Origin of the sequence: Ochrobactrum chromiisoli, assembly GCF_026241335.1 — a bacterium.
Classification (GTDB): Bacteria; Pseudomonadota; Alphaproteobacteria; order Rhizobiales; family Rhizobiaceae; genus Brucella; species Brucella chromiisoli.
In genome coordinates this window covers 1-56805 of sequence record NZ_JAPHAV010000014.1, presented here as the reverse complement: position 1 = coordinate 56805, position 56805 = coordinate 1, and the positions used below count along the sequence as shown (strand labels likewise).

Below are 56805 nucleotides of genomic sequence, written 5' to 3'. Positions count from 1 at the left end.
AGCGATATGTTCATCCGCTGCTCCCGGAGAGCGCACAGAGATTGGAAGCATTGAACGAGGTCGCGTCCGCCACAAGGTCTGAAAGATAAATGCGGCCAGAGGCTAAGTACCAGCCAAGTTTTACATATTCTTTTGCGATAAGCTCCATATCAGCAGAGGTGGTCGGAAAACCGACTTGCCTGCCATCGCCGCCAACAGGGGCCGAGCTGAAATGCATTTGCGGGCAGACGGCGCGAAAACTCGCGATGGCCCGGCGCGAATGATACCAGTTTGTAACGATAAGGGCCTTTTTTGCGTGTATATCACGCATGACGCGTGCTGAATAAAAGGCATTCTGCCAGGTGCTTCCCGAACGGCATTCGATAAAAATCGCCGAAGGGTTCACGCCATCGCGCACCATGATCTGCTTGTTGAAAAGACAGTCACCATCGCCGGTGATCAGAATATAGGGAGAACGGCCTTCTTTCCAAAGTCTTGCTGCCTGTGCGGCGCGTGGCGGGCCATCGCCGCCGGGTACAACAATGACATCTGCCCGGCTGCCGTCATCCTGCAATGTCAGCAAAGGTTCTGCATAGAACATTGCAGCAAGCCCGAACAGAACGGCACAAGGAAAGACAATCAGCAGCATCATACCATACGCCGTTCCGGTTCATTGCTCTCAGCACCATGCCGGGCGGGCGTTTCTGCCCTCACACGCAAGAGGTTGCGCCGCTGCTCCTCCATCTTGATGATGATCATAAACTCATACGCCGCGAGAAGCCTGCAATAGAGATAACCCGGCTTTCCATCAAGAAATCCGCGCCGCACCAGGTACATATAAAGAAAGCGCAGTGAGGGCCGGAAAGGCATGTGATAAGAGAGCGATTTTAGGGCGCGCCGACGCCGTTCCGGCGTGCTTGATAATAAACCGCCCCAATCAATCTTGCGCTCAAGCAGGCGATTGGATGATAGATCAGCCTCTGCCGATGAATAGCGATTATGTTTGTCGTACCAGGCCTCAAGCCCCTTGTTAAAACTGTAGTGGATGAAATGGGCCTGTAACGCGCCTTCCGGGCCGCCGCTTGCGCGTGAATGCACCGAGCGCTCGAAACGCACACGATCCGGGCGCACCAAGCGCGTAATCCATGTTGGATAAAGACTTGCGTGCTTGATCCAGCGTCCCATGAACATGTTTTTGTAACGCGCCTTGAAAAAGACCTCTGGTCGCGTCGGATCGGATGCGATCGCCAGCATCTCGTCGCGTAAATCTATGGGTGTTATTTCGTCTGCATCGGGTGTGTAGACCCAACTATGTTTGAACTGGATTTCGGTAAGACCATACATGCGCTGCCGGTCTTCCGTGTCATAGCATCGTTGAAAAATCCGCGCGCCTGCGGCTTCTGCAATTTCCACTGTGCGGTCGTCACTGAATGAATCAAGCACGACAATATCATCGCACCAGTCAAGTGAGGCGAGACAAGCAGGCAGATTGGCCTCTTCGTTCAATGTCATGATGAGAACGGAAACACTCATGAAGTTGCCTCTGGGAAAGTGATGTTGGCTTTTGCTGGCGGCGCGGCTTCCACCGCAATGGGGCGTAGCGTTCTGTTGGTGCGAAGCACGAATGCACTATGCGCAATGGCTGGCAGAATGAGCGCTACGAGCATTGACCATGCCGGTATTTCAAAACGTATGGCTGCATAGGCTGCGGCACCGGCACAAAAGTTGAGCGCCATGATAGCCATTGCGCTCTGGCTGTCGGAAAAGCCGTTATCAAGAAGAAGGTGGTGCAGATGCTGCCGGTCTGGAGAAAACGGACTTCTGTGTGCCGCAAGCCGCCGCACGATGAGGCTGAGCGTATCGATGACCGGCACAATGACCACCCATATCAGGATCGGAAAGGCAGTGGCTGCGTGCATGTCGGAAAGGATGAGGATTATACCGGCAAGGGCCGCGCCCAGAAACGTGCTGCCGCCATCGCCCAGAAAGAGGCTGGCTTTTGCGCGCCATGGATGACGCATGTTGAAAACAAGGAAGCCGATACAGGCTGCCGAAAGCGCTAAGCTCTGCACCCCGATGCGGTTTTCCGTAATGCTGAAGCTGATCACGGCAAGCCAGAAAAAAGCAGCCGCACTTGCAGATCCTGCCAGGCCATCCACACCGTCGCTCATATTGACCGCATTGACGACACCAACCACAAAAGCAAGTACCAGAACCACGAAGAGTGGTCCTGTGAGAACCTGCGTCGCTACGGCGTCCATGACACCGGAAGAAAAGCCGAGATGGACTTGTGTCAGCCCAGCCATGCCGATCATCATGAAAGCGGCCAGCACCTGTATTGCAAGGCGGGGTGCAACAGGCAGGTTAAACTTGTCATCCAGCACGCCGGTTACAAGGATCAGAAAAAGGCCGGGCAGCAAGAAACTGGCATTGGCTGATCCCGTCATGGCGGGTGTCAGAAAAGCGGCCGCTGAAAATGACAGGAAAATCGCAATTCCGCCGCACAGCGGAACGTGACCGTCATGTGTTTTACGCGTGTTCGGGATATCGATGAGATGCCATTCGCGCGCTAACCCGCGAAATCCCAGACAGAATGCAACCGATAAAGCAAAAGCCAGAAGCGTGATCCAGAAAAGGCTGATCATGTTTCCTCCCAAGCACATGCAAAATTAACACGAAGTCAATTTTTAACGGCTCAGACGGGCACCGGCGACTTGGCTATAAAGTGCTGCCCATACTCCTTTCAGGTAAGGGTTAACACCAAGGGCCACATTTCCCATGGGCTGCAAATGTCTATTCTTGTGCCATGCAGTAAAGCGGCCTTCGCTGCTTTTGCGCCGTCCGGGGGGATAGAGTGTTTTGAAAACAAACCCACAGATCAGCATAAAGCCCTGTAACAGGAGCATGTCATGAGTGGACGCCGCCGGGGCATTCTCATGGCAGCCCTCGAACAATATGCAGGCCTGCTGTTTAACTTTCTGACGGTGATTGCTGTTTCCCGCTTTTTAGGTCCTGCGCAAACGGGTGCTGGTGTTGTGGGCCTGAGTATCGGCGCGATCGTCTTTTCTTTTCGCGAATTTGCCAGCCCCGAATTTCTTATCCGCATCGACAAGGTTCGGGATCACGACATCAGAACCTCGATGACTTTTTTGATGATGGTCACGCTTGTTTTGTCAGCGGGGCTTTATCTGGCGCGGGAATATCTTGCCGCGTTTTATCATGAGCCATCGCTTTTGCTTTTCCTTGACATCACAATCCTTGCCGCGCTGGTCGAAAGTCTGTCATTGCCTTTGGTGGCGCTGTTGCGCCGCGAAATGGCATTTGGAAGACTTGCCCGTATTCGCACTGCCGGATCAGGATTTGGCGCTGCCGTCACCATTGCGATGGCCGCTCTTGGCTTCGGGCATATGTGTTTTGCATTCGGCCTGCTGGCCAGCGCATTGACGACAACTGGTCTTGCCATGGCAATCTATCCGCCAAAACACCTGTTGCGTCCCTCCCTTGCAAGCATCCATACGGCGTGGCGTTTCGGCATTTATCTGGGTGGCAATGCGGGTTTGAACAAAATCTGCGAAACCTTCCCGCAGCTCATGCTTGGACGATTCATGCCGATCGCATCGGTTGGTATTTATAATCGCGCCAATACATTGAGCGGATTGCCGGATCGCATCTTTCTGTCCGCGGTGTTTACCGTGGCGTTTCCGATGCTTTCGGCACATGTGCGCGCAGGCGGCGATGTCAGCCGTGCCTATGTCCGCGCTTTGTCCTATATTTCTGTGGTCTATTGGCCCGCACAGGTTTTGCTCGCACTTCTGGCTTATCCGGCGGTGCAAATTATTCTGGGACCGGGCTGGACGGAAGCAGCGCTGATTGTTTCCATCACAAGTCTTGCAAGCCTGTTCTGGTTTCCGGTTATTCTGACATATCCGCTTCTGATGGCGCTTGGTGCCAATCGTGAAGCGTTTGTATCCAATCTCATCTCCAGATTGGTTGCGACAACAATTTTATGCCTCGCCGCATTCCATGGATTGTTGGCTGTGGCATTAAGCCAGTTCATCAGCCTGCCATTTCAGATGGTTGTTGCTGTTGTTTATGTGCGAAAACATGCGCCCTTTTCCTATCGTGTTCTGGGAAAAGAACTGATGAAAAGCGCACTGGTGACGATATTGGCCTTGTCTGGCCCGCTGCTTCTGGTCGCAATGGATGGGTTTAGTCTTGAAATGCACTGGTCAAGGGCGCTGGCTATGGGCGTCACTGCGCTCGCAAGCTGGTTTCTGGCATTGTTTGTGGCACGCCATCCTTTCAAGGAGGAAGTGGTGCCGGTTTTGCGCTGGCTGCTTGGAAGATTTGCAAGCCGTTTCAGCGCGTCAAGACACCTTTCTGAACCTGCAGAGTGAGCCGTTAATGAGCAATCTTCCAACGATTGATGTCGTCATACCAAGCTATAATTATGCACGTTACCTCACGGCATGCAGCAACAGCGTGTTGTCTCAAACCGGCGTTGATTTGCGACTCTTGATTATTGACAACGCATCCGAGGATGACAGTGCAGATTTGGCCCGCGATCTGGCGGCGCATGATACGCGGGTCGACCTGCTGTTGCGGTCAAAAAATGTCGGGCCGCATGCCTCCTTCAATGCTGGGATTGATTGGGCGCGGTCTGATTATTTCCTGATTTTGTGTGCAGATGATCTGCTTGTTCCCGGCGCGTTGGCGCGTGCAGTCTCTATGCTTGAGCAATATCCTGACATTCATCTCGCGCACGGCGCGATTGAGAAAATCTCGGAAAACGAGAAACCGCCGCACAGACTTCCACATATCGGCAAGGGAAACTGGAATATATGCTCAGGTGCCGATTTCATCACGTTCGCCTGTAAACATGCTTTTAATCCGGTTTATGGTCCAACGGCTGTGGTGCGAACGTCAGCGCAAAAAGAGGCTGGCTATTATCGCCCTAAACTCCCACACACAGATGATCTTGAAATGTGGTTGCGGCTGGCTTTGCTGGGTGGCGTGGCCTCAACTGACAGCGTGCAAGCCTATGTGCGTGTTCACTCCAAAAACCAGTCTGCAAATGTTGCAGGCATTATGCATTGGAACAATGAGTTTGAAGACGCTTTTCGCTCATTTTTTGAAAATGAGGGTATGACCTTCCCCCAGGCGGCGCGGAATTTTATGGCTGCTCGGGATTGCCTGACAAAGCGGGCTTATTGGTCGGCATTGTCCAGTCTGGTCAGGGGAGAGAAGGGGGCCGCATCGCTCATGGCTTGCGCGTTAAAACGTCATCCGTCGATGGCCGTTATGCCGCCTTTTGACTATCTGTTCCAGCGTCGGCAGCGACGTTCACAATTTGCACACCTGAAGCAGATCGACGCGTAACATCTCTTCCTGATCGGCCAGCTGCTCACGGTAAAGCTTCACACCGTCTTTGACCGTTTTTGCAAGCTCTTCCCTGCGGCTGAACATAGTATCGATCTGGGTGAGCAATGTCTGCGGATGAAAATTTTCAATGTGATGGCAGAACTCGCGTAAGCCCGTGTCAATCAAAAGCGCGTCGTTTTTGCGTGCATAGCCGATTGAAATTGCAGGCCTTCCCATAGTGAGCGCGCAAACGATATTGTGGTATCGGCTGGCCACGACGATGTCGGTTTTGGCAATCTGCTGCATCAGATCATGCAGCGAAGCGACCGGCTCAAAAATGACTTTCTGTGCAGTGGCTGGTGGAAGGCGCTGTAAAAGATCATGAACGGCCTGGAGATCGCCTTTGTCGCCGGTGAGTAAGCGCACCTGTCTCCCATCAAGCAAGAGTTCGCTGATCAGTTGGGTCATCTTGTTGAGATAGTGATCGTAAATCGCCTCCCCATCGCGGGCGTGTTTTTTCCAGCCCTTATAGGTCATGACGCCCAGCCCGAGGCGCTGGTCGGCATAGTTGCGCAATTCATCTTCCGGTGTCGGCAGCGAAAAAGCGATGTCGGCGCTGATACGGTCTTTACCGGTGTTCACACCCAGCGATTTCATGAAATCATAGGAAACCTGATCGCGATAGGACCGATAGGTTGCCATTTTGGATGCTCTGCGAAGGAACCATCGGCTCAAAGAATGTGTGACGGGACCAGCGCCGATTGAGACAAAAGCAAAGCGTGTGCCTGCAAGTTTTGCCGCGACAGACCAACGCAAAACCGCAAAAGGCCAGCCAAAGGGATTTTCGTTAAAGTCATCAAGGATACCCGTTCCGGGAACGATGATCAGATCCATGCCGCTCGCAAGTGAAATGGCTGCGAAAAATCCGCTCAGGCGGCGCGGCAGCTGTAACAGAGCTTTATTGAGCACCCGAAAGAACGCGTTGTCTGATGCAGGCTGGCCGACCGGAACAGCCTCAATCTGAAACTTTTCTTCAATAATGTCCGGTCTTGAGCAGATGCATATGAATTGCGCGCCGGGGCAGTTGCGGTTCAACAGCTGCAGCATCGCTTCAAGCGATCCGTCATTGCCGGTGTTGCCGGAGCCGAACTGACCGAAAAGACCTATTTTCATAAAAAGTGTCTCCAGCTTCCTTTTGAAATTAAGCCTGTATGCGATTTTGCGAAAACTGGCAGAAGGGTGAAGCCCATCCTCTTATGTATGAAGCGATGTACCCCTCATAGACACACTGCGTCATCGTGGAATTTCGCTACACTGTGAAGCGGTATATCAAACGCCCCCCGATATGCCGGAGTGAGGCTTCGAGGGATTTGTTCCCTCGAAGTCTTCAACCAGGGGCAAGGGTGACGATCGTGAAATGTGCTTACTTTGTCCGTCCCCATATCGGCGGGACATACTCGGTATTTACGCGACTGAGCGCGTCGCTCAGACAGGCGGGTGTTGAACTGCGCTGGCTGGCAGCAGGAAGTGCCGGAGAGACGATGAGTTTTCCTTCTGCCGATCAGGGCTTGAGTGATGCCTTGCGCAAAGGCGATGCGATAGACCGCATGGGCGTTCTTGATGAGGAAACCCGGGCCAGACGCATGATCGCTTTTTTGTGCGATAACAATTTCAAGGCTGTTTTTGTCAACGTCTTGTCCAGCCGCTTTGAAACCAATCTTGTGCGTTATCTACCAGACGATATTCTGCGCGTGATGATCGTGCATAATATTACGCCTGGTACTTATGCCGCCGCACGCGAAATCCGCGATCATGTTCATGCAACAGTGGGTGTATCCAGACGTTGCCGCGATGATCTGGTCAACCATTATGGTTTTGATCCTGCGCGAACGCTGGTAATTCCGCATGGGCTTAACAGGACGGTTCATAAGCCAAATCGCCTTATCCAAAGCGATCATTCCGAGCCATTGCGTTTGCTTTATCTCGGTCGCATTGAGGATAATTCAAAAGGGGTTTTCTGGTTGCCCCATATTCTGCGCGAACTCAAATGCGACACGTATCTGACAGTGGCAGGTGACGGTCCTGATCTTGCAGAGTTACGCCATCGGCTTAAGAGTTTTGGCGATAGGGTTCGCTTTACAGGCTGGGTTGCGCCATCCGATGTGCCAAGGCTTGCCAGCCAGCATGACGTGATGGTGATGCCATCGCGGTTTGAGGGTTTTGGACTTACGTTGATTGAAGCGATGAGCGAAGGCTGTCCCGCTGTCGTTTCGCACATCGCGGGTGTCACTGATGGTATCGTGACAGACGGAGAAGACGGATTTTTGTTTCCCGTTGGTAATTTTAGAGCTGCGGCGCGCCATATTGATCATCTCGCAGAGAACAGCGCGTTACGCGCCAGAATGGCAGAGGCCGCGCGCTTAAAAGTGGCGGACGCCTTCGACAATGATGTGGTGGGACGCACTTATGCCGGGCTTTTAGAAAATCTGGTGCAGAGGCCCCCAGCCATTGCACCCGCTTTACCGCTGTCACAATGGAAAATGCCCTCCGCATTGCATTCAAGCCTGCGCAGTCGACTGCCCAAGCCCGTCAAGAACTGGCTCAGGCAGATGAGAGAACGCCTGAACACCGCACGCCCAGCAGTTTAAAAAGGGAGAGGGTCATGAACCTTTTCACATCCCGGTTTCGCAATTCGCAATTGCTCAGAAGCAAGGCGCATGCCTTGATACCGGGCGGATGCCATACCTATGCCAAAGGGGATGACCAATATCCTGTGCTGGCACCGGGTTTTATCCAGCGGGGTTCCGGCTCCCATGTGTTCGACGTCGACGGCAATCAATATATCGAATACGGAATGGGAAATCGCGCTGTGGGTTTGGGCCATGCCTATCCGCGGGTGCTTCACGCTGTGCGGGATGCATTACAGGATGGTTGCAATTTCACGCGTCCAAGCGCCATTGAAATTGAATGTGCGGAAAGCTTTCTCGAACTGATTGAGGGAGCTGAGATGGTCAAGTTTTGCAAAGACGGATCGGATGCAACCTCCGCTGCCGTTCGATTGGCGCGTGCCTATACCGGGCGCGATATGATTGCCATTTGCTCTGATCATCCATTTTTCTCAACCGATGACTGGTTTATCGGTACAACCAAAATGAACGCAGGGATTCCGGCGTCTGTCTCTGCATTGACGACGACATTTCGCTATAATGACATAGCAAGTGTGCAGACTTTGTTTGAAAACTATCCGGGCATGATTGCAGCCCTTATTCTGGAGCCTGCACGCGCTGAGGAGCCGCAGAATAATTTTCTGCATGAAGCAAGACGCATCGCGCATGAAAATGGGGCTCTATTTATTCTCGACGAGATGATTACCGGCTTTCGCTGGCATATGCGCGGTGCTCAGAGGCTTTATGAAATTGAGCCGGACCTTTCGTGTTTCGGTAAGGCGCTGGGGAATGGATTTGCGATTTCCGCGCTCGCAGGCAAGGCGGAATATATGCGGCTTGGCGGGTTGACGCAGACGGATTATGCCCGCGTGTTTCTGCTTTCTACAACCCATGGTGCTGAAACCCATGCCATGGCGGCGGCTATTGCCACCATGAAGGTCTATCGCGATGAACCGGTGATCGACAGGCTTTATGAGCAGGGTACAAAGCTTATAGAAGGCGTCAATGCTGCAATTGCAAGCCACGGATTGCAAAATCATGTGCGCTTGCTTGGTCGGCCCTGTTGTCTCGCTTATGCTACGCTTGATCAAAATGGTCAGGCGTCACAAGCATTTCGTACATTGTTTCTTCAGGAAACGATCCGGCGTGGTGTTTTGATGCCGTCGCTGGTTGTCAGCTATACGCATAGCGATACGGATATTGCACGCACAGTGGAGGCGATTGATGGCGCGCTTGGGGTCTATGCGCGCGCGCTTCATGATGGTGTTGAGACCTATCTAACCGGTCGCCCGTCACAGGTGGTCTATCGCCGCTTTAACGAAGCATCATCCCACCCACCGGCCACGCGATGAGGTTTTGGCGGGCGGGTTTAATTTTAACCTTGCTGTTGTTCACAACAGGAGCCGCATGGGTTGAACCGGTTTTTCCAATCAGGGTGAGTTCGGACCATCATTATTTTGAGGATGCGCAAGGGCGGCCATTTTTATTACAGGGCGATGCGGCATGGTCGTTGATAGCCGAACTCAAGCGCGCCGATGTCACAATCTATTTGGCGGATCGCAGCAAGCGTGGGTTTAATGCCATTCTCGTCAATCTGATCGAACATCAGTTTTCCAGCAATCCGCCAGCCAATGCCTATGGCGAACTGCCGTTTAAAAATGAGACTTTCGGTGCACTTAACCCGGCATATTTCGATTATGCCGCATGGGTGATCGAACAGGCGCAAAAACGAGGACTGGTTGTCTTTCTGGCCCCTGCCTATCTTGGCGTGAATGGTGGGGATGAGGGGTGGTTTGCGCAGGCGGACGCCGCGGGACCTGAAAGAATGAAGTCCTATGGTGAAGCGATTGCGCGCCGGTTTGCGAAATTTTCCAATATTGTCTGGGTTCTGGGTGGCGATTTTGATGCGCCGGATCGCGCACTGGTGTCTGAGCTTGCCGAAGGCATTGCTGCTATTTTACCCGATGCGCTGCAAACCGTTCATTCCGCGCGGGAGAGTGATACCGGTGAATTATGGGCTGATGAGCGCTGGTTGACGATCGATACGGTTTATACCTATGACGATGTTCATAAGACAGTGTTGGCGCGCAGCAAAGCAGGAAAGATGCCGGTGGTTCTGCTTGAAGCGGCTTATGAGAATGAGCGGGAAACCACAGCCCGCATGATCCGTCGCAATGCCTACGGCGCTGTTCTTGGCGGCGCAGCCGGGCAGTTTTTCGGCAACAATCCGATTTGGCATTTTTCGGGACCGGGTGTTTTTGCGTCCGATCAGCCCTGGCAAGATGCTCTGGACAGCCCCGGTGCGCGGTCGATTGCCGTGATGAAAGCACTTTTTGACAAGATGCCATGGTCACAATTGCAAGCAGACCATCATCAGAGCATTACCCTTTCAGACGGCAGCTATGCCGCTGCTTTGCCCGATCACAGCCTTGCCGTGATTTATGGTGACGCTGGCAATTTCAGGGTGAAGCGAAGCGCGTTTGCCAAGGATGCAGAGGCCATGTGGGTCGATCCCGTCTCGGGTCAGTTTTTGCCTGCCAGCGATCCCGAAATGGATGGAGATGCAAGCGTCTATCCGGCGCCGCAACAGCGCAGGGATGGCCGTGAAAGCGACTGGATTTTGCTCATCGGCAGCCCTGAACAGTTGCAGCTCATCCATAAGGCGTAGTCAGCACGCCTTTTAGCTTCTTTTATCGACGCTTGTCCGAAGCAAACATGCCATCGGTCAACTCGCCGCTCCTGTGTGCACCCGCTAACCTATGTCAATAAACAAGGTGAGGGATTGGTTATGAAGGTACTTGTTACAGGGCATCAGGGCTATATCGGGTCGGTCATGGTGCCGACGCTGATCAATGCGGGCCATCAGGTTTCAGGCTATGACATCGGCTTTTATCAGCATTGTCTTTTTGAAGAGGGCGGCTCTGTCTTCAATGTACCAACCACTCGGAAAGATGTACGCGATGTGTCGCCGCGTGATCTTGAAGGCTTTGATGCGGTGATTCATCTTGCCGCTTTGTCCAATGATCCACTCGGCAATCTCAATGAAAACCTGACTTATGATATCAACCACCATGCCAGTGTGGCGATGGCGAAAGCCGCGAAAGCAGCTGGCGTCGGCAGGTTTTTGTTTGCGTCCTCGTGCAGCAACTATGGCATCAGTGATGCAGATCTCATCGATGAATCCGGTGAGTTGAAGCCTGTCACAGCCTATGGTCGCTCAAAAGTAAGAGCTGAACAGGAAATAGCCGAATTGGCAGATTCCAATTTCTGCCCGGTCTATTTGAGACCTGCAACCGCCTATGGCGTCTCTGCGTTTTTGCGCTTTGATATTGTGCTCAATAATCTCGTTGCCTGGGCCGTGACCAAAGGGTTGATCTATCTTAAATCCGATGGAACGCCGTGGCGCCCCATTGTGCATATCCGGGATATTTCCCGCGCCTTTAACGCCGCCATGCTGGCACCACGTGAAAAAGTGTTCAATGAAGCCTTTAATGTCGGCTCCACCGAACACAATTATCGCATCCGCGATATTGCCAGCATCGTTGCCGCGACTGTTCCTGATTGCCGGATTGAATATGCCGATGATGCAGGCCCGGACACGCGCTCCTACCGGGTTAGTTTTGAAAAGCTGGCACGGGTCTTGCCGGAGGCAAAGCCACAATGGGATGCCGCAGCCGGTGCGCGTGAGCTGCTCGCCGCTTACAGCCGTTCATCGCTGACGCTTGAGGAGTTTGAGGGGCCGCGTTTTCAGCGCATCGCTCATATTCGCAAGCTGATTGCTGAAGGCACACTCGATGCCAGTCTGCGCCGTCTCGATGAGCAGCCGCAACCACTTAGGATATCCGCATAATGGATAATGGGCTGGGTCTTCAACAGCAGGGTGCAAGGATCTATGCGCTGGCAAAGCGGCTCTATCCGATATGCCGCAGTCTCACGGGTGATGGTGTGCGCGAGACGCTTGCCATTATCGGTGAGCATTTGCCGTTGAAAATCCATGAGATTCCAACGGGAACACAGCTCTATGACTGGCAGGCACCGCAGGAATGGGTGATCCGCGAAGCTTACATCATGGATGCTGCGGGCAATCGAATTGTCGATTTTGCCCGACACAATCTGCATGTGGTGAATTTCAGCGTGCCGGTGCGGACGAAATTGCCGCTCGCTGCACTCAAAGAGCACATTCATACATTGCCGGATCAGCCCGATCTCATACCGTACCGGACTTGCTATCACACGGAGGCATGGGGTTTTTGTATGGCGCATCATGCGCTGATGCAGATGAAAGACGGGCTCTATGATGTGGTGATCGATGCGGAGCGTCGCGACGGCTTTCTGACTTTTGGTGAACATATTCATCATGGTGAAACAGAAGAGGTCTTCCTGCTTTCAGGGCATCTCTGTCATCCATCCCTTGCCAATGATAATTGTTCAGGTCTGGCGCTTCTTACCGCTTTGGGACAAGCCCTTAAGCAGCGCAAAACCCGGTACACTTACAAGCTTTTATTTGGCCCTGCCACGTTTGGAGCACTTGCCTGGCTAAAGCAGAACGAAGAGCATCTGGCACTTATAAAACACGGCCTTGTCTTATCCTGCGTCGGTGATAATGGCGGGCCCCATTACAAGCGGAGCCGGCGTGGTGATGCGCAAATTGATCGTATCATGGCGCAGGTTCTTGAAAGTTCAGAGCTTGTGGGCGCAAAGCTGCATGATTTCTGGCCTTATGGTTATGACGAACGCCAGTTCTGCTCGCCGGGATTTAATCTGCCGGTTGGCCTGTTTCAGCGCAGTCTTTACGGCGCTTTTCCGCAATATCATACCTCGGCGGACAATCTCGACTTTATCAGGCCGGAATATTTGGAGCAGTCTTATAATTTTATTATGATGGCGATCGAGATTGCCGAGCGCAACTGGACGCCGATCAATACATCGCCCAAGGGCGAGCCACAACTTGGTCGCCGCGGGCTTTATGCCAATACGGGTGGGGATCACAATGCTGCCGCACGCGCCATGGCGCTGTTATGGGTGCTTAATCTGGCGGATGGAGGTCATTCGATCCTGGACATGGCAGAGCGTGTTGGTTTGCCATTTGCGCAGCTTGCAGATGCGGCGGACAGACTTAAAGATGCGGGATTGCTGATTTCAGCCTAAAGATGCGGCCAGGATTTGTCTTTTTCAGACATGACGCTGGGCGCAGCTGGCCATGAAATTCCCAGCGCAGGATCGTCGTAGCGCAAACCGGTTGCAAAATCAGGCGCATAGGGCTGTGAGATCATATAACGCAGAAGCACGTCGTCGGTGAGTGTTTGAAAGCCGTGGGCACAACCCGCAGGAATATAAAGCTGCACGCCATTGCCCACTGAGAGCTCCATTCCCGTCCAGCGCCGATAGGTTGGGGATTGCGGTCTTAAATCCACCAGAACATCCCAGATCACGCCTTGCAGACATGTGACGAGCTTGGTCTCTGCATAAGGTTCATTCTGATAGTGAAGGCCGCGCAACGTTCCCTTTTCGCGGGAGAAGGAAAGGCTGTGTTGTGGAAAATGGATTTCCAGTTTCCGCTTGGCAAATTCAGCCTCACAAAACACGCGCGCGAACCAGCCCCGCTCGTCTTCAACCCTTTCGGGTTCAATCGACCATGCACCATCAATGTTGAGGGGGGTAAATCGCATGTGTAGCCTCACTTGCTGAACGCGCTCATTCTGACAGTTTCAAGCCTGCGAGATAGTATCGTTTTTGGCTCTGCCGAATGGCCTTAGGTTAGCGGCAAATGCTCCCAAAGGCTTAGGCGCATACCCCACTTCCGACATAGGGAGAAGACAGGGGATCGCTCATACTCATTCGACAGGTGATGGGGGCGCCCGATCGTATATATGGGTCGCCCCTGTTGACAGTCTCGGAAAGTTTAAGGGCACTGGATAGTTTTACACATCCGGCATGGATCGGATTTCAGACCAACATACCCAACCAGGGGCCGGGCAGGACGAGGTGTATCATATGACCATCCAGACGCCGGGCATATTGCGGAGTGCAGGCATGGCCAAGGAACAGGCAGGCTGTCGTTTGTGCGGAACGCTGCTCAAACACACATTTGTCGATCTTGGTATGTCGCCGCCATGTGAGAGTTTCATCACTGCGGACCAGCTTGATCATATGGAGCCTTATTATCCGCTGAAAGCCTATGTGTGCGACCATTGTTATCTGGTGCAGTTAAAAGAATATTTTAGTCCGGCGGAGATTTTCACCGAATATGCCTATTTCTCGTCTTTTGCCACGAGCTGGGTTAATCACGCGAAAATCTACTGCGATGAAATTACTGAAAAACTTGGCCTCAACAGCAACAGTTTCGTTGTGGAGATTGCAAGCAATGATGGCTATCTGCTGCAGCATTTTTTACCCAAAGCCATTCCGATTTTAGGCATCGAGCCTGCGGCCAATGTGGCCAAAGCGGCCGTCTCAAAAGGCGTGCCGACGCGGGTGGATTTCTTTGGCTCCGCTCTTGCTTCGCGTATGGTCAGTGAGGGCGATAAGGCCGATCTGATCATCGGTAACAATGTGCTGGCACAGGTGCCGGACCTGAATGATTTCGTGCGTGGAATGCAGCTTCTGCTCAAACCTGAAGGTGTGATCACGCTAGAGTTCCCGCATCTCACCAATCTGATCGAATACAACCAGTTTGATACGATTTATCACGAGCATTTCTCGTATTTTTCGCTGCTGACCATCCGCTATATGGCGCACCGCCATCATCTCAAGGTGATCGACGTGGATGAATTGCCAACACATGGTGGATCGTTGCGCGTTTATCTCGCCCATAATACCAGCAAGCGAAAGGCCGGTCCGCGTGTTGCAGCCCTTTTAAAACGCGAGCTTTCCTTTGGCATCAACGAGATTTCTACCTACGAACAGTTTGCGGAAAAGACGCGGCGGACAAAGCGGGATCTGCTGTCCTTCCTGATTGCAGCCAAAAATTCGGGCAAACGTATCTGCGGCTATGGCGCGCCGGGTAAGGGCAATACATTGCTCAATTATTGCGGGATCGGTACCGATTTTCTCGATTTTACAGTGGATCGCAACCCTTACAAACATGGCCGCTTCACGCCGGGTATGCATATCCCGATTTACGACACCGCGATGATCGACAGCTATAAGCCTGATTACATTCTGATCCTGCCATGGAACTTCAAAGACGAGATTATCCGCCAGATGCAGCACGTGGTTGAGTGGGGCAGCAAGTTCATCATTCCGATCCCGCATGTCACGCTGATTGATCCGGCATTATTTTCAGAGGAGCGCTAAGTCATGAAAGTCGTTCTGTTCTGTGGCGGTCTTGGCACCAGAATACGGGAGTATTCCGAAAATATTCCCAAGCCGATGATCCCACTTGGTCACCAGCCGATCCTTCATCACGTCATGGAATATTACTCGGATTATGGTCACAATGATTTCGTGTTGTGCCTTGGCTATAAAGCGAATGTGGTGAAAGATTTCTTCCTCAACATCCGGCCGCAGACATTCGCTGATTGCGTGGTGTCGGATGGTGGGCGCAATGTGCGTTTGCTTGAAGAAGTTGACCGTGACTGGAGCGTCACGCTGCTTGATACAGGGATATGGCGCAATATCGGAGAACGCTTGTGGAGTGCGCGGTCTCATGTTGAGCGCGAGGACATTTTTCTTGCCAATTACAGCGATGGCCTCAGTGATGTCGATCTTGATGATATGACTGAGCGCTTTCGCAACAGCGGGAAAATTGCCTGCTTTCTGGCCGTCCGCCCACCTCTAACCTATCATCTTGCGGATATCGCAGCGGGTGGCGATGTGCGGGCTTTCAGGACGTCCAACACCTCCGACATCTGGATCAATGGCGGCTATTTTCTGTTTCGCAAAGAGATCTTCGATTACATGCGCGAAGGAGAGGAACTGGTTCTTGAACCCTTCAGCCGTTTGATCGCTGATAACCAGCTTATGGCTTATAAATATGAAGGTTTCTGGCGTTCCATGGATACATTGCGCGACTGGCAGACGCTCGAAGATATGGTCGAAAAAGGCGATATGCCATGGAAGAAACATAAGACGGAACGGTGTGCAGCCAACATCGCGATAGCATTATGATCGATTTTGCCTCTCTCAAAAATCTCGGCAGGCCGCTTAACATTCTCTGTCTTGGCGCGCATTCCGACGATATTGAGATTGGATGCGGCGGGACGCTTCTCAGCCTGATCGCAATGGGAATGGCGCTGCATATTGACTGGTGCGTGCTATCAGGCGGCGAGGAGCGGCGCATGGAAGCGCGTGAGTCAGCACGCGATTTTCTGTTGGGCGCGCATAGCAGCAATATTCATTTGGCGACGTTTGAAGACAGTTACTTTCCGGCACAAAGCAGAGGGATCAAGGAATGGCTGATCGCGCAGCGCGGCCGGGTCGAACCTGATATTGTCTTCACACATCACAGTCAGGATGCACATCAGGACCACCGCACCGTCCATGAACTCACCTGGAACATTTTCCGTGATCAACTGATCCTTGAATATGAAATTCCGAAATGGGATGGAGATTTGGGCCGCCCAAATACCTATGTTGCGCTTTCGGCCAGCGTTCTGGGGCGGAAAATCGAACTGCTGATGCACCATTTTGGAACCCAGCGTTCTAAAGACTGGTTCGACCCAGAAACATTCCGTGGGCTTGCCCGCCTGCGCGGCATGGAGTGCCGCGCGGCGGAAGCTTATGCAGAGGCATTTTACGCCTCCAAAATAAGAATTCTCTAAAACTTTTGGCGTTTAAGCCGTCTTGGCCAGGTGATGCAGGCTTTTGTTCCAACGTTCATAGGCTGTCGCCATGCGCGTGTCGTACTGGTTGCGCGCAAAGGCTGGCCCATTATAGCGCCGTGCAAAATTGCGCCAATCTTTCGCCTGCAAGGCTGTTTTCAATCCGGCTTTGTCGATGAAGTTCAGCATCAGTCCGATCTGTCCGCCAACAGAATTGCGTGCCTCGGCCACCAGTTCATCAACGCTGCCATAACCCAGCCATTCCCAATGCGCACCCATAACCTGGCCTAATCCCCATGAGGTGGATTCAAGCGCCGCTTTTTTATGGATAAACATAGCCCGCTCGAGCAGAAGCCAGCGCTCGCTTTGCGTTTTGGGATTGCGTACGCGCCCTGCTTCTGGCGATGACAATCCAGCCTTGCGTGCCTGATCACGCACGCGCCCCGAAAGTCTGCGATCAAAATAGTGACCTTCAAAGCGGATGGCCGGTTCTTGTACACCCTTGATGTGATAAAGTGCACGGCCGCCACTTTCTACTTCTGCCACTGCGAGAAGGGTTGCAGGCTCAATCCCTGCTTCTTGTGCCAGCGCAATGATTTCTGCGAAAGTATTTGTGTCAAACATCTGGTTTCTCCTGTGAAAATTACAGTGATCGATGCCAGATTGTCGCTGCCCCGGAGGGTCGGGGGATAAATAACTTGAATTTGCCGCGTTCGGGGACTAGTCCGGGATAAATTCAAAAGAGATAGAAACCATGAGCAATTTGCCCTTCACCGTTGCCGCCCTTTATTGCTTTGCACCGCTGCCGCAATATGAAAGCCTGCGTGAGCCGCTGGCTGAGCTTTGCTGCGCGAACGGGATCAAGGGGACGCTGCTGCTTGCTGCTGAAGGGATCAATGGCACGGTTGCTGGAAGTAAGCCTGCCATTGAGAAGCTGATTGCCTTTATTACCGCAATTCCCGCGCTTGCCAATCCTGAACTCAAGTATTCTCATGCCAGCGAAATGCCGTTTTACCGCATGAAAGTGCGGTTAAAGCGCGAGATTGTCACCATGGGTGTGGACGGCATTGATCCGCTAAAAAGCGTTGGCACTTATGTTGCGCCCAAGGACTGGAATGCGCTGATTGCCGATGACAACACTGTGGTTGTCGATACACGCAATGATTATGAATATGCCATTGGCACATTCGAAGGCGCGCTTGATCCAAACACCAAGACATTCCGCGAATTCCCGCAATGGGTGGAGCAGAACCGCGACAAGCTTGAAGGCAAGAAGATTGCCATGTTCTGCACCGGCGGCATTCGCTGTGAGAAGGCGACAGCTTTCGTCAAGGGGCTTGGCTTTGACGATGTGTTCCACCTCAAGGGCGGCATTCTGAAATATCTTGAAGAAGTGCCGCGCGAAGAAAGCATGTGGAATGGTGATTGTTTCGTGTTTGATGAACGCGTGGCAATTGGCCATGGTTTGACGGAAAGCGATATCGAGCTTTGCCGTGCCTGCCGCCGTCCAATCACCGCAGAAGACAAGCTTTCGCAGTTTTTTGAGGAAGGCATTTCCTGCGCTGGTTGCTATGACGAGCGCACGCCGGAAGACCGTGCACGTTTTGCGGAACGTGAAAAGCAGGTCCGGCTCGCCAAGCTTCGCGGTTCAAGCCACAAGCATATCGGGCGCTGATCAGCGCCCGTGGGTTCTGATGCCGCATCACGGCTGAGGGGCTGGCAAAACTCAATAACGCGCATTAATGTGACCGTGTTTTCGGAACGATTTGGATTCGTTGCGGAAATTTGGGCGGCTTTTGCATGGGCGCCCGTGTGAAAAGGGTCTGACGGCATCCGGGTCGCGTTTGCTTCCATCATACCCATCATCGCAAGTCAGAGCATTGAGTTTGACACTTGGTGCCTGAACAGGAACAGCGCTGGATGCTCCGGCGTATGATGGTGTTTGTCCGCAATCGGGGACAAAGTGGAGAACGCACATGAAAAAAATACTCGCTGCATTCCTCGTTGTATTCGCTGGAAGTATCGCATCGGTCGCGCAGGCAGCCGAGAAGGTTACCGTTTTTGCCGCCGCCAGCATGAAAGACGTGATTGAGGAAGCCGCCAAGCAGTTCAAGGCCAAGGATGGCACAGAGGTTGTTGCTTCCTTCGCTTCATCTTCGGTTCTGGCAAAGCAGATCGAGCAGGGCGCTCCGGCACAGATTTTCATTTCCGCCGATCTTGACTGGATGGATTATGTCGAAAAAGCTGACCTGATCGACAAAGCATCGCGCAAGGTGATTGCTGGCAATGCGCTGGTGATTGCAACGCAGAAGGACGATGCAAAGGGCGATGCGAAAGACCTTTTGGGCGCTGGTCGTTTTGCCATGGGCGATCCGTCCAATGTTCCGGCAGGCAAATATGGCAAGGCAGCCCTTGAAAAGCTCGGCATTTGGAATGACGTTGAAAAGAACGCCGTGTTCACGGAAAATGTGCGTGTTGCGCTGCAATATGTGAGCCGCGCCGAAGTGAAAGCGGCCATTGTCTATGCATCGGATCGTGCTGTGGTGCCTGATCTGGTTGAAGCCTATCGCTTTCCGGCCTCAAGCCATGCGCCGATCCTTTATCCGGCAGCACTGATCGCCAAGAATGAAAGTAATGCCGCCAAGGCATTCCTTGCGTTCCTTGAAAGCGATGCCGGTCAGGCGATCATCAGGGACAAGGGCTTTGTAGGCGCTAAAGAGGCGGCACAGTAATGATGGAAGGGCATGTCTGGCAGATTGTTGCTCTGTCGCTCCGGGTTGCCGGGATAGCTATTGTTGTGGCGCTGCCAGTCGCCTTTCTTGTTGCATGGATTCTTGCCCGGTTTAATTTTCCGGGCAAGTCGCTTGCGCAGGCCATCGTTACCATGCCGCTGGTGTTGCCGCCGGTGGTGACGGGTTATCTGCTTTTGATCCTGTTTGGATCGCGGGGTGCGCTTGGCGCACCCTTGCACGAATGGCTTGGCCTTTCCTTTTCTTTCCGCTGGACGGGGGCCGCCCTTGCTGCTGGCGTCATGGCATTTCCATTGCTTGTTCGCCCGATACGCCTTTCTATCGAAGGGCTGGATCGTGGGCTGGAAGAAGCGGCGCGCACGCTCGGAGCCAACAGGCTGACGGCTTTTTGTACGGTGATATTGCCGCCCTTGCTACCGGGTATTCTGGCCGGTGGTGTGTTGGGATTTGCCAAGGCATTGGGCGAGTTTGGCGCGACGATCACCTTTGTTTCCAACATTCCCGGCGAGACACAAACGCTTTCGCTGGCTATTTATTCCTTGTTGCAGACTCCAACGGGTGATGCAGAAGCGCTGCGCCTGATTGCGATTTCCGCAGCCATTTCGATTGGCGCGGTGGTGCTTTCTGAATGGTTGCAGCGCAAGCTCGCAGGAGACGCAAAATGAGCGGGCTTAGCGTTTCTGTCACTGGCCACAATGGTAAGTTTGCAGTTGAGGCCAATTTTTCAGCCGGTTGGGGCGTGACAGCACTTTTTGGTCATTCGGGCGCTGGCAAGACCACGCTGCTCAAGATGATTGCAGGTACATTACGCCCGGAAACCGGGCGGATCGCGATTGGCGATTTCGTGCTTTTCGAGGCCCAAAAGGGTATCAACCTGCCGCCCGAAAAGCGTCGTATCGGTTATGTTTTTCAGGAGGCACGGCTGTTTCCGCATATGAGTGTGAAGGGCAATCTCACTTATGCGCGCTGGGCTGGCCGCCGTGAAACCACCCGCAGCCTTGATGAGGTCGTCGCGCTTTTGGGCATTGATCACTTGCTCAATCGTCGTCCGGCAACCCTTTCAGGCGGTGAACGCCAGCGTGTGGCCATTGGCCGTGCGCTTTTGTCCGATCCTGCACTTTTGCTGCTCGACGAACCTCTGTCGTCGCTTGACCATGCCCGCAGGCAGGAAATATTGCCCTTTATTGAACGGCTTCGCGATGAAAGCCATGTGCCGATTGTCTATGTGAGTCATGAAATCGATGAGGTCGCCCGGCTTGCCGATGAGATCGTGCTGTTGTCGGCTGGCAAAGTGAAGGCCAGCGGCCCGGCTGCCGAGATTTTCCCGCTGATCGACCCGGAAGGCGACAGCAGTGGTGTGCTTCTCGAGGGTACTGTTGCAAATTACGATGCCAGATACGAGCTGGCCGAAATCAACCTAGATGGTGCAACATTTCAACTCGGTGATGCTGGCTTACGCGAAAATATGCATGTGCGGCTGCGGGTTCGTGCGCGGGATGTTTCCATCGCCCGTATTGTTCCAGATTCCATCAGTATTCGTAATATCCTGCCTGTTACCATCCGAAAAATTATTGGCGCTGACGGGCCGAATGCGCTGTTGGAACTGGATTTTCAAGGGCGACGTCTGGGGGCACGGCTGACGCGACGTTCGGTTGATGAGCTTGCGCTTCGGGAAGGGGAGCATGTCATCGCGCTGGTCAAAGCCGTCTCCGTGGATCGTGCCGCAATAAGAGAAAAATAAGGGTGACAATTTTCCTGTTTGCGTGATCCGTCTTTTATGCTCCTGTCTGAAAACAGCGTATCCCGAAAAGTGTGAAGCGGCTTTCGGATAAGATGTGCGTGAGAATAATAAGTGAAAGCGCCGATCTGATGAATTCAGATCGAAACACGCTCTAAACGGGAGCATGACATGACTGATTTGCAGAACTGGACCACCCGAGCGAAGCCGGAGCGCAAGGCGCTGGAGGGCCGCTATGTCAGGCTTGAGCCACTTGATGCACAAAAGCATGGTGACGAGCTTTTTGCGGCCTCGTCGGTTGAGGATGCGGATCAGCGCTTTACCTGGCTGTTCGAGGTTCCACCGGCAACGCGTGAGGCTTTTCAGCCCTGGCTTGAAAAGGCGTCGAGCAATGAAGATTCTTTGTTCTTCGCGGTTGTCGATAAAGCAACCGGCAAGGTCGCTGGTCGTCAGGCGCTGATGCGTATTGATCCGGTTCATGGTGTAATTGAGATTGGAAGTGTCTATTGGGGGCCGCTGATTTCACGCAAGCCGGCTGCAACGGAAGCACAGTTTCTGTTTATGCAGTATGTTTTCGATGAGCTTGGCTATCGCCGCTATGAGTGGAAATGCAACGATGAAAATGCGCCTTCCAAGCGTGCAGCGACACGTTTTGGTTTTACGTTTGAAGGCACGTTTCGCCAGCATATGGTCGTGAAGGGCAAAAACCGCGATACATCCTGGTTTTCCATCATCGATAGTGAATGGCCTGCATTAAAGAATGCCTATCAGGCATGGCTTGCGCCGGAAAATTTTGATAGTGACGGTCAGCAGATCAGAAAGTTAGAGGATTTTCGCATTGGTGGCTGAACCGAAGAAGAGCAATCCGGCAATCGCCGCAGCCGTCATTCTGGTCGGCTTCGGCGTTCTCGCTTATTTTGTGCCGACTATCATGTTGATGCTTGGCGAGCGTTCGCAGATTGCCGCCGTCATCTTTCCGATCGTCTTCGTGTTGAGCTTTTTCGCGATATTCTGGTTGCGCGCGCGCTATCAGAAGAAAATTAATAGCTCAAAGCAGCACTAAGCAGCAATGCGCCGGTCAAGGCGATAAACAGTGCTGCCGCAACTTCAATTCCAGCTTTCAGCCTGCCGGAAGCCGCATTGTGTCCCGCAATGCGCAGGGCTGTATTTTTGGCGGTGACGGCAAGGGTTGCGAGTGCTGCAACCGTTATAAATGTGCCAAAGGCCATTGCGAAGGTTGAGAGCAAGCCACCAAGCAAAATGCCATTCAAAAGCGAGAATGTGAGCACGATCAGTGCACCCGAGCAGGGGCGCAGACCGACGGACAGAATGGCGGACCATGCCGTTTTCCAGTTAAATTCGCCTTCTAGGGCTGATGGATCGGCAATATGGGCACTGCCGCAGTCTGCGCAGATATCGCCTTCGCCGATAAAGACGTGATCCGCCGTGGCATTGGCGGGTTTGTAGTTCAGCTTGACGGTGCTGCTTGTGGCTGCTGCGCGTGTGCTTTGCGAAACGCTGCCCTGCCATGCAGGACCACTGGCTATTGCAGTCTGAGGCGATGCCGCAAAAAGAGTGCTTGTCGGAGATGGTTCGGCGCTGTCGCGTTTCCGAAACAGAAGCGGCAGCTTGCGGATCAGAAGCCAGAGGCCAAAGAACAGCACCAGTGCAAAGCTCGCTATTTCCATATAGCGCGCCGTCTGGTTCATCGAAATTCCGGTGCCGCGCAGCAAAAGCCATGCAAGTCCCACCACAATAATCGCAACGATGGCCTGTAACATCGACGAGACGAAAGACAGCATGATACCGCGCCGCAGCGCCGTTTCATTGGCGATCATGTAAGATGAAATCACCGCCTTGCCGTGGCCGGGGCCGGCGGCATGGAAAATACCATAAATGAAGGAAAGGCCGATCAGCACCGATGCCTGCCATGGGTCTTCACGCATGGCTTTGAGCGCGGTTGTCATCGCGAGATAGAAGCTGCGCTGCTGTTCATTCATCCATAAAATGATATGCGCAAAAGGTCCGGTCGGTTTCATGGCGACTTCATTGGCACCGATGCCCAATGATGATTGTGCCAGAGCGTTGGCGGCGATCATCATAAGGCAGGCTGTGAGAATGAAACGGACCGAATTCTTCATAAGGCTGCTTATCCCTTTTTCTCGCAGTGTATCTCAAGGCGGGTGGCGAAAATCTTTGACATATCTGTGCCAGCCGGATCATTGAAAAAGGCGTCTGTCAGGGTGCCCTGATTTTGCGCAAGGGCTTCATCGGGGTCAGGGCGCACCACCTTGGATTTGCAGCCCGCAGGCAGACCTTTGACGACAAGTTCCTTGTCACTCACATAGTCGATGGCCGTATAAAAGGTCGGATCATACACACCGAAGCTGACCGTGTGTCCGGGTTCAAGCTTCAGTGGCTTTTCTGGTTTGCTGGTAAAAACGATCAGCAGGTGATTGTCGGAGAAGTCTGCGGCCAAGTCGGTGGGGCGCGCCATTTTGACATCTTTTCCGTCCGCAAGCACAGTCTGAAAATATTTGTATTCGGCGATAGAGCCGTTGATCACATGACCAAGGTCAATCAGCTCATTTCTGTCAAGCTGCAAATCACCGTTCTTGTCAAACTCCATCAAAACAGTTGATGAAAACACATCATCGAAACGCCAGATATGCGCGAGCTTTTCCACCGTGCCGTCCGGCGCAATCGTCAGCTCCAGCCTTGCATCGGCAAAAACATGCGGATGCGCTTTCGCAGCCATGGGCGTCAACACTGTGGTCAGTGTTACGGCAAGGACAATCGGGCGTTTCAGCCATGAGCGCAAATCGTGCATATAGGGGTTCCGTGAATTCGTCTCTAACGCATAGTCGTGAAGGCGGCAAAAGTGGGACGAGGGCAGCCTTTTCTATGCACGCGCTTCACGATCCTTGAACCATTGGGTCAGGAAGTCCACAAGCGCGCGGATTTTGGCCGGGAGGTAGCGGCGATGCGGATAGACGGCATAAATACCGCCGTCCTTGACGATAAACTCCTCAAGACAAGGAATGAGGCGACCCCGCTCGATTTCTTCTTCTGCAATAAAGGCCGGAAGCGAGCAAAAACCAAGTCCTGCAAGTGCGGCAGTTTTGGTTGCAACCGGGCTGTTGATTTCAATCGGGCCATTGACCGTTACCGTCATCATTGAGCCGTCAGTATTGCGGAAATGCCAGTTGTTGCGTGAGCGCGCATTGGTATCAATGATACAAGGCTTGTCAGCCAGGTCTTCCGGGCGTTCCGGCTTACCAACGCGTTCGATCAGGGACGGTGCACCACAAAGCACGGAATGGAAAGGCGAAAGCCTTTTGGCGATGAGAGAAGAGTCTTGCAGGCGCGTAATGCGGATTGCGAGGTCAAAACCTTCTTCCACCATATCAACGAAACGATCATCCAGCCGCACGTCGAGCACGATTTCCGGATGGGCCAGACAGAAATCGATCAGCGATTGCCCGATCACCGCATCGGCAAAGGTGCGCGGCGCTGAAAGCTTGATGCGACCGCGCGCATCCGAGCTTGTTTCGCTGACAGCATCCTGCAACGCATCAATCTCGCGAATGATCTCAACCGCACGATGGTAATAGGTATGGCCTGCCTCTGTCAGCGAGAACTGGCGTGTTGTGCGGTTTAAAAGTCGTGCGCCGAGCTCGTCTTCCAGCTCACGCACATATTTGGAAAGCAGCGCCTTGGATCGTCCGATCTTTCGCGCAGCAGCCGAAAAGCCCTCTGCTTCGACCACGTCGATGAATGCGCGCATACGTGTAAGGGTATCCATGGCCTGGTCCTGTTTTTCAAGAATGTGTCGATAGAGTGCAATCAGCATCCGGTACGGTTGGCAAGGTGCGCGCCGCATTGTCGCCAATGATTGTTTCCAATTGTTGTGTGAAACGCGTGCTGTCGCTGCTTTGGCGGGCAACTGATTCGGTCAAAATTTGCCGATTTCTGCGCCCATTTGGCATTCCGGCCACGTCAGAAATGCTTTTTACAGCCACACGCTCACCTTTAGGCCGTCCGCCTTCCGCTGGGGGCAGGGGCTTTTCGGGCTTTGCGATGATCGCGTTAAGCGGATCGAAAGGCGTCATTGTTCACAACCAGCGACGAGAATCCGGGGATATAGTCAATTAAAGCTTAAGCTTTGCGGTAGAATGTTTCACTATTATTGAACAATGGCAAGCGCAGCGGGTGGATTACCCGCCGCAAAAATAATTTTGCCGCGACAAAGATTTGTCATTGAATGGACACATCATTGCGATTATATCGCCCTTGCCCAAAGTCGCACGTGCCTGTGGGTGTCCGCCGATCCTCGAATGGTGAGGAATTCGGTACGGTACCTGGACCTAACCGCTCCAGTCGATCTGTAGGCCAACCGCCAGATCGAGGACATCTTGAAGCAACGACGGTGCGGGCCTTTCTAGTGTCTTTCGGCTGTCCAAAAGCCGGAATTACTGAAGAGGCACACCTTCATTGCCAGAAGTGCGGATGCGGTTCTCCAATTCCAATCCAAGGCAGACAAAGCGGAGTAACGCGGGTTTAGCGTTGTTCCACCGCCGCATGAGTTTTCGCGTGACCTCAGCATCTCCAAAGGCTGGCCTCACCGCGAATGCGCTTATGCATACTTTGTCCCTTAGAATGCGGCATCAGAATAAGCCGTGCGGGAGAACGACCATGGCTACACAGCGTATTATCGACTTCCTCAACACCCGCCGCCCGGATGGCCCTTGCCTCGTCGTTGACACCGACGTCGTGCGCGAAAACTATCAGAATTTTGAAAAGGCATTGCCTTACTCGCGCATTTTCTATGCTGTGAAGGCAAATCCTGCGCCGGAAGTGCTGAGTCTTCTTGCATCGCTTGGCTCGTGCTTCGATACGGCATCGATTGCCGAAATCGAAATGGCACTGGAAGCAGGCAGCACCCCAAACCGCATCTCTTATGGCAACACCATCAAGAAGGAGCGCGATGTTGCGCGCGCTTTCGAACTGGGCATCCGCCTCTTTGCCGTTGATTGCGTAGAAGAAGTCGAAAAGGTTGCACGTGCTGCTCCCGGCAGTCGCGTGTTCTGCCGCGTGCTTACGGATGGTGAAGGCGCTGAATGGCCGCTGTCACGCAAGTTCGGTTGCGTGCCTGCCATGGCTATCGACGTGCTGCGTCATGCAAAGTCGCTCGGTCTCGACTCCTATGGTGTATCGTTCCATGTCGGCTCGCAGCAGACGGATCTGAGTGCATGGGATCGCGCGCTTGGCGATGCTGCATCGGTGTTCCGCACGCTGGCTGACGAAGGCATTGTGCTGCGCATGGTGAATATGGGTGGCGGTTTCCCAACCCGTTACCTCAAGGACGTGCCGACCGCTCAGGCCTACGGCATGGCGATCTTCGATGCGCTTTCAAAGCATTTCGGCAACCGCATTCCAGAAACCATCATTGAACCGGGCCGCGGCATGGTTGGCAATGCAGGCGTGATCAAGACAGAAGTGGTTCTGGTTTCGCGCAAGTCGGACAATGACAATGTGCGTTGGGTTTATCTCGACATCGGCAAGTTCGGCGGTCTGGCCGAAACCATGGACGAGGCGATCCGCTATCAGATTGTGACCCCACGCGATGGCGGTGAAACCGAGCCTTGTGTACTGGCTGGCCCAACCTGCGACAGCGCGGATGTCATGTATGAAAAGACGCCATATCCGTTGCCAGTGTCGCTGACCATCGGTGATGAAATTCTCATCGAAGGCACAGGTGCTTATACCACCACCTATTCGTCGGTGGCATTCAACGGCTTCGAACCGCTCCGATCCTACGTCATCTAATCTTTCAGGCAACTGGAAGGTTCTCTTCATCTGCCCGGCGCTGCAATGCGCTGGGCGGGATGTGTTGCTGCCCGTATTGGGGTGAGATGTCATGAATGCTAATCTTGAAATTCAGGAAAATGTTGTAACCGGCCTGTTGCCGGTTTTTGCACCTGCTTTCACCATTGTGGGCGAAGCAATTGCGCATGTCATTGCGCGCGAAGCGTTGCTTGATCGCGCCATGGGTGAGGGCCGCCGCAGAAAGTCGTCGGAAAAACTGCGTCGTGGGCGTCTTCCAGCGGAAGGTCTGGCTTTTTCGGCAATGGCTGCCGATGGTCTGCTTGTGGGCACCGTCCGGCTGTGGAACGTTCATGCCGGTCTCGACGCATTTGGCTTTCCGGTTTCCGCACTCTTGCTCGGTCCGCTTGCGGTGGACCCATTGGCTGCCGGTTGCGGTATCGGTTCGGCCTTGATGCAGCACGCAATTGCTCAGGCAAAGCGCCGGGGCCATGGTGCCATCCTGCTGGTTGGTGATCCCGAATATTACGGGCGTTTCGGCTTTACGGCTGAAAAGACCGGCGATCTTGCGATGCCCGGCCCCTATGAAAAGCGTCGGTTTCTGGCGCTTGAATTGAAAGCGGGTCATCTGGATGGTGCGCAGGGAATTTTACGTGCCAGCGGCCGCAAAGTTTCGCGTATTTCCTGAAACTTCTTAGGATAGACGCACCAGCCGTCCGAAATTGCGGACGGCTGTTATCGCCAGGCCGAGCATAAAGCCTGCAATCAGTCCGGCAATGACGATCAGCTTGCGCGACGATCCTGCCGGGTCGAGCGGCGGACGTGCTTCAGAAATCACGCGAACATTGGTCGTCGTGATGCCTTCCTGTTCGCTTGTTTCGCGCGAGCGCAGAAGGAATGCTTCATAGACCGAACGTAAAGTTGTTGCTTCACGCTCCAGCTCGCGCAGTTTCACGCGATCATTGTTGCTGTTGGCCTGTTGAGACTTGAGCTGCGCAAGACGTGCGTTCAGGTCTTTTTCCTGTTGCAGCGACCGCGCGACTTCGACCTGCAATGAAGCACGAATGCGACGCAATTCGGCATCAATATCATTGAGTACAGTCTGCTTTTGCGACTGAAGCTGAATGAATTGCGGATGACGCGGACCAAGCTGGGTGGACGCACCATTGGCGTTCTGGCTCGCAAGCGCATATTGCGCGCGTAGTGCCGTCAATGTGTTGGAACGTAAATCTTCCGGCAAGGTGCCGGAAATGACGCTGCCTGTATTGGCATCGTTGAGCACTTGAATCCGCGCTTGAAGCCGCATGCTTTCAGCGCGCTGGTTTGTCAGCTGATCGTTAAGACGTGTCAGATCGTTGTCGCTGATCAGTTTGCCATCGACATCAACAAGATCACGCGAGGCACGAAAATCTGCTGCCGCTTTTTCTGCCGTTTCGACGCTGCTGCGCATATCGGCAAGGCGCTTGGAAAGCTCGTCCGCATTGCGGCGCGCCACATCCGACTGCAGTGAATCAAGTTCTTTCTGGAAAACGGATCCGATAAGATTGGCGATTTCAGCCGACTTTTCCGAACTGCGGGTTTTGACTGAGACAGAATAGATAAAGGTCTTGGGGTCGCGACCGATGGTTACGCTGTCATAAAGGTTATAGAGAACACGCGTTTCAAGAGCCTGACCGTCACTTTGGGTCTGGGGGCTGATCACACTTTTAAGCTGCGCAAAAAAGCCTGCAACGCCGGTGGGGACAAAGGTTCCGTTAAATTCGGGGTCTTTCGTCAGATTGGCTTGGTCAATGACTTTGAGCAATACACTGCTTGAATCAAGCAGCCGTGCTTGGCTTTCTGCAATAGCCAAAGAGGCATCCGTTGGCAGCTGGCCGGGTGTTAACTCAGTGCCGACGGAGCGCACATTGCGCGGATCGACCAGAAGATCGGTCGTGGCCACGAACATCTGCGGAATTGTCAGTGCATAAAGCGTCGCTACAAGGCCACCGAGCAGGGTCGTTGCCAGAAGCAATCGACGAGACCCTTTGACGATTTCAATTGCGACACGCGGATCAACCAGTGGCTTCCATTCCGTATCCCGCACTTCATGTTGGATGGCTTGTGTTGCGATTGTCGCGATAGGATTCGGCTCCGGTTTGGCTTTTTCAACAGCCTGATCTTTCAGGCCATTTTCGCGCTCAGCAATCTTGCGTTCAAGCTCGGCTTTGATAGAGGCCATGCGGGCGCGCAGCTCGGAAACCTCTTGTTCTTCCGTTGCTTTCTTTTCCTGCTGGTTGCGGAACAGTTCAGCGCGTTCTTCAGGCGTTGCAGGCGGCGTCCAAGGCGGGGTAATCGTTTGCTTTTCACGTTTGGACGTGTCGGATTCTTCGCGGCTTGCCTCAGGCGCGTCAGAAAATGCAAGAAGAGGTTTCTCTTCTCTTCCCTTATTGCGTTTGTCCTCACCGCTCATCGTCAAAGATGTCCGTACCCCGAAATGACTTAGTCTTCTGCTGATTATAGTTTTTTTATGGAGAAGAAATGGTTAACGCACGGATCAATGATAAGGCGTAGTGGGTTTTAATTAAGTCTTTTTTGCTAAGTTCGATCTCATGGCCGGTGAGACGGCTTTAAAGCGTGACACAAGATAAAGCACGAGGCCTTGAGTGATCGCGAAAGCACTCCAGAAATTATTGGGTAGCCGCAGTGCAATGGTGCGGGATTATTTCTCGCTTTTTTCCGGCTCTGCCGGACGTCTGGTCGTTTCACTGCTCTATTTTGTAGCGCTGGCAAATACACTGCCCACCGGAGATTTTGGCATTTTTGCCACGGCATCCGGCACGGGTGTGGTTCTTTCACGCCTTGTTTCGCTTGGTTTTAGCTCTCCGCTTTATCGTATCTCGACGGTCAAACCGCTGCTGCTTGGAACCTATACCGCAGGTTATCTTGCAGCGCTTGTGCTTTCTTTGCCGCTTTTCGCGCTCTGTTCCTGGCTCGTTTATTTCATCTTCTTTGGCCGGGATATATCATTCCTGCCTTTTGCCGTTGTGGTGGTCGCCGAGGCGCTGTTGTGGCGTTCGATTGAAATGATCATCATCGTCAATAACGGTTTGCGGCGCTTTGGTATTTCAGCGCTTCTGGTGATTTTTGGTACAACCATGCGTGCTATTGCCGCTGTTTTGTTCATGTTCTTCGCCACCAAGCATGATGTTGTGCATTGGGCGTGGTGGTATGCAGGGGCAAATGCTGTCGGCTTGATCTTTGCATTGCGCTTTTACCCAAGGGTGAAACTGCGTTTCGAGCCACGGCTATATATACGGCGTGTTTCCGATTCAATTGCCGTGATGGGGGCGGAACTGCTGTTTTACATCCAGAGCGAACTCGATAAGCTGCTGGTTCTGAGCATCGGCGGTCCAACGACGGCCGGTGTCTATGCGATTATCATGCGTCTGGTTGACCTTACAGCACTGCCGATCCGCTCATTTAATATGATGCTGGTGCAAAAGCTCATGCGGAGCCCGGATATGCTGGCTTCACTGCGCATCAAGATAGGGCTGGAATTTGCGGTCTTTGTGGTTTCGGTTGCAGGTCTTGGCGCCATGGTGATCTTTCTGCAATTTTTTCCGACAGCGCTTGGTGCAAGCGTTGCGCCGATTGTTGGACTTTTGCCGCTGGTGCTGTTGGTGCCGGGCTTCCGCAATTTGATCGAATATCAGACAGAAATTCTCTATGCACGTGGCCAGACTGGTTTGCGCACATTGAGCATGGTGCTGATGACGGCGGCCAAAGCGCTGTTTGTCTGGCTGCTGCTGCTTCATTATGGCGATAACAATGACTGGATTGCCGGGCTTAACTTTGTCTTTGCGGGTATCTATGTCCTCTCGCTGGTTTTCACCTATACGAGTATGCGATTGCCCGCAAAGCGGGTGTAAAAAAGCCCGGAGTATTGTTCACTCCGGGCAAAAGATTAAGCGCCGATGATCCGGCGAATATCGTTAACCGACAAGCTCAGGAATGACTGCATGCCGATGGCAACCTGATGTGGTTCCATCTCAGCGATAAAAGTGCGGAATTCTTCTTCCGTGGGTGGCGGTGCAAACCATTGCATGCGACACAGATCGTGCGTGTCGTGGAAATGGCCTGCGCCATCCAGAATATCATCAACATAATGGCCGTAGATAAAGCATTCGGAGAAGCGTCGGACATTGCCGATGGCAGCAACCCAATGCTGACCGGTGTGCTTTTCGATACGCTCGCACATGCCGATGACCGAATCTCTGCGCCAGGAAACAAGCTGGCCGATATAGTCATTCAGCGCACTCTTGCCATTCTTGACGCCAAGAAGCTTTCCTGCGTTCTCTGCCCAAACGGGATGTTCCGGCCATTCAGGATTGGCAAGCGCATTGGGCCGGTAGAACAGGCGCAGCTTATCCTCGTGCCAGAGTGTGTTGCAATCAAAGGGCCGGACAAAAGCAGTGTCGGAATCGGTATAAAGCAGTCCGTCTTCTTCCACCTTGTCTGCCAGTGCAATGCGGCGCAACTGCTGTACATGCCAACCGCGCAACGGTTTGGTTTTAAACGACAACCAGACGCGACGGCGCCCGAGATAGGTCGGATCGGGGAAGGCTCGCAACCAGGACGGCAACAAATCTCGCTCGTCAATCACGATGCGATTGGCGTTCTCTATCTGCCGAAAAAGCGCAACATCTTTGCTGTCGACCAGAATATAATGCTTGGTGAAACCGGTGACATGTTTGTCCATGGTTTCGCATAAGAGCTTGCAACGCTCAAAGTCCTGATCCCAGCTTGCGGTGACAATAGCTGTCTTCAAGGGTTGCCCCCTGACAGCTTTGCTTTTGCAACACGCCAGAGAAACACTGGATTGCCAACCAGATAGCGCTTTGCCAGACGGCGCGGCTCCTGCATCAGGCGATGCGCCCATTCCATTTTGAGCGTGCGGACCCAATGGGGTGCGCGCTGCACGCGGCCGGTATGCAGATCGAATAAGGCGCCAACCGCGCTCGCAATCGTGCAATGTTCGGCTGTGATGTATTTGTCGATGAACAGCTCCTGCCGCGGAACACCCATGGCCACCAGCAGCATATCGGGATGATATGCCTTAAGCTGATCCAGAATGCCGTCTATATCCGCAGGCTTGAAATAGCCATCCGAGATCACACGATAATCGTGCTGCGGGATTTGCTTCTCAAAAAGCTGCACTGTGTGTGCAGCAACGCCGGGACCGCCACCAAGCAACGCCACTTTCATCGGGCGTTTGATATGCTGCATCAAGCCGGGGATGAAGTCTGTGCCGTTGAGATTGGCTGGAAATTTTTCACCATAAGCGACCTTGCTGGCAATATCGACACCAACACCATCAGGCAGGATCAGAAAATTTTTGAGCGCTGCCATATAGGCCGGGTCTTCATGCGCAATATTGGCATTGTTGGCATTAAGCCAACCCTGCTTCAAGAAGGCCCGGTTTTCGATTCGCTTTTCAAAATAAGCGAATGAACTGCCCCAGTCGAAACAGACAACCTTGATGCCGAGAATATTTCGGTATTCGAGTTTTTCGGATGCACTATGCGTCATATTCAGTCTGCTTTTCCTGTGACGTCCTGAAGTTTCTTTAAGCCTCGGGCGATTGCGCTGTCCATGCCTGCGATTTGTGCCTGTTTAAAGGCTTTGCCGTCCAGTCTTTGATCGTCACCTTCATTGATTGCTTTAAGGCGCTCTACGATGGCTGCGGCAAATTCAGCAGGCTTGTCGGCCATTGTGCAGTTGGCCGGGATATTGCCAATACCACGAACCGAATGAGCGGTGGCAACACTTGGTTTTCCCAGCTCAAACGTTTCTATCGTTTTCAACTGAACGCCTGTGCCCGCGCGGCTGATCAGAGGTATCAGTTTGCCACTTTCAACGAATTTGGTGGCATCAGGCACTTTGCCGACGAAATTCACACCCGGCCAGGCCGCAATAAGATCGGCGGGTGTGTTGCCTGCGATGGCGATTGTGATGTCTTTTGGCAAAAGCGGTTTGACTTCGCGCAGAAACCATTCAAGGCCAATGCGGTTGGGGTGCCATGTCCATGTACCGATGAGCGCGAGATCATATTTGGCTGCCTCCGGTTTCACGGTTTCGCTGTTGCCCGGCATGACAAGCGGGAGTGTTGCAAATTTATTTTTGTCGAGGCCCAGTGCCGGGCCGTCTTCTTCTGCAAAGGTGAAGACAAAGCTTGCCTGTTTGCAAAGCCTGCTCTCCAGCTTTTTGAGAATCCTAGCCTCGCGGCCAAACAGAAATTTCTGAACCTTGCCTTTGGCATCTGCCGCATTTTCTTCTGCCGAACGGTATTCGACATTATGCGCAACGAAAATCGATGGCTTGTCCTTGAAAATATCTTCAAAGGCGCCCGGCAGCGTCACACCGTTGAGCACATAGGCATCGAATTCACCGAGTTCGGTGATCGCATTATGCAGTTCAACTGCTGGGATAACCCGCAGCTTTGCCGACGAAACCGTCAGCCCTGTGAGAAAAGATTTCAGCACCCAGCCGATCTTGCGCTTGATGCCGGCGCCTTCTGTGCGTACTTCCACTTCGCCAAGAACGATCGTGTCTTTGTTTTCAGCCGCCGGATGTCCCGGCCAGGTGAAACCGAGAACAGTGACATGAGCACCGGCGCGACGCAGACCATCGATAACGGCGGCATTCGCAACTTCATAACCCGTCGAAGCGACCGCATGTGGAACAAGTGATGTTACGAAGACAAGACGACACGGTTGCAATTCAGCTCCTAACCGATCTTAATGAGTATTTGCTAAAGCCACTCTCTACAGCCATGCAGTGAACTTTTCTTTAAACGTTTATCAATAGTGGAAAGATAAACATAAAAATGTAAATCTCTGAAATAAATCGGAAGCCGAGATGATAGAATTACCGGATCATATTGAAGTAATCGCTAAAACGCCTGGGCTTGCCTATGATGAGATCGATATTGTCGTTTCTCTTCCTACATTTAAGCGGCCTGAGCATCTGATCAGAACCCTCGATACGTTGAATGCGCAAACGACAAAGCGTCGTTGGGCAGTGGTGGTTATCGAGAATGAGACTGAAAAGAAAGAAGGCGCAACCGTTGCAGCTCCGCTTTTCGAGGCTGGCAAATATAACGGCATGCTTATTGGCGAGTCGCATCGCGGCAATTGCAATGCTTATAATGCCGGTTGGCTGACGGCGACCAAGTTTTTTCCAAATTTCAAATATGTCATTGTCATTGATGATGATGAACTGGCCGATCCTGACTGGATCGAGAATATGGTTTCGACGGCTGAGCGTTATGATGTCAGTCTGGTTGGCGGCCCGCAGTATCCGATTTTTGAAAAGCCGAATTCTGAAAAGTGGGCGAAGCATCCGGTTTTCCTGCCTCATTACACGAAGACCGGCCCGGTGCCGATCATCTATTCATCGGGCAACCTGCTGATTGCGCGTGCTGTTTTGGAAGCGCATAGCTATCCGTTTATGGATCTGAAGTTCAACTTTACTGGTGGCGGCGATTCTGACTTCCTGTCCCGCTCTATTGCCAAGGGCTTTAAAGTTGCGTGGTGTGCGGAAGGCATCGTGCGCGAAACCATTCCTGCGCGCCGTCTGGAACGCGACTGGATCACCTCGCGTGGTTTGCGCAATGGCGTTCTTTCAACACTGATTGAGCAGCGTAAACGCAAGGATGAGCCGTTTGGTCAGGTGCGCGTGTTCCTGAAGAGTTTGGCTCTTCTGGCCTATTCGCCGATCAAAGCACTCAGAAGAGGTTTTGCGGCCGGCTTTGCGCCTGTCGGCACTTACTTTATTCATATCGGTCTGGGTCGGGTGATGGCGCATTTTGGATATTTGAATGAGCAGTATCGCAACCCGGACAAGAACTGATACGGCCTCGTTCGATCCGTTGAAGGCGACGATGCGCCAGATCGCGCTCGTCGCAGCAACAATTATATTCTGCATTCTGCTGATTTCTTTTCGCCCGTTTTCGCAGGCCGTTGTCGTTGATGGCCAGCAGGCGGGCGATAGTGTCAATCAGCTTGGCTTCGGTCTCGTCGGAGTTATTTCGCTGGCTGCGCTTGCGATGTTTGCTGATCCGCGCAAGGTCTTGCGGCTTGCAAGCCTTGGCTGGGGCCTGATGTTTGCCATTCTCATCGCTTCGGCCTTCACCAGTCCTGATCTGGGAACGGCCATTCGCGGGATCATGCTGACACTGATCGGTGTTCTTGCCATAGTCGCTGTGCTGGCTTTGCCGCAGGACGCTGACGGCTATTCCATTATGCTGCTTATAGTGGCATCAATTGTGATTGTGATTTCATATGCTGGTGTGGTGCTGTTGCCTAATCTTGGCACCCATGGCGCTGACGCTGCCGAGCCACAAAACTCATATCTGTGGCGCGGGGTGTTCACGCATAAGAATATTGCCGGGCCTGTTATGGCGTTTTTTGCTTTTGGTGGCATCTATCTGTGGCGACGCGGCTGGCGGGTCAGTGGGGCACTGATTGCATTATTTGCCCTGTTCTTCGTGGCGCATACTGGATCAAAAACCACGGTTGCACTGGTACCCTTTGCCATGATTCTGGTCATTGCCCCGGGTATGTTTGGTGTACGTGGGCTGGCGCCACTTATGATCGTGGTCATTCAGCTTGCTTTTGCGCTTTTCACAATCGGCACGGTGCTGTTTGAGCCTCTCCACCAGATTGTTCTGAATTTCTCGGTGGACCCGACTTTCACCGGGCGCACATCAATCTGGGCTTTTGCTATTGAAGCGCTGCATAACCGCCCATGGACCGGCTTTGGCTATGAAAGCTTCTGGAGTACTGGGGCAGCAAAAGAAGCGGCCAATCCATATTACCTTGATTGGGATGTGCGCGGCATCGTGCATGGCCATAACGGCTATCTCGACATCACGCTGTCCACGGGGCTCATCGGTCTTATCTGCGCAATTTTTGTGATCATTGTCATGCCGCTGGTCAACTATATGCGGTGCAGGCCAACGCGAGAAAACCTGCTTCTCGCAGACTTTTTTCTCATGTTTGTGTTTTTCGGCACGCTGAACGCGATGCTGGAAAGCTTTTTCTTCCGCCGCATGGACCCGGTTTGGCTCATGCTCATCTTTGCGATCTTTGGCTTGCGCATGACAGCGAAAGTCACCATTCCCAAGCGGTCTGTATAATCCCGGAGTTAATCATGAATATCGCGATCATTGGCACGGGCTTCGTCGCCGATTACTACATGACCACGCTGCGCAATTACCCGCAGCTTAAGCTGCTCGGTGCCTTTGATCGCTCGGCAGAGCGCCTGAAAGTCTTTGCTTCGCATTATAATGTTCGTGCCTATGAAAGCTTTGAAGCAATCCTTGCTGATAAAGATGTGCAGATTGTGCTTAACCTGACAACGCCGGAGAACCATTACGCCATTTCGCGCGCAGCGCTTGAAGCGGGCAAGCACGTCTATTCGGAAAAGCCGCTGGCCATGGATTTCAACGATGCCAAGGAACTGGTTGAGTTTGCGGCTGCAAACGGACTGACACTGGCCGCTGCCCCCGCCAACGCTTTGAGCGATGCACAGAAGCTTGTTGCGACTTCCATAAGCGAGATTGGTACGCCGCGGCTGGTCTATGCCGAAATGGAAGACGGCCCGGTTTTCCGCGACAAATGGGCGACATGGCGCTCGCAATCGGGTGCGCCTTGGCCGGGTCTGCATGAGTTTGAGATTGGCTGTACGCTGGAACATGCAGGTTATGCACTTTCATGGCTCGTATCGCTGTTTGGTCCTGTGGAAAGCGTGACGGCTTTTTCCTCAATCACCTTCCAGAACAAAGGACCGGGAACGGAGCATCTGCGTATGGCACCAGATTTTTCCGTGGGTTGCCTGCGTTTTAAATCCGGTCTTGTTGCACGTCTGACGTCCGGCCTTGCCATGCCGAAAGATCGCAGCCTGACAATCGTGGCCGACAAAGGCTCCATTACTGTCGATGATCTCTGGGACAATCGCTCTGCGGTTCGTCTTGAATCGACAGAGAGAAAGCGTTCCATCCTGTCGCGCGTTTTTGGGCGTCTGGAAGCAAAGCTTGGTAAGACGCTGGCGTGGAAACCCGCTGTCGGCAGCAAGCTCGCTTATCCAAAGGGGAACACGGTCAGCCTGCCGTCATTCCCGTCACAGATTGATTTCATGCGTGGCGTGGCGGATCAGGCGCGCGCCATTGAAACAGGTGAGGCTGCGTTTTTCTCTGGTAATGTGGCTTTGCACATCACCGAAGTGGCCCTTGCACTCAACAATGCTGGCGAAAATGCAGCACCCTATAAGGTGCAGAGCAGCTTCTAATTCGGCTTTTGCGCAAGCACAGTGCTGATGATGTTTGCAACCGCAGCACTGTGTTCAAGCGGCATGATCGGGCTTAAAGTCTCGCCGCGTGTCACGGCATTGCGCACGGCTTGCGCCTGAAATTGAAGTCCGTTGCCTGAGAATGGATGATGCTCAACGGTTCTGCCCGGAAGCGGCAGGCGGTTGAGAATTTTTCCAACCAGGCCGCCCGGTCCTTTTGGCCCGATGGCTGAATTCAGCACGCTTTCCGAAAAGATCGTGAGCCGTTGTGCCTTGAGAAACGGTGCATGCAGCATAATCGCACCCTTGGTACCTTCAATCAGCATTCGGTTTTCGCCGTCATGATCAAAGCCACAGGAAAGATGGGCTTTGGCATGGGGATAGGTCAGCTCAATTACTGTACGCATATCGACGCCGCTCTTTGCGCGTATCCAGCGACCGCTCACCGCATCGGGCAATCCGAGAAAACTGAGCGCTAGCGAAACCGGATAAACGCCCAGATCAAAGGCCGCACCACCACCAAGCGCGGGATCAAAAAAGCGGCTTTTTGGGTCTTCTTCGCGAAAATAGGACAGATCGGCCTCAATGCGCTTAACCATTCCGATTCGCCCCGCTTTGATATACTCGCGGGTGGCATGAATTGCCGGAAGAAAGCGGCTCCACATGGCTTCCATGGCAAAGACATGATGCGCTTTGCTTGCTGCTTCGATCTGGTTGGCGCCGTCGGCATCAAGCGTCAGCGGTTTTTCCGTGAGGCACGCTATGCCAGCGGCAATGGCCTGCAAGGTTTGCGGCACATGCATGGCATTGGGCGTGGCAATATAAACCGCATCAATTTCCGCGCTGTTGAGAAAGGCAGCAGCATCATTAAAGGCTTGATCCGCACCGATGCGGCTTTTGAAATCCTCTGCACTCTGCATGGAACGCGAACAGACAGCACTCACGCGCATAGCGCTGCTTGCCTGAATATCGGCAGCAAAAGCATTGGCAATCGTGCCTGTACCCCAGATGCCCCAGCGAAAATCCTTGCCGTCGCGCTGCTTGTTCGTCATGGTTTTACCGCCTACCCCTGCGCAATACCCTTGTCTTTCATCGACTGTATATCGCATGATATGCGGGATTACGACTGGCTTTGCCGCCGACGTCTCTCTTCATGTGATCAAGGTAAAAATATGAGTGGAATTGTTGTAGCCGTTGCACGCGATGCGAAGCATCACTTCTCGAAACAGCTGGTTTCAGAGATAAGCATTGTCGCTGGCGAGGGTGTTGAAGGCGATGCGCACAAGGGAGTGACCGTCAAACATCGGTCGCGTGTGAGGGCAGATCCCACGCAACCCAATCTGCGTCAGGTCCATCTCATTCAAGCCGAACTGTTCGATGAGCTGACAGAGAAGGGGTTTGACATTGCGCCTGCACAGTTGGGTGAAAACATCACCACGCGCGGGATCGATCTGCTCGCACTGCCCAAATCGACCCTTCTCAAAATTGGGTCCGATGTTGTCCTTGAACTCACGGGCTTGCGTAATCCATGTTCGCAGATTGAGAAATTTGAGAAGGGGCTTTTGGGCGCTGTCCTCGATAAAACGGAAAATGGCGAACTGGTGCGTAAAGCTGGCGTCATGTCGATCGTTCTTGCGGGTGGAAATGTGCAGGCTGGTGATCATATCAAGATTGAGCTACCACCGTTGCCACATGAGAAACTCGAGCGTGTTTGAGCATTTAAATCGGTTAGTTTCTCAGAAAAGGCTCTATCAAATTTGTGTCATATGCCCTAGATCATCCAAGAATAGGATACAGACTGGTATAAGCTGGCGCTAAATAATGCGACAGCAACAGCTATGACAGCCCAGTCTGTCGGCTCTCTATTTCTCTACGGCAAGCCAGTTGGCTGTGTTTCAAAAGGGCAAAAAATGGAAAAAGCAGATATCGGTATGGTCGGTCTCGGCGTCATGGGTTCGAACCTTGCGCTGAATATCGCCGAGAAGGGCTACACGGTAGCCGTTTATGACCGCGACGAGCCCGTGCTGAAAGCATTCATCGAAAAAGCTGGTGCTCTGCGTGACAAGATCATCCCTTGCGCGACCTTTGAAGAACTGGCTGACAATATCCGCAAGCCACGTCCGATCATCTTTCTGATCAAGGCTGGCGCGCCCGTTGACGCCGAAACCACCCGTCTTAAGGTTTATCTTGAGAAGGGCGACATCATGATTGATGCGGGTAACTCCGATTATCGTGACACGATGCGCCGTCTGAAAGCGCTTGGTCCTAACGATCCGACCTTTGTCGGCATGGGCGTATCGGGTGGCGCAGAAGGTGCACGCCATGGTCCATCCATGATGGTTGGCGGTACTGAAGAAGCCTATGACCGCATCGCACCAATTCTTCTGGCTGCGGCTGCAAAATATAACGGCGAGCCTTGCTGCGCTCTGGTCGGCCCTGATGGCGCAGGCCATTTTGTAAAGACGATTCACAACGGCATTGAATATGCTGACATGCAGATGATTGCCGAAATTTATGGTATTCTGCGTGATGGTCTTGGCCTTTCGGCGCCTGCAATCGGTGATGTGTTCGAGAAATGGAATGCCGGCCCGCTAAATTCCTATCTCATTGAAATAACAGCAAAAGTTCTGAAGGCTACCGATCCTGAAACTGGCAAGGCGATGGTCGATATGATCCTTGATCAGGCCGGGCAGAAGGGTACAGGTCGCTGGTCTGCGATTGAAGCGCAGATGCTCGGTGTGCCTGCGACTGGCATTGAAGCTGCGGTTGATGCACGTTCAATCTCGTCGCTGAAAGCTGAACGTCAGGCTGCGGAAAAGGCTTATAATCCTGCGCCGCGCAAACTCGATATTGCTGATCAGGCGCAGTTTCTTGCTGATCTTGAGCAGGGGCTTCTGGCTGGAAAGATCGTCGCCTATGCGCAGGGCTTTGCCGTTCTGGCCGCAGCGTCAAAGGAACATGGCTGGAATATTCCGCTCGCTACAACGGCGCGTATCTGGCGCGAAGGCTGCATCATCCGTTCGCTGTTCCTCGACGATATTGCACAGGCTTTTGAAGGTCAGGACATCGAAAATCTTCTGCTGGTTCCGGCCTTTGTTGAACGCATGGGCAAGGCATCGAAAGGCCTTCGCAAGATCGTTGCACAGGCTGCGCTTGCAGGTCTGCCGCTTCCAGCACTCAGTTCGGCATTGAGCTACTTCGACAGCTTTACGCAGTCGCAGGGTACGGCCAATGTCATTCAGGGCCAGCGCGACTTTTTTGGTTCGCACGGCTTCAAGCGTGTGGACAAAGAAGGCGATTTCCACGGCCCATGGAACTGAGATATTGCAGCCCTGATTGCATGAAAGTACAAAAAAGCCGCCCGTTTGGGCGGCTTTTTTGGTGTTAATCTGCCAAAACGAGCAAATCATGTGCTGCAAAATGCACAATGACCTTGTCGCCACGTTGTGGTGGTTTAAGCGCCGGATCATTGAACGTGTCGAATGAAAGCTGATTATTGCCAAGGGCAACGCGGGTTCTGATAACCGAGCCAAGAAAGTGGACATCTTCGATGGTTGCATCAAGCGATGTGTCATGGCTCTTGCGCGCTTCAAGGCTGACCGCTTCCGGGCGCAGGGCGAGCGTGATCGTTTTGCCCTTTTCGTGATGCCCAAGTTCTTCATTCACCTTGATCGTGCATCCGTCGAGCTCGATGCTGTTCTGGTCTGGTTCGGCAACCGATGCTTCCAGCATATTGAGCGTGCCGACGAAGGAGGCGACGAAGCGCGACGCAGGGCGGTTATAGATATCGAAAGGTGTGCCGATCTGATCGGCCTTGCCTTCATGCATAACGACAATACGATCAGAAATGGAAAGTGCTTCTTCCTGATCGTGGGTCACAAAAACCGTGGTAATGCCGAGCTTTTGCTGGATCGCCCGGATTTCCTGACGCAGAGAAATACGGATCTTGGCATCAAGTGCGGAGAGGGGTTCGTCGAGCAGAAGCACTTGCGGTTTGGTTGCAAGTGCGCGCGCCAGTGCCACACGCTGCTGCTGACCACCTGACATCTGATAAGGATAGCGGTCGGCGAGATGTTCCAGCCGGATCAGGCTGAGCATTTCCTTGACCGTCGCGTCGATTTCAGCCTTTGGCTTGCCTGATACGCGCAACCCGAAGGCGACGTTCTGGGCAACGGTCATGTTTGGAAACAGCGCATAGGCCTGAAAGACCATGCCGATGTTGCGCTGGTTAGGCTTCAAATCAACGACATCTTTGCCATCAATTTCGATTGCCCCCTGATCGGCGCTTTCGAAGCCTGCAATCATGCGCAGGACCGTTGTCTTACCGCAGCCCGAAGGTCCGAGGAAGGAAACGAATTCACCCTTTTCGACGGCGAGATTGAAATCGTGGACGACGGTATTGGCGCCGAAGCTTTTTTTCAGGTGCTTGAGATTAAGAAAAGCCATGAAGGTTACCCGGCGGTTGTCTTGAATTTATTAAGGCGTGAAACGAGTTGCAACATGATAATACTGAGCCATGTAATGCCAAAGGAGATGATCGCCAGCGCGGAGGGTTCATAAGCGCGGTTTGCGCCGACGAGCTGGAGATAGGGGCCGAAGGCCGGACGATTGAGCAGCGAGGCAAGCGTAAACTCGCCGATAACGATCGCAAAAGTGATGAACGCACCACTCATCACCCCCGACATGACATTGGGAAAAATGACTTTGAACATGATCCGGCCCCAGCCTGCGCCAAGACTTTGGGCCGCTTCCGTCAATGTGCGAACATCAATCGTGCGCATGGCCGTATCGACGGCGCGATACATGTATGGCAGCGAGAGCGTCATATAGCCAAACATCAGCAACAGGTCGGTTGCACGCGTTGATGAGGTGAATGGCAGCCATGATGACGAATTATAGATGCGCAGATAGCCAAACACGATGACGATTGCCGGAATAACCAACGGCATCAGGGTGATGAATTCGATCAACGGGCGCAGATGCGGCAGGCGCAGACGTACCCAATAAGCCGTTGGCACGACAAGAAGCACGCCGAAGATGATGGTCAGGATGCCGAGCACAATCGAATAGCTGAATGTGGCCTGAAAATTCGGATCGCTGAAAACAACACGATAGGCATCAAAGGAATATTCGCCGCGGCGCATACGCAATGAAAACTCAAAAGTACCGATCAATGGCACGATGAAGTAGATCGCCCCAATCAGGAAAGCGATCCATGCCCCGATTTTCTGGGCGTTAAAACCTTTCTTCATCGCTGCCACCTTTCGGCACGCATACGCAGCCAGATGTAAAGAAGATTGGAAAGTCCGGTGATCACAATCATGCCAAGCGCCAGTGCATAGCCAAGATTCTGGTTATGCAGCACGTCGCCTCTGATCTGCGCATAAAGCAGGATCGGAACGATGTTGAGCGAAGAACCGGTCAATGCATAGGCCGTGGCAATTGCTCCAAAGGCATTTGCGAACAATAGCAGTGTTGTGCCGAGCAGGCTTGGCCAGAGAATCGGGAAAGCTACCATGCGCCAATATTGCAGATTGGTGGCACCTAAGATCGAAGAGGCTTCACGCCATTCTTTTTTCAGACCGTCGAGGGCAGGGGTCAGAATAAGCACCATCAGCGGAATCTGGAAGAACAAATAGGTGATTGTGAGACCAAAAAAGCTCAAGAGGTTGAAGCCGGTCGAGTAAAGATTGAAACCGAACCACTCACGCAACAGGATCGTCACGAAGCCGGTCCGGCCAAGCGTCGCGAGAAACGCGAAGGCCAGCGGAACGCCAGCGAAATTCGATGCAACACCTGAGAATGTCAGAACGGTCGGGCGCAGCCAGCGCGGCAGATTGCCAAGCACAACGGCCCAGGCCAGAAAGAAGCCGATCAATGCACCGCCGATGGCAGATGCGAGGCTCACTTTAATCGAAACCCAATAGGCACTCATAATTTGAGGCTGGAAAAGGTCGTAGACATTTTTCAGCGTAAAATTGCCGTTCGGGTCCTGAAACGCGCCGACAATAAGATACATGGTCGGCCATAAAAGGAAGAGAATGGCAAACAGGAAAAAAGGCGCAACGCCAACATATGAAAGCGGCAGTTGACGCTTACGCACCCTGCTAACTGGCGCGATTGTTTCGGCTGATGAATTCATGCGTTCTTTCTATATCTGTTTTGGAAGCACTGTGACGACCATTTCTGGTCGTCACAGGCATAAACAGGGCGAGATGAAATCGCTTACTGAACGTTTGCGCCGACGACGCTATCCCAGTTCTTGGTGATTTCTTCCTGAGCGGTTTCAATCTGTTCAAGCGTTGGGAAGATTGCCTTTTCATAGGATTCTGCCGGTGGCAGCTTGTCGAGCAGTTCCTGTGGAATCTTGCCAGCTTTCGCCATCGCATTGAAGCGAATCGGATGGCAGTAGCCCTTCAGATAGCCAAGCTGGCCTTCGTCAGAGTAGATGTGTTCCATCCAGAGCTTGGCAGCGTTTGGATGCGGTGCGTAAGCGCTGATGGCCTGCACGTAAACGCCAGCAACAACGCCCGACTTTGGAATCACGGTTTCGATTGCCGGATTGCCTTTGAGCGTATCACGGTCTGCGAGCGCGTTATAATCCCAGCGGATGATGATCGGGGTCGAACCCTGCGCCAGCGAAGCAGCCTTGCCGATGACTGGAACGAAGTTACCATTTGCGTTGAGTTCTTTATAGAATTCGAGGCCTTTTTTGCCAGCTTCCGCGCCCGGTTCTCCACCACGGGCGATACCGGCTGCATGAACGCCGAGGATTGCCTGTGCGGAAACACGTGGATCACCGGCCAGAGCAACCGAGTTTGCGTAATCGCTCTTGAGCAGGTCTTCCCAATCCTGAGGGACGTCCTTGACGATGTCTTTGTTTACTTCAAAACCAAGAACGCCGTAATAGTCGCCATACCAGTAACCTTCTGGGTCCTTGGCGCTATCCGGAATTTCGTCCCAGGTTGAGACCTTGTAAGGTTGGATCAGACCGTCTTTCTTGGCTGTCGTGCCAAAAGCAAAGCCGACGTCAATAACGTCAGGAGCCTGAGGGCCTTTGTTGTCTTTGTTTGCCTTGATGGCTTCGATTTCGTCGCCGGAACCCGCATCAGGGTTCAGCTCGTTGACCTTGAGGCCATACTTGTCTTTGAAGCTTTTGATGATTTCGCCGTAGCCACACCAGTCGTGCGGGAGAGCGATCGTTGTCAATTGGCCTTCTGCCTTGGCAGCGGCGATGAGTTCGGCTGATGGTTCGGCAGCAGCAATAGAAACTCCGCCAACAGCGATTGCCGTCGATAGAGACAGCAGACGCGCAGTAAAAGCAAGCATTGTTAGACTCCCCTGTTAAGTCGGACGAACGCTCCCGGTCGATTCCAGTGTTCGCGCACTCCCGATAGCCGCCATAGATGACGGTTGGATGACAGATCGCGGCTTGTCACAAAATGTCAGCGGTGGAAAGTGAAACACGTTTTCAGGCACTTAGCAATTGACCCATAAGGTTGAACTGCATTTTTATGACAATAAATGTGACAGAGCTTTCGCCGCTGTCACATTTATAAGAGAGGCTTTTCCCAAAACGACAGGCTTTAGTCTGCTGGCGGCATGACGCGCGCAAGTGGCTTTCAAATGAAAATTAATGAACGGAGGACGAAGCTGGATCAGCTTCGTTTGAACCTGAGTTTTCAAGCTTGGTGGTTGCAGTTTAGTGACCGCCACCACCTCCGGCACCGGCTTTTGGCTTGCGTAACAGGATCGCACAAACTGCAAGCGAACAGAACATCATCGTCAGGATGAAGAAGACATCGATGAAGGACATAAGGGTTGCTTGCTGGCGCACCATGCCCGACATTTTGGAAATTGCAATCGTTGCGCCATCCATCCCGGCGGCATTGTATTTGGCCGTCAGATTGGCCAGCATCTGCTCGGCCTGGGCATTGCCCCAGCGAACATGCTCAGCCATCCGCTCATAATGCATATCGCTGCGGCGGGTCAGAATGGTATTGATGACGGCGAGACCAACAGCGCCGCCAAGGTTACGCGTCAGGTTGAACAGGCCGGAGGCATTTTTCATCAATGCCGGGGGCAGGGTTCCGAGCGCCAGATTGTTGATCGGCACCATACACAGCATCAGCGAGCAGCCACGCAAGATTTGCGGTATGAGAAGCTCATAGAAATCCCAGTCGGCCGTCAGGCCCGTGACCATCCAGGTTCCGGCTGCAAAGCCAAGAAAACCGATCATCATCATGAGACGCGGGTCCATGCGATTGGACAGGAAACCCGCCAGGGGTGCCGTGAAGAACATGGCAAGACCGCTCACAAACAGTGCTTCGCCGATCATGAGTGCGTCGTATCCGCGTATACTGCTCAGATAGAGCGGATAAAGATAAGTGAGGCCGTAAAGGCCGACACCCATGACAAATGAAAACAGAGAGCCAAAGGCAAAGTTGACGTTCTTGAAAGCCCGCAAATCTACAATGGGCTCTTCGGCTGTGAAGGCGCGGTAGAAGAATATGATACCGCCGATTGTCATAATCCCGGTCATGATGAAAATGGCTTCATCCTGTAACCAGTCATTGCGGGGGCCTTCTTCGAGCACATATTCCATGGAACCAAGGAAGGCTGCCATGCCAGCGAGACCCCACCAGTCGAACTTGCTCAGCAGAGAGCTGTCGCCTTCATCGAAATCGATCAGGTTCCATGCAGCGATGGTGACGAGAATGCCGGGGCCGACATTGACCAGAAACAGCCAATGCCATGAAAAAGCGTGACTGAGATAGCCACCAACAGTGGGGCCAATTGTGGGCGCCAGTGTTGCGACGAGGCCGATCATCGGCGACACGATGGATCGCTTGGATGGTGGAAAGATTGTGAAAGCTGCCGCAAACACACTTGGGATCATGCCGCCGCCGATAAAACCCTGTATAGCGCGATAGACGATCATTTGATCGATGCTGGTCGCAGTGGCGCAGAGCATGGAGGCCAGCGTGAAGCCCGCGGCTGAAACCGTGAACAGAACCCGCGTGGACACAAGGCGTCCGAGAAAGCCAGAAAGCGGAATCATAATGACTTCGGCAATCAGATAAGATGTCTGAACCCAGGAGATTTCATCGGAACTGGCACTGAGGCCAGCCTGAATTTCTGACAGCGATGCCGACACAATCTGGATATCCAGAATGGCCATGAACATGCCGAACACCATCGCAAGAAAGGCAATGGCCTTCTTGGGATCGATCCGATCATCTGCCGGAGCCATTGGCCCCATGGTGGTGTTTGCAGCCATGAAGGCGCACTCCGAAATTCAACAAAGGAAGGTGGTGCGGACATGAAAGCCGCACCACCATATCGTCATCTCATAAGCGCAATCGCTTTTATTGCTTGGCCTTATCGTCTGGCGCAGTGCGTGTGTCGACATCCACGGTCACGCTGAGACCGGCGCGGATTTTGCCTGAATCGAGCGCATCCTGAGGAATTGTGATGCGAACTGGAACGCGCTGAACAATCTTGGTGAAGTTACCCGTCGCATTTTCAGGGGGCAGCAGCGAGAACACGGCGCCTGACGCCGGAGCAACGGATGCAACCTTGCCTTCAATGTATGGACCATCAATCGCATCCACATAGATGCGTGCTGTTTCACCCGTTTTGATATGGCTGAGCTGCGTTTCCTTGAAATTGGCGTCGATATAGAGCGCGTTCACAGGAACAAGCGCTGCAATCTTCTGTCCGGGCGTTACAAGATCGCCCTTCTTACCGGAAAGATTACCGACAACACCATCAAAAGGCGCACGCAGAGTGGTGAAGCTGAGATCACGCGCAGCTTTATCGCGTGCAAGTTCCAGCGAGCGAATGGTGCTTTCCTGCTCTTTATATTGCGCATTCAGCACCTCAATATTGGCATTGGCTGAAGCGATCTGGGCGTTTGAACCCGCAAGCTTTGCCTTCGCCTGATCGAGCGAAGATTGTGCGTTGTCGAGTTCAGATTGCGCAGAGAAACGGGTATCGTGCAGCTTCTGGACGCGCACCATCGTGCTTTCGGCATTCTTCAAAACTGCCTGTGAAGCCTGCTCGTCGGCCTGGGCCTGTTGCAGGCTCGCTTTTGCGGCATCTATTTGGGCCGTGATCCGATTGAGCGTCTGCTTCTGCGTGTTGAGCTTGGCTTCAGCATCATCAAGTGCAATCTGATAATCGCCAGAATCAAGCTGGAAAATCACATCGCCAGCCTTGATGGCCTGATTGGCAACAACCGGAATGTTTTCTATATAGCCGGTCACTTTTGGTGCAATCGATGCAATGTCGCCCTGCACATAAGCGTCATCTGTCGAGACCATGAAACGGCCCACGGTCCACCAGTCATAACCGTACCAGAGGCCACCCGCCACAGCCGCAATGAGAATGCCGGGAAGCACAACGCGCTTACCGAAGCCTTTTTTATTGCCAGCGTCCGCCTTTTTCAGATCCTGCGTTGCTGCATGTGGCTCGGTGTGGGGCGATGACCGCTCACTGATCGGGTCTGCATCTACCTTGCTCTGATCATCCAGAACGGAATGTTTCGGAAATGGGCGGATATCAGCCGTATCGACAGATTTGTGGGCGGACATGAGGCAAACTTTCTTTACAACCGCTTCAATGAACCGCTTGGTTCGATGTTGACTTAGAGCAATAAGTTTCCCATATCAAGAGTGATCGAACCGCTTGGTTCGAAAATAATGAAGAGATTGCACAATGAATCGTGAACGCTGCATAGAAAATGTTGATTATGTAGCTGTTGAGGAGCGCGAAGTGGGTCGGTTCACCGATGAACCTGATAGTGATGGCTCGCGCACACGTCTGGGTGCGGGACAGGATCCTATAAAGCGCATGCAGATCCTTGAAGGCGCGCAGAGTGTTTTTCTGCGCATGGGCTTTGATGCCGCCAGCATGAACGACATTACCCGCGAAGCCGGCGTTTCCAAGGGGACGATTTATGTTTATTTTAACTCCAAAGAAGACCTTTTTGTAGAGCTTTGCGAGCATTATCGGCAGACGCTGTTCAGTAAATTGGTGGAGACGCTTGATCGTGGATTTTCATCGCGTCAGGAACTTGTGGAATTCGGCATAGCCTTGGTAACACTTATTACCTCATCAACAGCAGTCCGCGCGCAGCGTATCATCATCGGCGTGAGTGAGCGCAAACCGGAACTTGCGGCGCGTTTTTATGAACGCGGCCCCAAGCGCAGCCTGATTGTCATGGCTGATTATATGGACCGGATGATCAAGGCAGGCGAGCTTGAGCCATTTGACGTCATGGAAAAAGCCTACCAGCTCACGGATTTGTTTTTGGCGGGTATGTATCGTCCGCGTCTTTTCGGTACTCTTTCAGAACCGCCATCGCCAGAATCAATCAGAAAAAACGTAGAATCAGCCGTTGATTTTTTCTTCAGAGCTTTTGGAAAAAACGCGCAAGGTGTTTAGAAATGAAACACCCGCTTTATGGCTCGATCACAATTTGGTTATTTTTTGTAACAAATCTATTTTTTTGACCCGTTAACCACATTTCCCAACGCTTTTCATGCAAATGCATATTTGCAACGAAAAAATTGCGAGTTGATTTAAGACGTATTTTTTATCTGACTTATGGCGAATTGATGCACTTACAGTGTCGGTTCTCAGGAGAAGTGCTCAGCCTCAAATATGGGTTTTGAATATTTATATGCTAAGGAATATTAGCCAATGACTTTAGATTTGATTCACTTTCCAAACTTCAAAAAAACGTTTTTCGGTCTTTCTTTTCAAAGTGATGTGCTCTCCCTGCTGCAGCGTATTCGTGATGAGATAGGCTGCCGTCATATCATTCATACTTTCAGGGGGCGTATGGGTGACAACACAAAAGTCAGTGCTGATGATCTGACCGTTGTGATGACCGTTCCCGTAAGCTGGTCGACACGCTACTCCACGAAAAACTACTTCGTGATTGATCCGATTTTTCAGGAAGATGCACCGTATTTTCGCAATGATGCCAGCGGCATTGTCAGAAATTTGGCGGATGATGCGAAGGTATGCCCTGCGGTGATGGAGCTACAACAGGATGCCGAAAAGCACGGTCTTGGCAATCTTTTCATTGGACTTTCAGCGCGCAATCAAAAGGGTGTAATGGGTTGCACGCTGTTTAGCTTTGAAGTGACGGATGAAGATCATGAACAATTCATCGCGCGTATGCGGCCGCGTCTGCTCAGCCTTTCGGGCATCATCCACAGTTCGCTTTGTGGCTGCAAAGACGCCAATTCCGCAAATGGACTGTTAACGCCCCGTGAGGTGGATTGCTTGCGCTGGGCGGCGAGCGGGAAAACGGACGGCGAGATTGCGGATATTCTCAGCATCGCCCGCTGGACGGTTGTCACCTATCTGCAGAATGCCAAGATCAAACTCAATTGCTCCAACAGGACATCTGCAGTTGCGACGGCACTCTCCCTGGGCATTATTGATATGCCTGAAGTTCAGCATCTATTCATGTGATGTAAACTGAGCGCACGCGAATAGAAAACGGCGGGGAATCCCCGCCGTTTTTGTTTCATGCATTCTATCTCGAGCAAAACCGCTAGCAGTTGTTCTGGAAATGTTTTAGAGCGTTTCGCGCTTAATCATCCCCAATAGGCTCGCTCTATCTTCTTGCTCTTACGTATGTCACTCTCGGATCGTAGCGGGAATAGAGATCAGTTCGGTGAATTGAACTTCTTCGCGAAGGCAGTTCCCACTTTTCCGCGAGATGCTTCAGTGATTACCGCATTTTTCACACAGGCCGCGCAGCTCAAGCGTCGTCTTGCGGGATTTGAAGCCTGTCTGCACGCTCCATGCGCTGACGAGGTTTTCAATTGCTGAATCCGAGAATTCCGTGACCTGTCCACATTGCTCGCAAATGGCAAAAGCAATCAGACCATGTTCGTGGCATTGCGGATGCGCGCAGGCAACAAATGCATTGAGGCTCTCAAGTCGGTGCACCATCCCGTAATCAAGCAACTTTTCCAGTGCACGGTAAACCTGCAAGGGCGCGCGAAAACCGTCATCACGGAGTTGATCAAGGATCGTATAGGCGCTCAGCGGTCCTTCCGCCTTGGACAACACATCGAAAACGAGCGTCTGATTGCGGGTCAGGTCTTGGGATGCATGATGATGGGCATGGTTATGGTCGGTGTGATTGCTCATTGTCCTGCGGTCCGTTTCGGTGAAGCCTCTCTCCTATTTAATGGCAGGAGGCTTAAAATGAAAATAGCCAGTGTGGCAACGACGATCGATGGGCCGGAAGGCGTATCAAACTCAACCGAACCATAAAGCCCGCCGATTACGCCAAATGCGCCAATGAGGGATGCGATGATGGCCATTTGCTCCGGCGTTGTGGCAAATTTGCGGGCGGTTGCGGCAGGAATGATCAACAGTGATGTGATCAGCAATATACCGACGATCTTCATCGAGATGGCGATAACGATTGCCAGCAGAAGCATGAAAATGACCCGCGATAAGGCGGGGTTCAATCCTTCTGCACGTGCAATATCTTCGCTGACTGTTGCGGCAAGCAACGGGCGCCACAACCATGCAAGCAAGGCGAGTACCAGAATTCCGCCGCCATAAATAAACGCAATGTCGAGACGTGAAACCGCAAGCAGATCACCAAAGAGGAAAGACAAAAGATCAACGCGCACCCATGTCATGAAGGCGACGATAACCAGACCCAATGACAATGTTGCATGTGATAGAATGCCCAGCAGCGAATCCGCTGAAAGCGAGTGCTTTTTCTGAAGCAGCAGCATAATGGCTGAAATCGCAACGGCCACCGCAAAGACACCGATCATGAGATTGATATCCAGAATCAGAGCTAATGCGACGCCCAAAAGTGCTGAGTGCGCCATGGTATCACCGAAATAGGCCATACGCCGCCACACAATGAAACAGCCCAGCGGGCCTGTAGTGAGCGCAAGCCCAACACCGGCAATGAGCGCGCGGGTGAAAAAATCGTCAAGCATGGGGCGTGTCTCCCTCATGGTGGTGATGATGCTCACCCTCGTGATGATGACCGTCTTCTGTGTGGCAATGATCTGTCACCGTGCCATCCGCATGCATGACGCGGCCGTCAGGCAGGTGCGTATGATCATGGTGATGCTCATAGACAGCCAGGGGGCCAACGGCGCGGCTTCCGAACAGGCGCACATATTCCGGGCTTGAGGTCACATCACGCGGTGAACCGCTGCAGCAGACATGACCATTGAGGCAAATAACACGATCCGTTGCAGCCATCACCAGATGCAGATCATGGGAAATTAGCAGCACGCCGCAGCCGATATCATCGCGCAATTTGGCAATAAGTTCGTAAAGGGCGGCCTCACCGGAAAAATCCACGCCCTGCACCGGCTCATCAAGCACCATGATGTCGGGCTTGCGCGCAAGCGCGCGCGCCATCAATGCACGCTGAAACTCACCACCCGAAAGATTGGTAATCTCTGCCTTTATAAGGTGTGTGATCCCGACGGCGTCGAGTGCGCGCAGGATGTCATCTTTGGACAGCGGTCCCGTCAGCGTCATCAGACGCTCGACGGAAAGCGGCATGGTCCGGTCGATGCTGATTTTTTGCGGCACATAACCGATGCGCGGGCCTTTGATATGGCGAATGTTGCCTTCATCGGCCTTGAGAATATGCAGCGCCATCTTGGCCGTTGTGCTCTTCCCCGCACCGTTGGGGCCAATAAGGGTGACGATTTCGCCGCGATGAATGCTCAGATCAACATTGCGTACAAGCCAACGACCGTCGCGATAAACGCCGGCATTTTTTAATTCTATCAGCGGTTCCCGCTTCGAATGCGCGGGGAGGGCGGTCTTATGAGCCATATAAAATGAGCTTTCGCTGCCTTTTTGAGAGCGTCTTCGCGTTATTAACCCGCAGCAGCCCCGAAATCCTTATTTCAACATGTGTGAAACATATGCCGATTCGGGTTCGTTTGCGTCTCGTGGTTTTGCGCTGTGAACAATTCTCCAAAAAGAGGTTGTGTCTTCTTATTACAGACGTTATAGCATAACGCAAATGATGTAATAAAATAACATATCACTCCCACATATTGTTAACGCCAATCTGACATTCAAGAGAGCTCTATGAAACACTTCCGATCCCTGTTGTTGGCATCCGCCTTTATGGCTGTTTTTGGTAATGCCGCTTCTGCTGCCGAGCGAACTGGCATTGTGGTTTCAATCAAACCGTTGCATTCGCTGGTTGCTGCCGTCATGCAGGGCGTCGGCGAGCCGACATTGATCGTGCAGGGGGCGGGATCAGAACACGCCTATAGCCTCAAGCCTTCAGATGCAAAGGCGATCGAAAATGCCAAGGTCATTTTCTGGGCCGGTCCTTCTATGGAAACATTTCTCGACAAATCGATCGACACACTGGGCGATGGTGCCAAAGTGGTGGCGCTTGGTGATGCGGACGGTCTGACCAAACTTAAATTCCGCGAAGGTGGGCCATTCGAGGCGCATGATCACGGGCATGAAGGTCACAGCCATGATCACGACGCGCACGATCATAGCGCCGAGGCCGGTTCTCATGATGGTCACGATCACGCAAATGAAGCGGCTGAAAAGGCGCATGAACATGAGCATGAGCATGGTGCTTACGATCTGCATTTTTGGCTGGATCCACAAAATGGCAAGGTTCTGGTTGGTGACATTGCAAAGGTTCTGAGCGAAAATGATCCAGAGCATGCGGTGCAGTATGAAAAGAATGCTGCCGATTATGCTGAAAAGCTCGATGCGCTGACCAAAGATATCGACAACGAACTGCAGCCGGTAAAAGATAAGCCTTTCATCGTTTTCCACGATGCTTACCAGTATTTTGAAAACCGTTTTGGTGTGAAGGCTGTCGGTTCAATCACGGTTAGCCCGGAAAAAGCACCCGGTGCTGCGCGCATCAAGGACATTCACGAAAAGATCAAGTCACTTGGCGCTGTATGCGTTTTCTCTGAGCCACAGTTTGAGCCGAAGCTAGTGAACACAGTTATTGACGGAACGGACGCAAAAACCGGTGTACTCGATCCGCTCGGAGCTGAATTGAAGAATGGCCCGGACCTTTATCCGCAACTCATCCGTAATCTCGCAGATTCTTTGAAGGGCTGTTTGTCGAAATAAAGCACATCCCGAAAAGTGGGCACCGGTTTTCGGGCTAAGATGTGCGTGAAAAAAAAGATAAAGCACATCCCGAAAAGTGGGCACCGGTTTTAGGGCTAAGATGTGTGCTAAAATGAAAAGACAGAGCATTTCTGATGATTAAATTTAATCCAGAAATGCTCTCTTTGTTTGTTTACGCATTATCCGGCGCAAAATCGCAGCGCGCTTTTGCCGGAAAAGCTCTAACAGTCCGGCACGCAAGCTTTTAAAAACCTATCAGATCATAAACGACGGCGCTCAGTTGAGGTGTTTAAGGATTGTCAGGTGGCTTTGCCGCCTCTTTTTTGCCTCACAAATGTAATGATATAACATTAACAATCAGCACCGTCTAAATTGGCCAGCAAAGGAGTTGCCATGAAAAGGCTTCCAGTTACCGTTCTTTCAGGCTTCCTCGGAGCGGGGAAAACCACGCTTCTTAATCACGTCCTTAACAATCGCGAGAACCGCCGCGTGGCCGTCATCGTCAATGATATGAGTGAGATTAATATTGATGCCGCTCTGGTGCGCGAGGGCGGGGCCGATCTTTCGCGCACGGAAGAACAGCTTGTCGAGATGACCAATGGCTGCATCTGCTGCACGTTGCGTGACGATCTCCTGAAAGAAGTAGCACAATTGGCTTCGCAGGATCGGTTTGATTACCTGCTGATTGAATCAACCGGCATATCCGAACCTTTGCCAGTCGCCGCAACGTTCGAATTTCGCGATGAAAAGGGCGAAAGCCTGTCCGATCTGGCGCGCCTTGATACGATGGTCACAGTTGTTGATGCTGCCAATCTGTTGAAGGACTATTCTTCCAACGATTTTTTGCGTGATCGTGGTGAGTCGCTGGGCGATGAAGATGAGCGCACGCTGGTCGATCTTCTGGTCGAACAGATTGAGTTTGCGGATGTTGTGGTGCTTAACAAGATTTCGACTGCGACAGCGCAAGAGCGCGATCTGGCGCGCAAGGTCATCCGGTCACTCAATCCTGATGCCCGCATTGAAGAAGTGGACTTCGGAAAAATCCCGCTCGATTCCATACTTGATACGCGGTTGTTTGACTTCAATTGCGCCCACGAGCATCCGCTTTGGTATAAAGAACTTCATGGTTTCCATGAACATGTGCCGGAGACGGAGGAATATGGTGTTCAGTCCTTTGTCTATCGTGCGCGCCGTCCGTTCGATCCGGCCCGTTTTCAGGCCTTTATCGATCAAAGCTGGCCAGGCGTTGTTCGCGCCAAGGGCTTTTTCTGGTTGGCAACACGTCCCGATTATGTGGGCGAACTCAGCCAGGCTGGTGCTTTGGTTCGCACCAATAAGCGAGGGCGTTGGTGGTCTGCCGTTCCGCGCAGCTATTGGCCTGCAGAGCCAGAATGGCATCAGGCAATGAAGCCCTATCTGGATGCTGAATGGGGAGATCGCCGACAGGAAATTGTGTTTATCGGCGTCGATCCGATGAACAAGGCTGCCATGATTGCCGAACTTGATGGTTGTCTGGTGCCGGAAGAGGTGTTCAAGCCGGAAAGCTGGCAGCGTCTCAGCGATCCGTTTCCAAGCTGGTCCGTTGCCGCTTAATGCCAGTTCATTCAGCCGACAGCGCGGCCATTTCAGAAGCCCGGCTGTCGGCAAGCGTGCGGTGATCAAGCACATTGGCGATTGCTTCGCGCACGTCCAGCATCATGTGCCGCACTTCACAATCGGTCTCATCGCAGTCATCGCAAGGCTGATAATCGGTCTTGCTGGCACAGGCGATGGGCGCAAGCGCGCCATCAAGTGCGCGGATGATGTTGCCGATATGTATTTCATTGGCCGGGCGGGCGAGGCAAAATCCGCCGCCTTTGCCTTTGCGGCTTAATACAAAGCCCGCATTGCGCAATTCAGTGAAAATATTATCCAGAAATTTGCGCGGAATATGATGCTTCTCGGCGATTTCGCTCGCTGAAACCAATTGACCGTCCGTTACACCGGCAAGATGCACCATGGCTTTCAGGCCGTATTTGCCTTTTTTGGTTAGCATGGCACCCCTGTTGCACTGTCTTAAGAACCAGCCGATCACGCATGTGAGTGAATATATAAGAATTAGGGGGTTATGTCGGCCCGGGCAAGTTACCTTCACGTCGCATGTGTCAGACGCTTGAGCCCTTCATGGCGAGAGCAAGTGCACCTTGCAGACTGTCGCCACGGGGCTCTGCATAAAATTCTCTATAAGGAAAGCATGGCAGCGCTATATATGATGCCGCAAGTCCACCTGTTATGCTGAAACGTTTGTGCTCTTTAATTGCCATTTTTTCCAATCCTGTGCGGATCATGTTGCAGGCGTGGGTGAGGAGAGTGATCGCCAGCGGGTCGCGTTTCGCCGCAAAATCAAAAAGCAATGGTGCAAGGCTCGCATAGTCGGAAGCATTGGCTGTGCGCGAAAATGTGGTGATGTTGCGCGGATCGCCCTCGAATTTCTCCAAAACGGCCTGTGAGAGATCGGTCGAATCTTCGAAACCGTCACTCGAAAGCAAGGTATATTCCAGTAGATCCCGACCGAGACGCGCTCCGCCCGCATGATCGCTGAGCATAAAACCGCGCCCCCCGATGATTTGAATCACATCGTCGATACGCTGGACAAAGGCCGAGCCGGTTCCCAATATGACAATTGCGCCATCACCGTCACCCATCGCGCCTTCTAATGCGGTGAGCGCATCGGAAACAATTTTGCTCTTTGCAAATGGCAGACGCTTATAAAGAGTGGCATGACTGGATAGCGCGTTGGCTCCGGCCAGTCCAAGCACGGCATTGGCTGACTTATATATAGAAGCCGATAAACCGGCATTTTCGCGCGCGCGTTCGGTTGCCTCATAGATATGGAGAATGGTGTTCTCCGCATCCGCGCCAATATTAGCAGGTCCAGATGCTCCCCTGCCAAGCACGTTGCCTGCCGCATCGGCAAGGATTGCACGGCACCCGCTGCCGCCGCCGTCGATCCCAAAGTGATATTTCATCGTCATATTTGTCATTTCATTGTCGCAAAATTGGAATCAGCGCTTTCGAATGGTTGAAATTCTGTTAAAATCCACCATATTGCCTGTGGAAAGAAAAGTTATCCTTTTTGCGGATTATGCGTTGACAGTTTTGTTGAGTGGGGTCTATATGGCGCCACAACGAGGGCGGCGACGCTGCTAGCGGCAGACTGGTTCGTCCCTTGAGTTGGCAGATTGAGTTTGACAGCGATGTTTGATTTGGTTATG

The 56805-nt window shown here is 52.7% G+C and carries 55 protein-coding genes (1 of these 55 only partly in view); 28 read left to right on the top strand and 27 right to left on the bottom strand.

Annotated elements, in window-relative coordinates:
- The 4 genes in view from OPR82_RS18935 to OPR82_RS18920 are tightly spaced (each overlapping or abutting the next) and all read right to left on the bottom strand, a layout consistent with a single transcriptional unit that may run on beyond the window.
- On the bottom strand, nt 1-14 hold the beginning of the coding sequence (locus tag OPR82_RS18935) for a hypothetical protein (protein WP_265986447.1). Its footprint begins 1270 nt before the window's first position; only the first 14 of its 1284 coding nucleotides appear in the window; the start codon lies at nt 12-14; its stop codon lies beyond the left edge, outside the window.
- Nucleotides 11-628, bottom strand: a complete 618-nt coding sequence (locus tag OPR82_RS18930) for a YdcF family protein (protein ID WP_265986468.1) — start codon at nt 626-628, stop codon at nt 11-13. Before OPR82_RS18930 ends, OPR82_RS18935 begins: the two co-directional genes overlap by 4 nt.
- Nucleotides 628-1512: a glycosyltransferase family 2 protein gene (locus OPR82_RS18925; protein ID WP_265986446.1), complete on the bottom strand. Its 885-nt coding sequence runs from the start codon at nt 1510-1512 to the stop codon at nt 628-630. The genes OPR82_RS18930 and OPR82_RS18925 overlap by 1 nt, the downstream gene beginning before the upstream one ends.
- A complete protein-coding gene (locus OPR82_RS18920) occupies nt 1509-2624 on the bottom strand; it encodes an MraY family glycosyltransferase (protein WP_265986445.1) in 1116 nt (371 codons plus the stop codon). Before OPR82_RS18920 ends, OPR82_RS18925 begins: the two co-directional genes overlap by 4 nt.
- Nucleotides 2625-2888: 264 nt before the next feature.
- Here OPR82_RS18920 and OPR82_RS18915 point away from each other — a divergent pair, with 264 nt between their 5' ends.
- Nucleotides 2889-4376, top strand: a complete 1488-nt coding sequence (locus tag OPR82_RS18915; protein ID WP_265986444.1) for an oligosaccharide flippase family protein — start codon at nt 2889-2891, stop codon at nt 4374-4376.
- 7 nt (nt 4377-4383) lie between these two features.
- Complete coding sequence (locus OPR82_RS18910; protein WP_265986443.1) at nt 4384-5358, top strand: glycosyltransferase family 2 protein; 975 nt, start codon at nt 4384-4386, stop codon at nt 5356-5358.
- Here the strand turns inward: OPR82_RS18910 and OPR82_RS18905 are convergent.
- Nucleotides 5323-6513: a polysaccharide pyruvyl transferase family protein gene (locus tag OPR82_RS18905; protein ID WP_265986442.1), complete on the bottom strand. Its 1191-nt coding sequence runs from the start codon at nt 6511-6513 to the stop codon at nt 5323-5325. The genes OPR82_RS18910 and OPR82_RS18905 overlap by 36 nt on opposite strands.
- Nucleotides 6514-6752: 239 nt before the next feature.
- Here OPR82_RS18905 and OPR82_RS18900 point away from each other — a divergent pair, with 239 nt between their 5' ends.
- From OPR82_RS18900 to OPR82_RS18880, 5 genes are all read left to right on the top strand, one after another.
- A complete protein-coding gene (locus OPR82_RS18900; RefSeq protein WP_265986467.1) occupies nt 6753-7988 on the top strand; it encodes a glycosyltransferase family 4 protein in 1236 nt (411 codons plus the stop codon).
- Between the two features lie 14 nt (nt 7989-8002).
- Nucleotides 8003-9358: a glutamate-1-semialdehyde 2,1-aminomutase gene (locus OPR82_RS18895; RefSeq protein ID WP_265986441.1), complete on the top strand. Its 1356-nt coding sequence runs from the start codon at nt 8003-8005 to the stop codon at nt 9356-9358.
- Entirely contained in the window at nt 9355-10674 is a 1320-nt protein-coding gene (locus tag OPR82_RS18890) for an apiosidase-like domain-containing protein (RefSeq protein ID WP_265986440.1), read from the top strand. The genes OPR82_RS18895 and OPR82_RS18890 overlap by 4 nt, the downstream gene beginning before the upstream one ends.
- A gap of 120 nt (nt 10675-10794) precedes the next feature.
- Nucleotides 10795-11856, top strand: a complete 1062-nt coding sequence (locus OPR82_RS18885) for an NAD-dependent epimerase/dehydratase family protein (RefSeq protein WP_265986439.1) — start codon at nt 10795-10797, stop codon at nt 11854-11856.
- Complete coding sequence (locus OPR82_RS18880) at nt 11856-13154, top strand: DUF4910 domain-containing protein (RefSeq protein WP_265986438.1); 1299 nt, start codon at nt 11856-11858, stop codon at nt 13152-13154. Before OPR82_RS18885 ends, OPR82_RS18880 begins: the two co-directional genes overlap by 1 nt.
- On the opposite strand, the gene rfbC is transcribed toward OPR82_RS18880, so the two are convergent.
- Nucleotides 13151-13675 (bottom strand): dTDP-4-dehydrorhamnose 3,5-epimerase, encoded by a 525-nt coding sequence (gene rfbC, locus OPR82_RS18875; protein ID WP_265986437.1) that lies wholly within the window; start codon nt 13673-13675, stop codon nt 13151-13153. The two genes, OPR82_RS18880 and rfbC, sit on opposite strands and share 4 nt — an antisense overlap.
- Before the next feature lie 325 nt (nt 13676-14000).
- Between rfbC and OPR82_RS18870 the strand changes: the two genes are divergently transcribed.
- Genes OPR82_RS18870 through OPR82_RS18860 form a run of 3 tightly spaced genes read left to right on the top strand, consistent with a single transcriptional unit; the run spans nt 14001 to nt 16768 of the window.
- On the top strand, nt 14001-15302 hold the full coding sequence (locus OPR82_RS18870) for a class I SAM-dependent methyltransferase (RefSeq protein WP_265986436.1): 1302 nt from the start codon (nt 14001-14003) through the stop codon (nt 15300-15302).
- Between the two features lie 3 nt (nt 15303-15305).
- Nucleotides 15306-16115 (top strand): sugar phosphate nucleotidyltransferase, encoded by an 810-nt coding sequence (locus tag OPR82_RS18865; protein WP_265986435.1) that lies wholly within the window; start codon nt 15306-15308, stop codon nt 16113-16115.
- Nucleotides 16112-16768, top strand: a complete 657-nt coding sequence (locus OPR82_RS18860) for a PIG-L deacetylase family protein (protein ID WP_265986434.1) — start codon at nt 16112-16114, stop codon at nt 16766-16768. Before OPR82_RS18865 ends, OPR82_RS18860 begins: the two co-directional genes overlap by 4 nt.
- Nucleotides 16769-16780: 12 nt before the next feature.
- Here the strand turns inward: OPR82_RS18860 and OPR82_RS18855 are convergent, their stop codons facing one another.
- Nucleotides 16781-17392 (bottom strand): N-acetylmuramidase family protein, encoded by a 612-nt coding sequence (locus tag OPR82_RS18855; RefSeq protein WP_265986433.1) that lies wholly within the window; start codon nt 17390-17392, stop codon nt 16781-16783.
- Nucleotides 17393-17522: 130 nt separating this feature from the next.
- Between OPR82_RS18855 and trhO the strand changes: the two genes are divergently transcribed.
- From trhO to OPR82_RS18825, 6 genes are all read left to right on the top strand, one after another.
- A complete protein-coding gene (gene trhO, locus OPR82_RS18850; RefSeq protein WP_265986432.1) occupies nt 17523-18443 on the top strand; it encodes an oxygen-dependent tRNA uridine(34) hydroxylase TrhO in 921 nt (306 codons plus the stop codon).
- 301 nt (nt 18444-18744) lie between these two features.
- Nucleotides 18745-19500: a molybdate ABC transporter substrate-binding protein gene (gene modA, locus OPR82_RS18845; protein WP_265986431.1), complete on the top strand. Its 756-nt coding sequence runs from the start codon at nt 18745-18747 to the stop codon at nt 19498-19500.
- Nucleotides 19500-20183 (top strand): molybdate ABC transporter permease subunit, encoded by a 684-nt coding sequence (modB, locus tag OPR82_RS18840; protein WP_265986430.1) that lies wholly within the window; start codon nt 19500-19502, stop codon nt 20181-20183. Before modA ends, modB begins: the two co-directional genes overlap by 1 nt.
- Nucleotides 20180-21259 (top strand): molybdenum ABC transporter ATP-binding protein, encoded by a 1080-nt coding sequence (gene modC, locus OPR82_RS18835; protein WP_265986429.1) that lies wholly within the window; start codon nt 20180-20182, stop codon nt 21257-21259. Before modB ends, modC begins: the two co-directional genes overlap by 4 nt.
- Nucleotides 21260-21427: 168 nt before the next feature.
- On the top strand, nt 21428-22105 hold the full coding sequence (locus tag OPR82_RS18830; RefSeq protein WP_265986428.1) for a GNAT family N-acetyltransferase: 678 nt from the start codon (nt 21428-21430) through the stop codon (nt 22103-22105).
- Nucleotides 22098-22319, top strand: coding sequence for a hypothetical protein (locus tag OPR82_RS18825; protein WP_265986427.1), 222 nt, complete (start codon nt 22098-22100; stop codon nt 22317-22319). Before OPR82_RS18830 ends, OPR82_RS18825 begins: the two co-directional genes overlap by 8 nt.
- Here the strand turns inward: OPR82_RS18825 and OPR82_RS18820 are convergent.
- From OPR82_RS18820 to OPR82_RS22820, 4 genes are all read right to left on the bottom strand, one after another.
- Nucleotides 22297-23397: a nickel/cobalt transporter gene (locus OPR82_RS18820; protein ID WP_265986426.1), complete on the bottom strand. Its 1101-nt coding sequence runs from the start codon at nt 23395-23397 to the stop codon at nt 22297-22299. The genes OPR82_RS18825 and OPR82_RS18820 overlap by 23 nt on opposite strands.
- A gap of 8 nt (nt 23398-23405) precedes the next feature.
- Entirely contained in the window at nt 23406-24014 is a 609-nt protein-coding gene (locus tag OPR82_RS18815) for a DUF1007 family protein (protein ID WP_407673276.1), read from the bottom strand.
- 144 nt (nt 24015-24158) lie between these two features.
- Nucleotides 24159-25061: a LysR family transcriptional regulator gene (locus OPR82_RS18810; protein WP_265986424.1), complete on the bottom strand. Its 903-nt coding sequence runs from the start codon at nt 25059-25061 to the stop codon at nt 24159-24161.
- A 16-nt stretch (nt 25062-25077) separates the two neighbouring features.
- Complete coding sequence (locus OPR82_RS22820) at nt 25078-25368, bottom strand: hypothetical protein (protein WP_265986423.1); 291 nt, start codon at nt 25366-25368, stop codon at nt 25078-25080.
- 583 nt (nt 25369-25951) lie between these two features.
- Here OPR82_RS22820 and OPR82_RS18800 point away from each other — a divergent pair.
- Nucleotides 25952-27085, top strand: coding sequence for a type III PLP-dependent enzyme (locus tag OPR82_RS18800; protein ID WP_265986422.1), 1134 nt, complete (start codon nt 25952-25954; stop codon nt 27083-27085).
- A 91-nt stretch (nt 27086-27176) separates the two neighbouring features.
- The gene (locus OPR82_RS18795) at nt 27177-27770 is read left to right on the top strand and encodes a GNAT family N-acetyltransferase (RefSeq protein ID WP_265986421.1); all 594 of its coding nucleotides are present in this window, start codon (nt 27177-27179) and stop codon (nt 27768-27770) included.
- Between the two features lie 6 nt (nt 27771-27776).
- Here the strand turns inward: OPR82_RS18795 and OPR82_RS18790 are convergent, their stop codons facing one another.
- A complete protein-coding gene (locus OPR82_RS18790; RefSeq protein WP_265986420.1) occupies nt 27777-29534 on the bottom strand; it encodes a GumC family protein in 1758 nt (585 codons plus the stop codon).
- Between the two features lie 193 nt (nt 29535-29727).
- Here OPR82_RS18790 and OPR82_RS18785 point away from each other — a divergent pair, with 193 nt between their 5' ends.
- A complete protein-coding gene (locus OPR82_RS18785) occupies nt 29728-30993 on the top strand; it encodes a lipopolysaccharide biosynthesis protein (RefSeq protein ID WP_265986419.1) in 1266 nt (421 codons plus the stop codon).
- 35 nt (nt 30994-31028) lie between these two features.
- On the opposite strand, the gene OPR82_RS18780 is transcribed toward OPR82_RS18785, so the two are convergent.
- From OPR82_RS18780 to OPR82_RS18770, 3 genes are read right to left on the bottom strand one after another with little or no spacing between them, the layout of a single operon-like run.
- Nucleotides 31029-31892, bottom strand: coding sequence for a DUF6492 family protein (locus OPR82_RS18780; protein ID WP_265986418.1), 864 nt, complete (start codon nt 31890-31892; stop codon nt 31029-31031).
- Entirely contained in the window at nt 31889-32653 is a 765-nt protein-coding gene (locus tag OPR82_RS18775; RefSeq protein WP_265986417.1) for a WecB/TagA/CpsF family glycosyltransferase, read from the bottom strand. The genes OPR82_RS18780 and OPR82_RS18775 overlap by 4 nt, the downstream gene beginning before the upstream one ends.
- A 2-nt stretch (nt 32654-32655) precedes the next feature.
- Nucleotides 32656-33843, bottom strand: coding sequence for a glycosyltransferase (locus OPR82_RS18770; RefSeq protein ID WP_265986416.1), 1188 nt, complete (start codon nt 33841-33843; stop codon nt 32656-32658).
- A gap of 139 nt (nt 33844-33982) precedes the next feature.
- Between OPR82_RS18770 and OPR82_RS18765 the strand changes: the two genes are divergently transcribed.
- From OPR82_RS18765 to OPR82_RS18755, 3 genes are read left to right on the top strand one after another with little or no spacing between them, the layout of a single operon-like run.
- Nucleotides 33983-34975, top strand: a complete 993-nt coding sequence (locus tag OPR82_RS18765) for a glycosyltransferase family 2 protein (RefSeq protein WP_265986415.1) — start codon at nt 33983-33985, stop codon at nt 34973-34975.
- Nucleotides 34944-36263 (top strand): O-antigen ligase family protein, encoded by a 1320-nt coding sequence (locus OPR82_RS18760; RefSeq protein WP_265986414.1) that lies wholly within the window; start codon nt 34944-34946, stop codon nt 36261-36263. Before OPR82_RS18765 ends, OPR82_RS18760 begins: the two co-directional genes overlap by 32 nt.
- 14 nt (nt 36264-36277) lie before the next feature.
- On the top strand, nt 36278-37414 hold the full coding sequence (locus OPR82_RS18755) for a Gfo/Idh/MocA family protein (protein ID WP_265986413.1): 1137 nt from the start codon (nt 36278-36280) through the stop codon (nt 37412-37414).
- On the opposite strand, the gene OPR82_RS18750 is transcribed toward OPR82_RS18755, so the two are convergent.
- On the bottom strand, nt 37411-38466 hold the full coding sequence (locus OPR82_RS18750) for a Gfo/Idh/MocA family protein (protein WP_265986412.1): 1056 nt from the start codon (nt 38464-38466) through the stop codon (nt 37411-37413). The two genes, OPR82_RS18755 and OPR82_RS18750, sit on opposite strands and share 4 nt — an antisense overlap.
- A gap of 120 nt (nt 38467-38586) precedes the next feature.
- On the opposite strand from OPR82_RS18750, the gene OPR82_RS18745 reads away from it, so the two are divergent.
- Both OPR82_RS18745 and gndA read left to right on the top strand, forming a co-directional pair.
- Nucleotides 38587-39129 carry an MOSC domain-containing protein gene (locus OPR82_RS18745; protein ID WP_265986411.1) on the top strand — a complete coding sequence of 181 codons (543 nt, stop codon included), beginning with the start codon at nt 38587-38589 and terminating at the stop codon, nt 39127-39129.
- A gap of 195 nt (nt 39130-39324) precedes the next feature.
- Nucleotides 39325-40734 (top strand): NADP-dependent phosphogluconate dehydrogenase, encoded by a 1410-nt coding sequence (gene gndA, locus OPR82_RS18740; protein WP_265986410.1) that lies wholly within the window; start codon nt 39325-39327, stop codon nt 40732-40734.
- A gap of 64 nt (nt 40735-40798) precedes the next feature.
- On the opposite strand, the gene OPR82_RS18735 is transcribed toward gndA, so the two are convergent.
- From OPR82_RS18735 to OPR82_RS18710, 6 genes are all read right to left on the bottom strand, one after another.
- On the bottom strand, nt 40799-41860 hold the full coding sequence (locus OPR82_RS18735) for an ABC transporter ATP-binding protein (RefSeq protein WP_265986409.1): 1062 nt from the start codon (nt 41858-41860) through the stop codon (nt 40799-40801).
- A 5-nt stretch (nt 41861-41865) separates the two neighbouring features.
- Nucleotides 41866-42666, bottom strand: a complete 801-nt coding sequence (locus OPR82_RS18730; RefSeq protein WP_265986408.1) for an ABC transporter permease — start codon at nt 42664-42666, stop codon at nt 41866-41868.
- Nucleotides 42663-43556 (bottom strand): ABC transporter permease, encoded by an 894-nt coding sequence (locus tag OPR82_RS18725; RefSeq protein ID WP_265986407.1) that lies wholly within the window; start codon nt 43554-43556, stop codon nt 42663-42665. Before OPR82_RS18725 ends, OPR82_RS18730 begins: the two co-directional genes overlap by 4 nt.
- 83 nt (nt 43557-43639) lie before the next feature.
- Entirely contained in the window at nt 43640-44743 is a 1104-nt protein-coding gene (locus tag OPR82_RS18720) for an ABC transporter substrate-binding protein (protein WP_265986406.1), read from the bottom strand.
- Between the two features lie 373 nt (nt 44744-45116).
- Nucleotides 45117-46694 carry a DHA2 family efflux MFS transporter permease subunit gene (locus tag OPR82_RS18715; RefSeq protein WP_265986405.1) on the bottom strand — a complete coding sequence of 526 codons (1578 nt, stop codon included), beginning with the start codon at nt 46692-46694 and terminating at the stop codon, nt 45117-45119.
- A gap of 88 nt (nt 46695-46782) precedes the next feature.
- Nucleotides 46783-48009 (bottom strand): HlyD family secretion protein, encoded by a 1227-nt coding sequence (locus tag OPR82_RS18710; RefSeq protein WP_265986404.1) that lies wholly within the window; start codon nt 48007-48009, stop codon nt 46783-46785.
- A gap of 124 nt (nt 48010-48133) precedes the next feature.
- Between OPR82_RS18710 and OPR82_RS18705 the strand changes: the two genes are divergently transcribed.
- Nucleotides 48134-48862 carry a TetR/AcrR family transcriptional regulator gene (locus tag OPR82_RS18705; RefSeq protein WP_323054571.1) on the top strand — a complete coding sequence of 243 codons (729 nt, stop codon included), beginning with the start codon at nt 48134-48136 and terminating at the stop codon, nt 48860-48862.
- A 258-nt stretch (nt 48863-49120) separates the two neighbouring features.
- Nucleotides 49121-49903, top strand: a complete 783-nt coding sequence (locus OPR82_RS18700) for a helix-turn-helix transcriptional regulator (protein WP_265986403.1) — start codon at nt 49121-49123, stop codon at nt 49901-49903.
- A gap of 255 nt (nt 49904-50158) precedes the next feature.
- On the opposite strand, the gene OPR82_RS18695 is transcribed toward OPR82_RS18700, so the two are convergent.
- Genes OPR82_RS18695 through OPR82_RS18685 form a run of 3 tightly spaced genes read right to left on the bottom strand, consistent with a single transcriptional unit; the run spans nt 50159 to nt 52264 of the window.
- Nucleotides 50159-50590, bottom strand: coding sequence for a Fur family transcriptional regulator (locus tag OPR82_RS18695; RefSeq protein ID WP_265986402.1), 432 nt, complete (start codon nt 50588-50590; stop codon nt 50159-50161).
- On the bottom strand, nt 50587-51450 hold the full coding sequence (znuB, locus tag OPR82_RS18690; protein WP_396999031.1) for a zinc ABC transporter permease subunit ZnuB: 864 nt from the start codon (nt 51448-51450) through the stop codon (nt 50587-50589). Before znuB ends, OPR82_RS18695 begins: the two co-directional genes overlap by 4 nt.
- On the bottom strand, nt 51398-52264 hold the full coding sequence (locus tag OPR82_RS18685) for an ATP-binding cassette domain-containing protein (RefSeq protein WP_265986400.1): 867 nt from the start codon (nt 52262-52264) through the stop codon (nt 51398-51400). The genes znuB and OPR82_RS18685 overlap by 53 nt, the downstream gene beginning before the upstream one ends.
- Before the next feature lie 261 nt (nt 52265-52525).
- Between OPR82_RS18685 and znuA the strand changes: the two genes are divergently transcribed.
- Nucleotides 52526-53551 (top strand): zinc ABC transporter substrate-binding protein ZnuA, encoded by a 1026-nt coding sequence (gene znuA / locus OPR82_RS18680; protein WP_265986399.1) that lies wholly within the window; start codon nt 52526-52528, stop codon nt 53549-53551.
- 393 nt (nt 53552-53944) lie between these two features.
- Nucleotides 53945-55144 (top strand): zinc metallochaperone GTPase ZigA, encoded by a 1200-nt coding sequence (gene zigA, locus OPR82_RS18675; RefSeq protein WP_265986398.1) that lies wholly within the window; start codon nt 53945-53947, stop codon nt 55142-55144.
- Nucleotides 55145-55151: 7 nt separating this feature from the next.
- On the opposite strand, the gene OPR82_RS18670 is transcribed toward zigA, so the two are convergent.
- A complete protein-coding gene (locus OPR82_RS18670) occupies nt 55152-55586 on the bottom strand; it encodes an RrF2 family transcriptional regulator (protein WP_265986397.1) in 435 nt (144 codons plus the stop codon).
- Between the two features lie 109 nt (nt 55587-55695).
- Nucleotides 55696-56574 (bottom strand): BadF/BadG/BcrA/BcrD ATPase family protein, encoded by an 879-nt coding sequence (locus OPR82_RS18665; RefSeq protein ID WP_265986396.1) that lies wholly within the window; start codon nt 56572-56574, stop codon nt 55696-55698.
- Between the last annotated feature and the right edge of the window lie 231 nt (nt 56575-56805).

What these genes read in the sequence shown, in the direction of transcription:
- OPR82_RS18930 (WP_265986468.1), bottom strand. Translation starts at nt 628, where the DNA reads ATGCTGCTGATTGTCTTTCCTTGTGCCGTTCTGTTCGGGCTTGCTGCA.
- OPR82_RS18925 (WP_265986446.1), bottom strand. Translation starts at nt 1,512, where the DNA reads ATGAGTGTTTCCGTTCTCATCATGACATTGAACGAAGAGGCCAATCTG.
- OPR82_RS18920 (WP_265986445.1), bottom strand. Translation starts at nt 2,624, where the DNA reads ATGATCAGCCTTTTCTGGATCACGCTTCTGGCTTTTGCTTTATCGGTT.
- OPR82_RS18915 (WP_265986444.1), top strand. Translation starts at nt 2,889, where the DNA reads ATGAGTGGACGCCGCCGGGGCATTCTCATGGCAGCCCTCGAACAATAT.
- OPR82_RS18910 (WP_265986443.1), top strand. Translation starts at nt 4,384, where the DNA reads ATGAGCAATCTTCCAACGATTGATGTCGTCATACCAAGCTATAATTAT.
- OPR82_RS18905 (WP_265986442.1), bottom strand. Translation starts at nt 6,513, where the DNA reads ATGAAAATAGGTCTTTTCGGTCAGTTCGGCTCCGGCAACACCGGCAAT.
- OPR82_RS18895 (WP_265986441.1), top strand. Translation starts at nt 8,003, where the DNA reads ATGAACCTTTTCACATCCCGGTTTCGCAATTCGCAATTGCTCAGAAGC.
- OPR82_RS18890 (WP_265986440.1), top strand. Translation starts at nt 9,355, where the DNA reads ATGAGGTTTTGGCGGGCGGGTTTAATTTTAACCTTGCTGTTGTTCACA.
- OPR82_RS18885 (WP_265986439.1), top strand. Translation starts at nt 10,795, where the DNA reads ATGAAGGTACTTGTTACAGGGCATCAGGGCTATATCGGGTCGGTCATG.
- OPR82_RS18880 (WP_265986438.1), top strand. Translation starts at nt 11,856, where the DNA reads ATGGATAATGGGCTGGGTCTTCAACAGCAGGGTGCAAGGATCTATGCG.
- rfbC (WP_265986437.1), bottom strand. Translation starts at nt 13,675, where the DNA reads ATGCGATTTACCCCCCTCAACATTGATGGTGCATGGTCGATTGAACCC.
- OPR82_RS18870 (WP_265986436.1), top strand. Translation starts at nt 14,001, where the DNA reads ATGACCATCCAGACGCCGGGCATATTGCGGAGTGCAGGCATGGCCAAG.
- OPR82_RS18865 (WP_265986435.1), top strand. Translation starts at nt 15,306, where the DNA reads ATGAAAGTCGTTCTGTTCTGTGGCGGTCTTGGCACCAGAATACGGGAG.
- OPR82_RS18860 (WP_265986434.1), top strand. Translation starts at nt 16,112, where the DNA reads ATGATCGATTTTGCCTCTCTCAAAAATCTCGGCAGGCCGCTTAACATT.
- OPR82_RS18855 (WP_265986433.1), bottom strand. Translation starts at nt 17,392, where the DNA reads ATGTTTGACACAAATACTTTCGCAGAAATCATTGCGCTGGCACAAGAA.
- trhO (WP_265986432.1), top strand. Translation starts at nt 17,523, where the DNA reads ATGAGCAATTTGCCCTTCACCGTTGCCGCCCTTTATTGCTTTGCACCG.
- modA (WP_265986431.1), top strand. Translation starts at nt 18,745, where the DNA reads ATGAAAAAAATACTCGCTGCATTCCTCGTTGTATTCGCTGGAAGTATC.
- modB (WP_265986430.1), top strand. Translation starts at nt 19,500, where the DNA reads ATGATGGAAGGGCATGTCTGGCAGATTGTTGCTCTGTCGCTCCGGGTT.
- modC (WP_265986429.1), top strand. Translation starts at nt 20,180, where the DNA reads ATGAGCGGGCTTAGCGTTTCTGTCACTGGCCACAATGGTAAGTTTGCA.
- OPR82_RS18830 (WP_265986428.1), top strand. Translation starts at nt 21,428, where the DNA reads ATGACTGATTTGCAGAACTGGACCACCCGAGCGAAGCCGGAGCGCAAG.
- OPR82_RS18820 (WP_265986426.1), bottom strand. Translation starts at nt 23,397, where the DNA reads ATGAAGAATTCGGTCCGTTTCATTCTCACAGCCTGCCTTATGATGATC.
- OPR82_RS18815 (WP_407673276.1), bottom strand. Translation starts at nt 24,014, where the DNA reads ATGGCTGCGAAAGCGCATCCGCATGTTTTTGCCGATGCAAGGCTGGAG.
- OPR82_RS18810 (WP_265986424.1), bottom strand. Translation starts at nt 25,061, where the DNA reads ATGGATACCCTTACACGTATGCGCGCATTCATCGACGTGGTCGAAGCA.
- OPR82_RS22820 (WP_265986423.1), bottom strand. Translation starts at nt 25,368, where the DNA reads ATGACGCCTTTCGATCCGCTTAACGCGATCATCGCAAAGCCCGAAAAG.
- OPR82_RS18800 (WP_265986422.1), top strand. Translation starts at nt 25,952, where the DNA reads ATGGCTACACAGCGTATTATCGACTTCCTCAACACCCGCCGCCCGGAT.
- OPR82_RS18795 (WP_265986421.1), top strand. Translation starts at nt 27,177, where the DNA reads ATGAATGCTAATCTTGAAATTCAGGAAAATGTTGTAACCGGCCTGTTG.
- OPR82_RS18790 (WP_265986420.1), bottom strand. Translation starts at nt 29,534, where the DNA reads ATGAGCGGTGAGGACAAACGCAATAAGGGAAGAGAAGAGAAACCTCTT.
- OPR82_RS18775 (WP_265986417.1), bottom strand. Translation starts at nt 32,653, where the DNA reads ATGACGCATAGTGCATCCGAAAAACTCGAATACCGAAATATTCTCGGC.
- OPR82_RS18765 (WP_265986415.1), top strand. Translation starts at nt 33,983, where the DNA reads ATGATAGAATTACCGGATCATATTGAAGTAATCGCTAAAACGCCTGGG.
- OPR82_RS18760 (WP_265986414.1), top strand. Translation starts at nt 34,944, where the DNA reads ATGAGCAGTATCGCAACCCGGACAAGAACTGATACGGCCTCGTTCGAT.
- OPR82_RS18755 (WP_265986413.1), top strand. Translation starts at nt 36,278, where the DNA reads ATGAATATCGCGATCATTGGCACGGGCTTCGTCGCCGATTACTACATG.
- OPR82_RS18750 (WP_265986412.1), bottom strand. Translation starts at nt 38,466, where the DNA reads ATGACGAACAAGCAGCGCGACGGCAAGGATTTTCGCTGGGGCATCTGG.
- OPR82_RS18745 (WP_265986411.1), top strand. Translation starts at nt 38,587, where the DNA reads ATGAGTGGAATTGTTGTAGCCGTTGCACGCGATGCGAAGCATCACTTC.
- gndA (WP_265986410.1), top strand. Translation starts at nt 39,325, where the DNA reads ATGGAAAAAGCAGATATCGGTATGGTCGGTCTCGGCGTCATGGGTTCG.
- OPR82_RS18735 (WP_265986409.1), bottom strand. Translation starts at nt 41,860, where the DNA reads ATGGCTTTTCTTAATCTCAAGCACCTGAAAAAAAGCTTCGGCGCCAAT.
- OPR82_RS18730 (WP_265986408.1), bottom strand. Translation starts at nt 42,666, where the DNA reads ATGAAGAAAGGTTTTAACGCCCAGAAAATCGGGGCATGGATCGCTTTC.
- OPR82_RS18725 (WP_265986407.1), bottom strand. Translation starts at nt 43,556, where the DNA reads ATGAATTCATCAGCCGAAACAATCGCGCCAGTTAGCAGGGTGCGTAAG.
- OPR82_RS18720 (WP_265986406.1), bottom strand. Translation starts at nt 44,743, where the DNA reads ATGCTTGCTTTTACTGCGCGTCTGCTGTCTCTATCGACGGCAATCGCT.
- OPR82_RS18715 (WP_265986405.1), bottom strand. Translation starts at nt 46,694, where the DNA reads ATGGCTGCAAACACCACCATGGGGCCAATGGCTCCGGCAGATGATCGG.
- OPR82_RS18710 (WP_265986404.1), bottom strand. Translation starts at nt 48,009, where the DNA reads ATGTCCGCCCACAAATCTGTCGATACGGCTGATATCCGCCCATTTCCG.
- OPR82_RS18705 (WP_323054571.1), top strand. Translation starts at nt 48,134, where the DNA reads ATGAATCGTGAACGCTGCATAGAAAATGTTGATTATGTAGCTGTTGAG.
- OPR82_RS18700 (WP_265986403.1), top strand. Translation starts at nt 49,121, where the DNA reads ATGACTTTAGATTTGATTCACTTTCCAAACTTCAAAAAAACGTTTTTC.
- OPR82_RS18695 (WP_265986402.1), bottom strand. Translation starts at nt 50,590, where the DNA reads ATGAGCAATCACACCGACCATAACCATGCCCATCATCATGCATCCCAA.
- OPR82_RS18685 (WP_265986400.1), bottom strand. Translation starts at nt 52,264, where the DNA reads ATGGCTCATAAGACCGCCCTCCCCGCGCATTCGAAGCGGGAACCGCTG.
- znuA (WP_265986399.1), top strand. Translation starts at nt 52,526, where the DNA reads ATGAAACACTTCCGATCCCTGTTGTTGGCATCCGCCTTTATGGCTGTT.
- zigA (WP_265986398.1), top strand. Translation starts at nt 53,945, where the DNA reads ATGAAAAGGCTTCCAGTTACCGTTCTTTCAGGCTTCCTCGGAGCGGGG.
- OPR82_RS18670 (WP_265986397.1), bottom strand. Translation starts at nt 55,586, where the DNA reads ATGCTAACCAAAAAAGGCAAATACGGCCTGAAAGCCATGGTGCATCTT.
- OPR82_RS18665 (WP_265986396.1), bottom strand. Translation starts at nt 56,574, where the DNA reads ATGACAAATATGACGATGAAATATCACTTTGGGATCGACGGCGGCGGC.